Below are 56,742 nucleotides of genomic sequence, written 5' to 3' on the forward strand. Positions count from 1 at the left end.
ACGCCAAGAATTAGATCAGTGGGTGGCGGAAGGCAACATTGAGTACCTGGGCCGTTTGGAGGATGTTCGCCCCGCCATTGCGGGCTGCAGCGTGTACGTATTGCCCAGTTACCGTGAAGGCACGCCTCGTACCGTATTAGAAGCCATGGCCATGGGCCGTGCCATTATTACCACCGATGCCCCCGGCTGCCGTGAAACCGTGGTAGAAGGCGATAACGGCTTGCTTGTGCCCGTGAAGTCGGTAGAGGCGCTCGCCACAGCCATGCAGCGTTTTATTGAACACCCTGAACTAGCGATGAGTATGGGTAAACGCTCACGCGCTATTGCGGAAAAAAAGTACGATGTTCACAAAGTGAATGCCGTTATGTTAACCGCTATGGGTATAACGCCGATCAACTCTAAGGGCACCCAGTAAACCTTAAAGGGTTTGCTTGTTGCTCGTCATCTATCGCCTGTTACTGGACAACCCGGCCTCAGCTTTCTAACTCTATCAACGTGCTTTCCTATGCTAAAACGTTCTTTTGATCTATCAGCCGCTCTATGTGGCTTGGTGCTATTGGCGCCTGTTTTATTGGTGGTAGCGCTACTGGTGCGCGTTAACCTCGGTTCCCCTGTGTTGTTTAGCCAAGTACGCCCAGGGGCAGGGGGGCAGCCTTTTACCATGGTGAAGTTTCGCACTATGCGAGATGCCGTCGATAACCAGGGCAACCCACTGCCTGATGATCAGCGAATGACCCGGCTAGGCCATGTGCTGCGCGCCACCAGCCTAGATGAACTGCCAGAGCTATGGAACGTGCTAAAGGGCGATATGAGCTTAGTCGGCCCACGGCCACTGCTAATGGAATACTTGCCGCTCTACTCAAAAGAACAGTACCGCCGCCACGACGTACGCCCTGGCGTTACCGGCTGGGCGCAAGTGAATGGCCGCAATGCGCTGAGTTGGGATGAAAAGTTTAAGCTGGATGTGTGGTACGTGGAAAACCGTTCATTCTGGCTGGATATTAAAATCCTGTTGCTTACCGTTAAAAAGGTACTGGTGCGAGACGGCATTTCAGCAGAAGGGCAAGCCACTATGGAGCGCTTTCGGGGCAGTGGAAAATGAAGTTGGCCATTTTGGGGGCTAGCGGTCATGGCAAAGTGGTAGCTGACACGGCCCTGGCTGCCGGTTGGCAGCAGGTGGTTTTTTTTGATGATGCATGGCCGGGCGTCACCACTAATGGCCGCTGGCAGGTGATCGGCAACAGCCACGATTTACTGGAGCAGCACCTCTCCTTTGATGGTGTGGTAGTGGGCATCGGCAACAATCGTATCCGTTTAGCAAAGCAGCAAGCGCTGACGAAGGCCGGGGCGTATATGCCTGTGCTTGTCCATCCTAAAGCGACGGTAAGCAGTGGAACGGTACTCGGTGCTGGCACGGTGGTCTTTGCTGGTGCGGTCGTTCAAATAGATACCCATTGTGGCGAAGGCTGCATTATTAACACCAACGCCAGTGTCGACCACGATTGCCGCTTGGGCCCAGGGGTTCATGTTTGCCCCGGCAGTGCTGTCGCAGGGTTGGTGAGTATTGGTGAGTGCAGCTGGGTGGGCATTGGGGCCAGCATTAAGCAGTTAATGCAGGTGGGCCACGATGTCACTATCGGTGCGGGTGCGGTCGTCGTTGACCATATTGACGATCATCAGTGTGTTATCGGTGTGCCTGCCCGCCCTGTTGTTTCATAACGTTTCTTTTTTCTCTTTTAACACATGGTGGCGATTGAATGCTGAATGGCCCTTTCTCCCCTTGGCCCTCTTTCACTGAGGAAGAAGCCCAAGCCGTGCAGCGCGTGCTGCTCTCTAATCAAGTGAACTACTGGACAGGCCAAGAGGGCCGCCAGTTTGAACGTGAATTTGCCCAGTTTGCCGAGTGTGAATACGCCATTGCCGTTTCCAACGGCACCACGGCGTTAGACCTCGCGCTAAAAGGCTTAGGCATTGGGGAAGGCGAGGGCCGTGGCCGGGATGAAGTCATTGTCACCTCGCGTACGTTTTTGGCCTCGGTGTCTAGCATCGTCACCGCCGGTGCCGTGCCGGTGTTTGCTGATGTAGATGCGGAATCGCAAAACATTACTGCCAAGACGGTGGCGGAAAAAATTACCCCCTATACGCGGGCCATTATTGCCGTGCATTTGGCCGGGTGGCCGTGCGAGATGGAACCCTTAATGGCCCTGGCGCAACAGCATGGCCTAAACGTTATTGAAGATTGCGCCCAAGCCCATGGTGCCCGTTACCAAGGGCGTTCCGTTGGGGCCATTGGCCATGTGGGCTGCTGGTCGTTTTGCCAAGATAAAATCATGACCACCGGCGGTGAAGGCGGTATGGTCACCACCAACGATGAACACCTATGGCGCACCATGTGGGCCTATAAAGACCACGGCAAAAGCTGGGAAGCGGTGTACGAACGCCAGCACCCGCCGGGGTTTCGTTGGCTGCATGAAAGCTTTGGTACTAACTGGCGGTTACCGGAAATGCAGTCGGCCATTGGCCGCCTTCAGCTGGTCCGTATGCCGGAATGGAAAGCCGCCCGCCAAGCCAACGCCCAGCGTATTTGGCAGGCGGCCCACGCGTGTTCTGGGCTGCGTGTGCCTCAGCTACCGGCCCATATCGATCACGCCGCCTACAAATGCTACGTGTTTGTAGAGCCAGCGCAGCTAGCCGAAGGCTGGGACCGCGACCGCATTATGAATGAGATGGTCGCCCGCGGTGTGCCCTGTTTTTCAGGCTCTTGTTCAGAAGTGTATTTAGAAAAAGCGTTTGATGGCACCGGGTGGCGGCCAGAACAGCCCATGCCCGTGGCACGCACGCTGGGTGAAACCAGCTTGATGTTTTTGTGCCACCCAACCTTAACAGACGCTGAAATAGAGAAAACCTGCCAAACGTTAACGGATGTGCTGCGTTCAGCCACACAGTAACGCTTTAAGCTGGGTTGTTTTAAAAAAAGGGGAGCAAGCAATGGTCAGTATGGATAACGTACGGTTAGGCGTCATTGGGTTAGGCTACGTGGGCCTGCCGTTGGCCGTCGAGTTCGGTAAGGTGCTGCCTACCGTTGGTTTTGATATTAACACCCAGCGCATTGGTGAATTGCGCGATGGCATCGACCACACATTAGAAGTCGAGCCAGAACTTCTGGCCGAAGCCAAGCAGCTCAGTTTTGAAAGCCAGATCGAAGCGCTGCGCGGGTGCAATGTGTATATCGTAACGGTACCGACCCCTATTGATAGCACTCGCCGCCCAGATTTAACCCCGCTAATCAAAGCCAGTGAAACGCTTGGCCAAGTGGTGGGTAAAGGCGATGTGGTCATTTATGAAAGCACTGTTTACCCCGGTGCAACGGAAGAAGAGTGCTTGCCGATTATTGAGCGAGTGTCTGGTTTAGTGCTTAACCAGGATTTTTACGCGGGCTATAGCCCCGAGCGTATTAACCCAGGTGATAAAGAGCACCGTGTGACCACCATTCAGAAAGTGACGTCAGGCTCAACGCCGGAAGCCGGTGCTTTTGTTGATGCGCTTTATCGTAAAGTGATTGTGGCGGGCACCCACCTTGCCAGCAGTATTCGTGTGGCGGAAGCGGCAAAAGTGATCGAGAACACTCAGCGAGACATTAATATCGCGCTGATTAACGAGTTAGCCGTGATTTTTAACCGTTTGGGTATCGATACAGAAGAAGTACTGGAAGCCGCAGGTACCAAGTGGAACTTTTTACCCTTCCGCCCTGGTTTGGTGGGGGGCCACTGCATCGGCGTAGACCCTTACTACCTCACCCATAAAGCTGAACAGGTAGGCTACCACCCGGAAATGATTTTGGCCGGGCGGCGTTTGAACGATGGCATGGGCGCCTATGTGGCGGGCCAGCTTGTTAAGAAGATGATCAAGCAGCGGATTTTGGTAGAGGGTGCCCGCGTGCTGGTACTGGGGTTAACCTTTAAAGAGAACTGCCCAGACCTACGTAACACGCGTGTTGTAGATATTTTGGCAGAGCTTCGTGATTACGGTGTTACGGTGGATGTATACGACCCGCAGGTAAACCCAGAAGAAGCCGAAGCCGAATACGGTATTCGCCCGGTACCTACCCCACAGGCGGGCACCTACGATGCCATGGTGTTGGCTGTGGCGCATCGCGAGTTCCGTGAGTTAGGGGCGAACGGCATTCGTGAGTGGGGCAAACCACAGCATGTGCTTTACGACCTGAAATACGTGCTGCCCAAAGAGGCGGTCGATATTCGCCTGTAAAAGGGCCATAAGCCACCCAAGGTTATTTAACAGAAAAGGATTCTTATGAGCCGTTTTGCAACGCTTCAAACTGAACTCGCCGCAACACCACGCACGTGGTTAGTGACCGGCTGTGCAGGATTTATTGGCAGTAACTTGCTGGAAACCTTACTCAAGCTGAACCAGCGAGTAGTGGGGTTGGATAACTTTGCAACAGGGTTTCAAGCCAATTTAGAGGAAGTACAGTCGCTAGTCAGCCCAGAGCAGTGGGCGCGTTTCAATTTTGTGGAAGGCGATATACGCGATGCTGCCACCTGCCGTTCGGCCATGATGGTGGAAGGAAACCCCGTCGACCACGTGCTGCACCAAGCGGCCTTGGGTTCGGTGCCTCGCTCCATTGCCGACCCTATTGCCACGAACGCAGCCAATATTACGGGTCATCTCAATATGCTGGTGGCGGCGAAAGAAGCCGGGGTCAAAAGCTTTGTGTACGCGGCATCTAGCTCTACGTATGGCGACCATCCGGCGCTGCCCAAGATAGAAGATAGAATTGGCAAACCGCTTTCTCCTTATGCGGTCACGAAAGTGGTCAATGAGATGTATGCCGATGTGTTTGCCAGCACCTATGGTTTTAAAGCGACAGGCTTGCGGTACTTTAACGTATTCGGCAAACGCCAGAACCCCAATGGCGCCTATGCGGCGGTCATTCCTAAATGGGCGGGGGCGATGCTCACGAACGAGACTTTGTTCATTAATGGTGATGGCGAAACCAGCCGCGATTTCTGCTTCATCGAAAACGCGGTGCAAGCCAATTTATTGGCCGCTACGGCAGATGAACAGGCCCAGGGCGAAGTGTACAACGTCGCCGTTAGTGGCCGCACGACGCTCAACCAGCTATTTGAGTATTTGCGCAACGCACTCGCAGAGCAAGGGGTACGTTACGCTCAGCAACCTGAATACCGGGCCTTTCGCCCTGGTGATGTTCGCCACTCCCAGGCGGATATCAGCAAAGCGCAGCGGTTACTGGGCTACGCGCCCACCCACACCATTGTCGATGGCGTTAGTGAAGCGATGCCTTGGTATTTGAATCACTTCCGCGGCTAGGGTGCGGTTATGTCACAACAGGCTGCCCTGCACTATTCAGTAGGCGTTGGGTTGGCTGATGGATACCCTTGCTAGGTTATCTAGCCGCTAACATAAGAAAAAAGTCGCCGTTGAGCTCTTTTAAAGAGCGCTTTTAGGGAATGTTCAGGAAGACCGCATGGAGCATAGCATCACTGAGAACTCGATCATCGTCACCTTGCTGGCGGTGCTTTGGTTTTTTTTCGTCAAGCCTATCTATAAGCCTGCGAATGGGGAGCAGTGGCGGGCCATATGGGTGCGTACGTCGCTCGCTATTGCCGTAATGTATGGCTTGGCGTGGGTGATGGCACTGGCCACTCGTTCGCTTCTCCAGCAGGTCTCGTTAAGTACCGCCACATTGAGTACCGGCACGTTAGTGATGGTGGGCGTTATTTTATCGTCATTAGTGGCGTTTGCTTGGCTGTGGCAAACCGTGATTACGGAGGAGAAATCCGTTTTAAGCTCCGCGTTGGAGATCGTCGTTTCGGTGATGTTGGCGAATTTGGCAGTGATGAACGCCATGGGCGAGCTGGGCGGGGCCGCTTTTAAGTTCTTGGTATTTGTCGTTTCGCTGGTGTTGATCAGTAAGTTGATGGATGCGGCAAAATCAAAATGGGTGCATCACCTGCCTGAGCACACCAAGCGAACGTGGCGCTGGGTGGCGGCGGGCTTGGTTGTTTTACCGTTCGTTACTTCCATGCTGGCGCTGCTCTTATTAGGCAGCGCTATACCTGCGTTTTTATCATGGCCACTCACTCTGTTGAGCGATGCGCCTCAGCTCTTTGAGGAATACATTTAATATGACACGCGTAAGTGCCGTAGCGTGGCTGGGAGCCACTAAAACGCGGCTGATGGTAAGCGCGTTGGTGGTGGCTTTTTTGGTTGCGCCAGCGCTGCATGGGGCAGGGCTTGTTCGTGGGCTTCGCTTAGCCATTAAGGCGGTAGAGGAGACCTTCGTGACGGCGTTTCAGCAGGGCAACATTACCAGCATCGTACCTACTCGTTCTGTGGGGGATATTACCCGCCAAACGGCTCGTCAGGCATCGTCTGCTATTGCGGGGGTAGGGGCAGCAGGCAGCACGCGAGCTGCCGCCCGGCCAACGGCCGGTGAGCTGACCGTGGCAACCTCGCCTGAGGATGCGCAGGTGCGGGTGATGAACATTGAGCCGGTGTATCAAGAAGGGATGACGCTGGATTTCGGCCGTTACGATATCGAAGTCTCCGCCCCTGGCTACCGTACAAAGCGCTTCCCAATTGACCTGCAAGATACTGAGGTCATTGTGGATGTTGAGCTTACCCAGCGGGGTAGCTTTACCTGTGAGCCCGAGGTGGCCCGCATGGGCGGGATTGGATTGTCGGAGTTTGGGATGCAGTTGAGATCTGAGCAAGTGTTTGAAAATGTCAGTATTTACGAAGTTTTCTCAAGCTTAGCGAAGCATCTTGATAGCGAGCTTAACCATCTTCACGATGTTCAGGCCTTTATGGGCGATAACTACGCGTATTTGTCGGCATTGCAGAACAGCAACCTTTCCCTTGAGCAGCTCGAAAGCAATGAACACGTAGATATTAGTGACCGGGCTTTACAGCAGCGCTACGGGCTAGAGAAGCAGGGCAACAATATTCGAATGATTCACTATATGTCGTTAGATGGCGCTTACACGACTCCAGAACTGGCGAGAGACGGGTTTTGTCTGCTGGTGGAGGAAATATGAAGCGTTTAATGCCCCCTGTTTTGTTGATTCTGCTGCTGTTACTGAGTGGCTGCTCTTCTGTCGCTCAGCAATCTCAAGCCGTATGGGGAATGATGAGATTTAAAGAAGACCCGGTGCCTGCATATGTTTCCCCCATGCTATATGAGCAAGAAAGCTGTGAAACGTTGCAGGGATATCATCAGGTCATGGGACGGTTTACTCATACGTTGAACCAGCAGCTAGCCCGGCGGATGAAGGATATTGCCGTTCCTGAGAATAAGAAGGTCTCCCAGTGGCCTGATGGGTTGAGGTTTGTTAGGCAGCACAACTTACCTATTGAATTAGACAGTACTTGGTATGAAGCCTTCGTGACGGCATGGGGGCACTATGAAGCCATTGATAAAGCCCAACAAAGCAAACAGTGTGGGCTGCGAGACCCTTACCGGCTGCTTCCTTGGCAAACCGCTCGGTTCTCTTGGTAAACCCAACATTCCCGTGTTGGCGTTCTTAAGCAGCTGTGTAGTGTCGCTGCGCCCCTGGCCGCTCATGGCAGGGCCAATATCGTTTTTATTTCTATCCTTCATCACATCATACAGGGATGCATATGTGCGGCATTGTTGCGGCTATCGCGAATCATCACGTTCTTAACACCTTGGTGCAGGGGCTTCAGCGTTTGGAGTACCGCGGGTACGATTCCGCCGGGGTGGCGGTGTTGAATGACGACGGCCAGCTAACCCGCGTGCGGGAAGTGGGCAAAGTGGCGGCCTTAGAAGCAGCGTTGGCGCAACAGCCCGCTCCTGGCCACGTGGGCATTGCCCATACCCGTTGGGCCACCCATGGCAGCCCGAGCCAGCACAATGCGCACCCGCACCTATCGGGCGAACACTTGGCCGTGGTGCACAACGGCATTATTGAAAACCATGAAGCCTTGCGCCAACAGTTGTTCGAAAAGGGCTATACGTTCACATCGCAAACCGATACGGAAGTGGTGGCCCACTTGGTGGCGGAAGCGTTTGATCACCATCAAGACCTCACGATGGCCTTGCAGGCGGTACTGAGCCAGCTAGAGGGCGCGTATGCGCTGGCAGTGGTGCATGCACAGCAGCCAGAGACGTTAGTAGGCGCGCGTAAAGGTAGCCCGTTAGTGGTTGGCGTGGGCGAGCAAGGTGTTTACCTGGGGTCCGACCCGCTAGCGCTGTTGCCCGTGACCCGCCAATTCCACTATTTGGAAGAGGGGGATGTGGTCACTCTCACGCCGGCGGGCGTGGTGATTCACGATGCCCAAGGTAGCCCGGTAACGCGTGATCTTCACCACTTCGACCATGATGATGCGGCGACCGGCAAGGCGGGGTATCGCCACTATATGCTCAAGGAAATCTACGAGCAGCCCCAGGCCGTGGCCAATACGCTGCAAGGGCTGTTGGGCGGCGATGGGGTGAATGTGTCGGCGTTAGGGCAGGGTGCTGAAGCGTTGTTCGATGCCGTCAAGCAGGTGCACATTGTGGCGTGTGGCACCAGTTACCATGCGGGCCAGGTGGCGCGCTACTGGTTAGAGGAGTTGGCGGGCATTCCTTGCCAAGTGGAAGTGGCGTCGGAGTACCGTTACCGGCATGTGGTGGTGCCTAGCGGCACGCTGTTTTTGACGCTCTCGCAGTCGGGCGAAACCGCCGATACGTTAGCAGCGCTGCGGTTTGCCCAAGCCCGCCGTGATACGCGTGATAAGCCGGCCTACTTGGGCACGCTGGCCATTTGCAACGTGGCGGGCAGTTCGTTAGTGCGCGAATCGGACCTATGCCTGCTCACGCAAGCGGGCCCTGAAATTGGCGTGGCCTCTACCAAGGCGTTTACCACACAGCTGGCGGCGTTAATGGTGGTGGTGTTGGCGCTTCGCCAAGTGCAGCGCGGGCCTAGCGAAGAAGCCTCGGCATTGGTAGAACAGCTGGCTGCTTTGCCAGCGGTGCTTAGCCAGGCGCTCGATCACGATAGCGCCATTGCGGCACTGGCGAAACGGTTTGTAGAGCGTCATCACACGCTGTTTTTGGGTCGGGGTAAGCAGTTTCCGATTGCCATGGAAGGGGCTTTGAAACTGAAGGAGATCTCTTACATCCATGCTGAAGCTTACGCCGCGGGGGAACTGAAGCATGGCCCGCTGGCGTTGATTGATGATGATATGCCCATTGTGGCGGTCGCGCCCAACTGTGAACTCATCGAAAAGCTTAAGGCGAACCTGCAAGAGGTGCGTGCCAGGGGCGGCGAACTGTTTGTATTCGCCGACCAGCACGTGCGTTTTAGCCAGGATGAAGGCACGACCGTTATGCACATGCCTGCCTGCAGCCCGCAGTTGGCGCCGATTATGTTTACGCTGCCTTTGCAGCTGCTTTCTTATCACGTGGCGGTATTAAAAGGCACGGATGTGGACCAGCCACGTAACTTGGCGAAGAGCGTGACCGTTGAGTAAGGCGTTGACCGCTGCTGCCATCGCCTTGGGCATGGCACCGCTGCTGGTGCCTAACGGCGGCTGGTGGCTGGTTAGCGGCCTAGGAGCTGTATGGCTGGCCCGCCAGCTTTTACGCAGTAGGCGTGGTGTTTGGGCGTTGATGCCAGCGGTGGGGCTGTGTGCGTTGGCGCTGAGTGGTGGCGCGATGGGAGCCTGGGCCATAGCGCAAACCTTGCTAGGCGGTAGTGCCCGCGCGGCCGGCCATGCGCCGATGCACGCTATTTTGTTCGGCAATCTATCGTTGGTGTGCGGTTTAGTTAGCATGGCGGGGTTGGCGTGGGCGTGGCATCAGCCTAAGCCTAAGCGCTGGGTGTGGTGGCTGCTGTTTGGCTTTGGCGCTGTGGGCGGGGTAATGGCGTCGGTGCTTTCTGGCACGCGTGGGGGGTGGCTGGCGCTGCCGTTTGCCGGGCTGGTGTTTTACCGCGTGTATATTGGCCGCTGGGCGGGCTGGAAGCAGGGGGTGTTGGCGGCAGGCGTGTGCATACTGCTGGTCAGCGCCTATGCGCTGCCCCAAACCGGGGTGCAAACACGCGTGGCCAGTGCCGTCGAAGAAACCCGTGATTATTGGCAGGGCCACCCCCATGGCTCGATTGGCGTGCGTTTAGAGCTTTACCGGGTAACGCTGATGCTGATTGCTCAGCGCCCTTTAACGGGCTACCGCTTGGCAGAGTACCAAGATGCCCTGCAAACGCTGCAGCAAAAAGGCGATATTTCTCCACAAGTGGCACGCCATTGGCACGCCCATAACGACCTGTTAAACGCCTGGGTGCGCTATGGCGTGTTGGGGTTGCTGGGCGTCATATTGCTCTATGCCTGGCCGCTTTGGTGGTTCTCTCGTTCCTCGTTATGGCAGCAGCCTGCCCAACGCCCTTTGGTGTTGGCTGGGTTGCTGCTCCCCATTCTGTTTATAGATTTCGGTTTGAGCTATGCCTTTTTCGCTTATCCCGTGGTGTTAGCGACGTATGTGGGGTGGGTCGTACTTCTGCAGATAGGCGTTAAAGCAGCGCAGTTTAGTGCTCGGCGTCGTGCGCCTTTTTCATAATGTGAACTGCTTTACTCTCTCAGCTTGTCATGATGCCAACTTAGCGCTTTCGGCTTAGCCTAATTATTGTATAATCGTCGTCATCGTTTGTTGCAATGTGTCGTTGATTGACGGCAGTTTTTCACGCTAAGTTTTGTTTTTATTCGCATTTTTTAACGATTAATTTAACGTTGGGATATATGCCGAAACGCGCAAGCCCTGTGTCAAGGTTTTGGCGTTGCGTTAGCCTCTCTTCACTGCAGTGTGTAGATAACATCGTGTGGGTAAAAGCGTGTGGGTAAAAGCGTGTGGGTAAGAGTGGGTGGGTAAGGCGTAATGAATAATTATGCACTAGAAGTATGAAAATAAAAATAAAAAAAACAATAAGTTGGTGTGGAGGAGTGGAGGAGTGGTTGTGGGAATTTCAAGGGAGCGTTAACCGTATGCTATCGCGCACGTTACACTATTTGTTTCGCCTGCCTAGAGCGCAAAAGCGCGCTATTCAGCTGGTTGTGGACGCATCACTCATTACGCTGAGCTACGTGCTGGCCATGTTTTTACGGCTAGATAGCTGGGCTTTTGTAGGTAACGCTGCGGTTTGGTGGGTGCTGCCGGCTATTATTCCTATTAGTTTGCTTATTTTTATTAGGCTCGGTTTTTACCGGGCCATTATTCGTTATATGAGTATGCAGGCCACCATTACTATTTTGATGGGGGTGTTTGCTTCTATGGCCGCTTTGGTGGTTGTTAACTATATGTTATTGCTGCCAATTCCTCGCTCGGTGCCGTTTATTTACGCGATGTTGGCCATGCTGAGTATCGGTGGGGTGCGGTTGATACTGCGTGGCCTCTATCACCGTGGCCAGGTGCGTTATAAAACGCGAGTGCTGATTTATGGCGCCGGTAGCTCGGGCCGGCAGTTAGTCGTTTCACTCCGTAATGGCAAAGAGTATGAACCCGTTGGGTTTGTGGATGATAGTAAAGAACTGCATCGCCACTCGGTACAGGGGCTGAAGGTGTACCACCCCCGCAAGGTAGAAGAGTTGGTGGAGGTGTTAGGCGTTGAGAAGATCTTGTTAGCCCTACCAAGTGCTAGCCGCGCTAAGCGCCGTGAAATTCTAGAGACGTTAGAACCGCTCTCGGTGCCAGTGCAAACGGTGCCAGGGTTAGCGGATGTGGTGTCTGGGCGTGCTAAGACTACCGAAATTCGCGATGTCGCCGTTGAAGATTTGCTGGGGCGTGACCCAGTACCGCCCAACGAATCGCTGATGGCGGCGAATATCGCGGGCAAAGTGGTGTTGGTGACCGGTGCGGGTGGCTCGATCGGTAGCGAGCTGTGCCGGCAAATTTTGCGTCAGCGCCCGGCTACGCTGCTGTTGTTAGAAATTTCTGAATACAACCTGTATGCCATCGAGCAAAACCTCTGTGCCATCGCGCATGCTGAAGGGCTTGAAGAGGTGGCGATTCACGCGTTGCTAGGGTCTGTGCAACACGAGCAGCGCCTGCAAGCCGTGATGGCGTATTACCAAGTGCAAACGGTGTACCATGCGGCGGCGTATAAGCATGTGCCCATGGTAGAGCACAACGTTGAAGAAGGCCTCTTCAATAATGCGTTGGGTACGCTGAACTGTGCGAAGGCGGCCGTGGCCAGCGGTGTGACGGATTTTGTGCTGGTATCGACCGATAAAGCGGTGCGGCCTACCAACGTGATGGGTGCCAGCAAGCGGTTAGCGGAATTGGTGTGCCAGGCAATGGCCAATGCACAGCCGGATACGCGCTTCTGTATGGTGCGGTTTGGTAACGTACTGGGGTCAAGTGGCTCTGTGGTGCCGCTATTCCGCCGGCAAATTGCCGCTGGCGGCCCAGTCACCGTCACGCATCCTGAAATAACGCGTTATTTCATGACCATTCCTGAGGCGGCGCAGCTCGTCATACAGGCCGGTGCGATGGCCAAAGGTGGGGATGTGTTCGTGCTTGATATGGGTGAGCCGGTCAAAATTAAGGAATTGGCGGGTAAAATGGTGCGCTTGTCGGGTTTCGAGCCTTATTTTTCTTACACGCGAGACGCTAAGAAAACGCATGATGGGGATATCGAAATTCAGTTCACCGGCCTGCGACCCGGTGAAAAGCTTTACGAAGAGTTGCTCATCGGCGAGCAAGTGGTGGAAACAGCGCACCCGCGCATTATGTCGGCGAATGAAGTCGCTCTTTCCTTACCAGAAGTGCAGGCGCTATTGGGTAAGTTATTGAGTGCTAGTAAATTGGGCGATTCCGCTCACCTGCAGCAGTTACTCGTTGAAGCCCCCTTGGGGTACCGCCCGAGCGCTGGCTTGGTGGATCACCTATGGCAGTGCCCTGAACGCAAACAAGCGGTGAAGGCCTTACAGCAGCGTCCGCGTGATGAGAAACTCATACTGTCTCGTACGCCGCTTTAATTTTGTAAATTTCTAAAAACCTACAGCGCGATGGCGCTTTTGCCGGTGATACCGGTGAAAGTGCCATCGCGCTTTTTTTTGCTTAACGTTTGTACTGGGTAGGGCAGTAGCCTCGCATCACATCGGGCGAGCGAAGCGACTGATGTTTGGTAGTGCGGCCCGTGACCCGCTTGCGCCATAGGCGGAATGAGCCTGGGGTCATCTGGTAGCGCATGACCTCGATCACATCGGGTTCCCCTAAACCAAATAGCCGTTCGATCGCTTCAAAAGGCGTGCGATCTTCCCAGGCCATTTCGATGACGCGAGACTGTTCGTCCTCTGGCAGGCGACGAAAGCGCTTTACGGCGGCTTTGGGCATGGCGCGTCCTCATCATTGACGTTTTCGAATAGAGAGCAGGCAAACCCCAGTGCCCCACGGGTTGTGCAACGTAAGCTATACACATTAATTTTATTGTATAGGTTTTTGCAAGCGATGAGCAATTACACAGCGCTATTTGACGGCGAGCAGGGCACGAAACAGACCGTTCATGAGTACCGGCTCATCTCGCTGAATACGAAAGCCAGCATGTTGGATCATGGGGCTGGCTTGACGCGTGATATCGGTAGCAATGATCGAAGTGAATACGTTCAACGTGCGGCGCCCCCACCCGGCAGGTTGGGTGTCGGGTTGGAATTTATCCATGACGCACAGTTGTCCGCCGGGTTTCAGTACGCGATAGGCCTCTGCCAAACCCTGTTCCGGGCGAGGCATGACCGCCAAAATCAGGTGCATGATGACGACATCGAAGCGTTCATCAGGATAGACGAGTTGGGTGGCGTCCATGACATGACAAGCCACATCACGCTGATAGCGCTCGGCCCTGGCGCTGGCGCGCCGGACCATCGCAGGGGTGAGATCGGTCAGGTGTATTTCTAACTCGTGGGGCAAAAAGGGGAGGTCCAGCCCCGTCCCTGCTCCCACCAAGAGAACGCGCATACCAGGTTCCCAGTCCACATGGCTGAGCGCGACACGTCTTGGTCTGCGCAACGCGGGCGCTACGAGCGCATCGTAGAGAGGCGCGTAGGCGCTGTAGCGAAGACGATTCCAGGAAGTCGTGTTCAGCATAGGGCCTCGCAAGGTGGGAGTGAGCTGGGCACCAGGACGGCGTCGAGTGTTGGGGCTGCCATGCTGACTGCAGCGCTCACTACCTATAGCACGAACCGTAGAGAAGCACCAAAGGTGCTGGCAACCCCGCAAGTCGCGTTGGGGGGAGCGGATACGTTAGGCAGTGATAGCTCAAAAGAGTCGGGATAGTCGTGTTGGTTACTCTTCGGTGGAGGAATCTTGTCGAAAACGCGTGGCCAAGCTTTCTATGAGTTCTAGCATCAATTGTCGATCATGCGGCTTTAGGGGGGCTAATAACGTTTTAATGCGCTGTGTTTGATCATCGACATGAACACTTGCTTGACCTAAAAGCTCGGCGGCTTCGCAATTGAAAATCTCGGCTAATTCTAATAAGCGGACGATGTTGGGAATGACACGCCCCCGCTCGATTCGAGAAACGGCTTCATTGCCAACCCCAAGGCGTTCGGCCACCTCTTCCTGGGTCAACTGGCTGCGTATTCGCTGTTTGGCAATGGCTCTGCCGATGTTGCTAGCTAGCCGTTTCTGTTCGATTTTATTCACACGATCCTCCATATAGCCCTGAATGGTTGGGGAACGGCCTATTGACATGAAGGACTGTTTAGGTTGAATATCACCCTGATAGGTTGATAATGAGCGGCGTAAACTGTTTTTTTGGCCGCGCGCGGAAAAAGCATATAAATAGTGCAGTTAAATCTATTTAAATCGGTCATCTAAAATAAATTTATGGTTAAGTTCATTAAAATTTAAAGGCCGTGTGTTATTGGCCTTAAGCGTTATTGCTTAAAGCATTTGCTTGAAAGATAGAGAGCGTGAGCTGTGCATCATGCGTTAAGCAATAAAAAAGACATGCCTTTTAAGCGCCGCTGCTCAAATGGCATCAATGGGCATAGGTAGCAAGGACGGGCGATGCTTTTTAAGGTGGCTGCTCACATGCAGCAGAGACAATCACTGTATGACTCAGGGATGATCACACAGCGGTCAATTCGGCTTTGATCAAAGCATTTGGCTTGCCAACGTGGCTGACCTATCAAACCCGAAGGCGCTTAATATCATGTCTCCTACGACGGCACCAGAAATTTTCCAACAGCTCGCCGAAGGATTGTCCCGCGTCAATAAAGGCGGGTTCTTTCACCATTTAGCCCACACCTTGGCGCATTTGCTCAGTGCCGACCATGCATTGGTCGCCAGTATCGATCGTAGCGGTACTGCGACGCCGTTGGCCATGTGGTCGGAAGGTGAATTCGTCGACGCCGCGCCCTATACACTTTCTGGCACCCCGTGTGAGCGAGTTAAGGAGCGCACCTGCTTCCACATCACTTCTCAGGCACGTGCCTGCTTTCCTGACGATGCTCGTTTGGCCGCGCTGTCCGTGGAAAGCTATCTCGGGGTGCCCATGGCCGATGCCTCGGGACACTGTCACGGTATTCTCGTGCTCATGCATTCGCGTCCGCTGCAGCTGCCTAACTACGCCAATGAGGTCATGCGCATCATTGCCTCGCTGGCAGGCGTCGAGCTGTCCCGTCAGCTCGTCGGACAGCAGGCCGATCAGCAAATCGCCTGCAAACAGCGGGCGCTGCGGCTGTTGAGCAGAGGTAACGACGCGCGCTTTCATGCCAGTGATGAAACATCGCTGCTTCAATCCGCTTGTCGCGTGCTGGTGGACGTCGGAGGGTACACGGCCGCTTGGGTGCATCACATCGTGCCGGGGATGGAGAACCCTGAGGGGGTGTTACAAGCCTGTGCGGATAGAGAGGCCGACGTTCTCGGTTGGTTGAGCCCCAAGCAACTGCTCGTAGCGGGCTATAGCCGCGATATCATCCGCCAAGCAATATCGCGCCGTGCCCCTGTGGTGTATAGACCGCAATGCAATCCCAATGCCTCGGGCAGTGATACCACGCTAGTGGCCTTGGAGGTCGCCGTGTTGGTGGCGCTACCGCTGATTTACCGAGGGCAGTTACTCGGTGTCATCACCCTTTACCAGAGCGACGATGCGCCCATGACCGCTGCCGAGGTACGTTTATTGAGCGAGTTGGCCGATGACATTGCCTTTGGTATCGACAGTCTTCGTCATCGTAAGGCCGAACAGCGTATCCAGCATGCCGTCACGCAAGTAGCCACAGCCGTTTCCGCACAGCACGGCGAAGCGTTCTTGACGCAGCTGACCGACCATATGGCCAACGCGCTAGCCGCTGATGTTGGCTTTATCGCCACGCTAGACGAGCAAGATCCCAACATCGCCAATGTCTTGGCGCTTTATGTCAACGGCGTTCGCCAGTCCGCGTTTAGTTACCATCTAGCAGGAGTGCCTTGCCAGGACGTTTTGACCCAGCGTGAGTGTATCGTGCATGAAAACGCCGGCATTCGCCTTCCAGTAGAGTCCAACGGTGATCTGGCATGGGTGAATGCCTACGTTGGCCGACGGCTAGACGACGCCAAAGGTCGCCCCATCGGAATTATTGGGGTGATGTTCAAGGCACCGCTCTTCGAGACCCAAATCGTGAGCACGGTACTGCAAATATTTGCGGCAAGAGCGGCATCCGAGCTGGGCCGCCAACGGGATGAAGCGCGTATTCGTCAACTGGCCTTTTGTGATGCTGGGACGCAGTTACCCAACCGTACGGACTTCATGCAGTGTCTTGAAGAGTGCGTCAATGATCATCCGCCAACCCCCTTTGCATTGCTGCTACTGGATCTCAACCACTTCAAAGAGATCAACGACACCGCGGGCCACGATGTAGGCGACTTGGTGCTCAAAGAGGTCGCGCAGCGTTTTCGCAGCGTGCTGCCTGCTGACGACTATTTAGCCCGTCTGGGCGGTGACGAGTTCGTGGTGATCTGCCGGGGAGTTCACGACGATGTTAGCGCCATGCAAACGGCCGACATCCTCTGTGCCAGCCTGCATCAACCGATGGTGATAGAGCAGCACTCGTCCGAACTGTCCGTCAGCGTGGGGATCTCGCTATATCCCGGCCATGGCCAGTCGGCTCAGGCGCTACTGAAGCATGCTGATATTGCCATGTACCAAGCGAAGCGTCAGAAACTCACGATGCGCACCTTTGAACACTGGATGGGCCATGCCGTCGCTCAGCAGCTGCATATTGCCAAGCGCCTGGCGATGGCGATTGCTCATCAGTCGCTCTACCTCCATTTTCAGCCGCAAGTCGATATGCGCAGTGGCCAACTCATTGGGGCGGAGGCGTTGTGTCGTTGGTGGGATGAAGAGCTGGGAGAGGTCTCTCCTGTGCAGTTTATCGCCATTGCCGAAGAGCGAGGCATGATTGCGGCGTTAGGGAACTGTGTCATCGATCAAGCCTGCCGCCAGTTAGCCGATTGGCAGCGCCAGGGTGTCGAACTTCGAGGGCAGCTAGCCATTAACATCGCCGCCGATCAGTTCGAAGATAGCGATTTGGTGACGACGCTCCTCGCGAGTTGCCAAGCGCATGGCATCTCTCCTCAGGCGTTGAGTATCGAGATTACCGAAAGCGGCATCATGACGCATCCCGACGATGCCATTGCCATCACGGAAGTGCTCAAAAGCCATGGGATGGGGTTGTCGATTGACGATTTCGGTACCGGTTATTCCTCCTTGGCGTATTTGAAACGCTTTGCTGCGGACAAGATCAAGATCGACATTTCGTTCGTACGCGACATGCTCACCAGCGAGAATGATCGCGCTATCGTAAGAACGATCATTGCGATGGCCAACGCGCTAGGCTTACAGACGATCGCTGAAGGCATCGAGTCGAAGGAGCAGTGTGAGGCCCTCATCGCGATGGGCTGTACCCAAGCCCAGGGCTACTATTATGACCGACCTTTAACCGCTGACCATTTTGCGAATAAATGGCTCGTATAGAAGTTTGAAAATGTTTCTTTTTGTGATGTTTTCTTTGGCCAGTGATTAGCACTCGCCTGCCCCATTGTCGATCAATACGTTTAATATTTAACGTTTGTTCACATTCTTTTAAGTTTACAAAATAAAACATACACTTAGCCACCTAAGTATTAAAATGCAGTGGTAGGTTGCTACATTATAATTAAAAATACTTAAATGGTGGTTCTATGCCTGCTTCCGCTCCTGTACAAAACCCAACAGCTCATGTTGTACAATCGTTTCTTAAGCATCAGTATGAGATTTGTGTATATGCGAAAGACATGCCGTATGCTTTACAAGCGAATATCATCGATCTTAATGTCGAGACCGGCCTCTTAGTTATCGAGGTAGAGTGTCACGGAGAAAGTTTTAATAGTTATGTCCGAGATGGAAAAGTTAGTTTCGATATTGAAACGCTAAATCCACTAGATGGCTCAGTGAAAAACTCAGCGCTAACGCGTGATATTCATAGTGTTAGTAACATTCCTACAAAGGCCGTCAAAGTAGACAGCTCGACATATCGATTAGAGTGTCAGCTGCCTAGCTCAGTGTTTTTGCTAGAGCAACGAGGCGCCGTTCGTATTCCTTTCATACTGGGTATGCGGGCAAAAGTGAGCGTCGAGGTGTATCTGGATGGATTGATCGTGGCGGGAAGTCTACGCAATATATCCGTGGGGGGATGCTTGGTAGATGTCGCGATTGAAGATACCGTCCCCATTACCGTCGGTCAGCAGCTTCCTGGCGTCACCATTGAGTTTCCGAATGGTGCCAGTTTCTTTTCCGAAGGAGTCATCAGGCATATGCGTCCTTTTGGTAACCACGGATATGCAGCACTCGGAATCGAATATGTCAATTTAGAGCCTCATCAGACAGAAGAGCTTTTTTATATCGTGAACGAGGCAGAGCGAGAAGCCGCTTACCGCTCGGGTAGCAACGATCGCGTAGTTGGCCACTCTCCCTTATTTATACCTGGCGCAGTCGAAAAAGCGGCGATACAGCGTGAAGAAAAGGAACAAAAAAAGCGCCTGAGGCAGTCACCAATGCAGAGAGGCGTCTTGGAGCTGGCTCACCAGCTTCAATACTCTTTGATGTATATAAAAAGCCGCGATCACTTTCCTGAAAAGGTGATCTACGATTGCGCCGACGCCATCCTCTATTTGTTGAGACAAGATAGGAAAGCGCTTTTGTATGCGCTTGCGTTTTTACACAACGAGCCTGACTGGGTTCGGCAGGCTGTCCGAGTCGCGGTGCAAATGGCCGATATCCTGTTGATTAGGGACCCTCATTCCATACATGTCAGAGAGGCTGTGGTGGGCGCCCTGTTACATACCATGGGCAAACCGTTGCTGGTCAGTGAAGAGCTGCCCACGCTAAAAGCGAACATGTCGCCTCGACATAAAGAGATCCTAAAGCAGCATGTGGTGACTCTAAGGAGTAAGCTGCTGTCGCTCGGCTGGAAGCCAAGTGCCACCTGTGAAGATATTATGTTGCATGCCAACGAGTTATTGGATGGAACGGGGTATCCTTTCAATCTTAAAGGGTCACAGATATCTGATAATGTGCTTGTAGTGTCTATCATTAAAGCGGTGAGCAAGTTGATGTATGGAAGAAATGGCGTTAGGCCGCTGACACCGTTAAATGCGTATCGCTTAGTTAGTGAGGCACCACAATGTTATGATAAAGCGACCTTGGTCGAGTATATTCAGTGCTATGGGCTTTACCCTATTGGAAGCCTTGCGAAATTTTCCGGTGGTTTTTTGGCGTGGATCATTGATATCGACGGTAAAGGTATGCCGATCAAAGTCAATGTCGTTAAAAACTTGGCCTTTATGGATACCAATATCGATAGTGTTTTAGAGCAAGGCGACTTTTCGCAAATTGGGCGACTAGAGGGCGTCGTCGACCCGAATGACTATGGTGTTATATTTCACAAGGTATAACGGGCTTATGGGGCTGCTGTCTCAGCAGCCCTTTTTTAAGAAGGTAAACAGTGTCGTCAATGCATCCATTCTCATATATAAGATAAACGGCGATGCTAGGCTGGCCCCTGTAGTGTTTGCGAAGGGCACTCACCAAACTGCTGTTTATAGTCGTGGGCGAACTGCCCTAAATGCCAAAATCCCCAATACGTTGCAATCTCGGTCACTGTTTGTGGCGGTTCAGCTGCGCGCAGGGCGCGCCGCACTCGGTTAAGGCGCGTCAGCCTCAAAAACTGCAATGGGCTAATGCCTAAAATCGTCGTAAAGCTATATTGCAGCGTGCGTCGGCTCACATGGGTCAGTTCACACAGCGCATCCACGGTGATGGGGGCGTCTACATGCGCGTCGACGTACTGCTTGACCCGGTCGACCACGGCTTTGCGATGCGCGTAGCTGGGAGGCAGCTCGCCACTGGGCTGTTGGGCATCTAATAGCTCCAGCAGGCCGGTTAAAAGAATATCCTGATGCAGCTTTTCAGCAATGGCTCCCTGCTGTTGGCCTAACAGCCGCTCCAATAGAAACAGTAGGGCGCGTAGCGTGGCAGGGTTCACATGTCGGCGGGGCGCGGGCATCCACTGCTCATCCAGCGTGATGCCCTGGCGTTCGGCAGCGGCGTGTAGTGCTGGCAGACGTATCACTAGCCCGTAAATATCGAAGGCTTCCGGGGTCACCAATTCAAAATCGCGTCCGCCGGGGCGGCACATCACTTGCTGCGCGTCGAGCGGCTGCCCATTGATACGCGAGCCCGCTGGCCGGGTTGGAATGCCCAACCATAAAGAGTCCTCCCACACCCGGCAATCCTGACGCAGCGCTTGGCCGGTGTGCTCTTTGAACACCTGAATGGCAGGCAACGCAATTTCATCCAGCCGCCCATAAAACCGCCCAGGCGTGAGCTGATCGTATTGCTGCTGCCAGTGGGTGAGGTTTTGCGCATGCTCATCGGCATCAAACGCTTCTTGAATGCACTTTTTTGGTGCGCTTTGGGTAGGCGTCAAGGTCATCACCAGCTCCTGACAGCGTGAATCAACCGCGTCCACGCCTTGTTGTCGTTATTAACCCGCTGTTTCTTATTGGTTTTTATAGCCTTGGTGTGTTTTGCCAAAACTCGATACTCCCCGTTAAGTGATAGCGCTATTGTGAGAACAAGCAAGTTTTGTTCCTCAACGCGCATACCGCGCCTTGAGTATCGAACAGGTAAGAGAAGGGAAGGCCCATGGCGCAGACCTATCACACCACGGTGGGGAGCCGCCGCTATCGCTTTAGCGGGCTCGCCGAACTGATGGCCAAAGCCACGCCGCCGCGCTCGGGCGACCGCCTTGCCGGGGTGATGGCAGAATCGGCAGAAGAGCGGGTCGTCGCCCAAATGGTGCTGGCGGAGCTGCCGCTTACCACCTTTTTGAACGAGGCGCTGATCCCCTACGAGCAGGACGAAATCACCCGCCTGATTATCGATGACCACGATGCAGAGGCGTTTGCGCCGTTGAAGCACCTGACCGTAGGCGATTTTCGCAACTGGCTGCTTTCGGACCACGCCACCAGTGAAGCGCTGGCCGCTGCCCGGCCCGGCATTACGCCGGAAATGGCCGCGGCGGTGAGTAAGCTGATGCGCAACCAGGACCTCATGCTGGTGGCGAAGAAATGCCACGTGACCACGGCATTTCGCAATACCATTGGGCTGCCGGGGCGGCTTTCGACCCGCTTACAGCCCAATCACCCCACCGATGACGTCACCGGCATCGCGGCGAGTATTCTCGATGGTCTGCTGTATGGCAGCGGCGATGCGGTGATTGGTATCAACCCGGCTACCGATAACGTCGCCCAGAGCATCAAGCTGATGCGCCTGATGGACGACGTGATCCAGAAATACGAGATCCCTACGCAATCCTGCGTGCTGACCCACGTGACCAATACGCTAGAAGCCATTGAACAGGGCGCACCGGTGGATCTGGTGTTTCAGTCCATTGGCGGCACCGAAGCCACCAACCGCAGCTTTGGGTTCGATTTGAGCACCCTGGCGGAAGCCGAAGCCGCTGCACAAACGTTGAATCGAGGCACCGTGGGTCGCAACGTGATGTATTTCGAAACCGGCCAAGGCAGCTCGCTCTCCGCCGACGCCCACCACGGGCTGGATCAGCAAACCTGCGAAGCCCGGGCCTACGCCGTGGCGCGCAAGTTCAATCCGCTGCTGGTCAACACGGTAGTGGGGTTTATCGGCCCCGAGTACCTCTACGACGGTAAAGAGATCACTCGCGCTGGCCTTGAGGATCACTTCTGCGGCAAGCTCTTAGGTGTGCCGATGGGGTGCGACGTGTGTTACACCAACCACGCCAACGCCGATCAAAACGATATGGATAATCTGCTGACGCTGCTGGGCGTGGCGGGCTGCAACTTCGTGATGGGCATCCCCGGCTCTGACGACATCATGCTCAATTATCAAACCACGTCGTTTCACGATGCGCTCTATGCCCGTCGGGTGCTGGGGCTAAAAGCCGCGCCAGAGTTCGAGCAGTGGCTGGCCAAGATGCAGATCTTCCAAGATGTGAGCACCCATCGTCTTAACGACCAACTGCCCGCCGCCTTTGCTAACAGCCTGCGCCACTTGCCGAAGGGGAGCGACTAAGATGGCTAAGCAACCCACGCAGGAAACCACTGCGCCGATCATCATTGAAAACCCCTGGGAGCGCCTGCGCGCCTTTACCGACGCGCGCATTGGTTTGGGGCGCGCGGGGGTGAGCCTACCCACCAAACAGCTGCTCGCGTTTCAACTCGCCCATGCCCAGGCCCAAGATGCGGTTCACTGCCCGCTGGAGTGTGAGGTGCTGGCCGATGAGCTGACCCAGGCGCTTGGCTTGAGCACCGCACCGCTTGCGGTACACAGCCGTGCAGAGGACCGCGCGATGTACCTGCAGCGGCCCGACTACGGCAGACGCCTCAACGAGGCATCCCGGCAAACGCTGCAGCAGGCGGCAGAGAGCGGCCAACGGTTCGATCTGGCGGTAGTGATCGTCGATGGCCTCTCGGCGCTGGCGGTGCAGCAAAACAGCGTCCCGTTTCTTACCGCGCTGTATGACGCACTCAGGCGCGACAAGAACGAATGGCAGCTTGCACCGCTGACACTGGTGGAACAAGGGCGCGTGGCAATTGGCGACGAAGTAGGCGCGCTGCTCAACGCCGATGCGGTGCTCGTCATGGTTGGCGAGCGCCCTGGCCTTAGCTCCCCAGATAGTTTGGGGCTGTACATGACCTGGGGCCCCGAAGTGGGGTTAAAAGATGATCGGCGTAACTGTATCTCCAACGTGCGGCCAGCCGGGCTTGCGTATGAAGAGGCGGCCCGGCGCTTGTTGCTGCTGTTAACCGAGGCGCGGGAGCGCAAGCTCTCCGGCGTGAAGCTAAAAGACCGCAGCGAAGACAGCGTCTTGGAGGGCAGCAGCGGTTCAACTCGGAATTTTCTTGTGGCTGATTGACGAGCAACACCCGCAAAACGCGCACGACACTTTCAATAACAACGCTAACGATATTTTCAATAACACCGCTGACGACTCTCCCAATAACAAGACGGAACCAGGATCACAGCACGCCGCTGACACCCATTGCGTTCCACACTGAAAAGGGCAAAACGATGACACAACCAACGGTTGATCAGGCGTATCTGGCCAAGCGCCAGCTGCGTAAAGGTACGGCAGGCTGGATGCTGCTCGCGGGCCTTGGGGTCTCCTACGTTATTTCCGGTGACTTTGCGGGCTGGAACTTTGGCATTGCCGAAGCGGGCTGGGGCGGCTTTGCGATTGCCGCCTGTTTGATGGCGCTGATGTACCTAGCGCTAGTGCTGGCGCTGGCAGAAATGTCCGCCGCCATTCCCGCGGCAGGGGGCGGCTACAGCTTTGCCCGCCAAGCCATGGGGCCTGCAGGCGGCTATTTGACCGGGCTTGCGGTGTTGATCGAGTACGCGCTAGCCCCAGCGGCCATCGTGATTTTTATTGGCTCGGCGGTGGAAGCGTTATTAGGCGTTAACGGGCCGCTGGTGTATCTGCTGTTTTATGCGGTGTTTATCGGCATTCACCTGGCGGGTGTGGGGGAAGCGCTGAAAGTGATGATGGTGATTAGCGGTTTGGCGGTCTTTGCCATTTTGGCCACCGCCGTGGCGCTGATTGGCGATTTCGATTCGGCCAACCTGTTTGATATTGCACCCACCGATGCGGCGGGGGCGAGCACCTTCATGCCGTTCGGCTGGTACGGTATTTGGGCGGCGCTTCCTTTTGGTATGTGGCTGTTCCTGGCCGTTGAAGGTGTGCCGCTGGCGGCCGAGGAGGCGAAAGACCCCGCCCGGGATATGCCCAAAGGCATCATTGGTGCGATGCTGTTCTTGCTCTTCACCGCCCTGCTCGTAGTCGTGCTGCTGGCCGGTGCGGCGGGCGCTGAGATGATTGGCCAAAGCGGTGTGCCGCTGGTAGATGCGCTGAATGCGGCGGGTAATCCCACGCTGGCGACCCTGGTCAACGTGCTGGGCTTAGCGGGTTTGATCGCGTCGTTCTTCTCGATTATTTATGGCTATAGCCGCCTGGTATTCGCGCTCTCTCGGGCGGGCTATTTACCCAAACCGCTGTCGCTCACTAGCGAGCGTAAAGTGCCTTACTTAGCGCTGATTGTGCCCGGTATTTTGGGCTTTCTCGCATCGCTGAGCGGGGAAGGCGATCTGATGTTAGGCATGGCCGTTGTGGGGGCGACTATCTCTTATGCGCTGATGGCGCTTAGCCATATTATGCTGCGCGTGAAACAGCCCGACCTGCCGCGCCCCTATAAAACGCCGGGAGGCGTGGTGACCTCCGGCATCGCGTTGGTGCTCTCGCTCGTGGCGTTGACCGGTGTCTACGCGTTTGACCCTCGCGCGTTCAACTACACGATCGTGCTGTTTATTGCTGGAGCGGCTTACTACTTCCTCTACAGCAAAAATCATTTAGTCGCGAAAACCGCAGAAGAGGAGTTCGCGCTGGTCACCGCCGCGCCGGAGGATCTCGACCCTGTCGCATCGAAGGTCGCCTCCGCGAAATTGTAATCACCACGGCAGATCGCCTAGTCTGAACCACAGCAGTGCGCCTCTGGGCTTTCGCTCAGAGGCGTTGTTATGGGCAGGCAAGGAGGAGCTTGAAGGATGTTGAACTTTACCGAATCGAACATGGCCGAGTCAGAGCAGCGGCGCTGGTACGCCGTGGACGATGGTGTGATGGGCGGCGTGTCCCAAAGCGGCTTTTGCGTGGAAGCGGGCGCTGGCTGCTTTTGTGGCGAGGTATCGCTGGAAAACGGCGGTGGCTTTGCCTCGGTGCGCCGTGAACCCAACGGCTTTGAGCCGACCCTAGCACACAGCCAAGGAGTTACGCTTCGCGTGCGTGGGGATGGTCGCACCTATCAGCTACGGCTCAAAAGCAGCGCGCTGGACGAAGCAAGCGCCTACCGCGTCGCTTTCACGCCTACGGCTCACCAGTGGGAAACGCATCAATTCACCTGGGCACAGTTCGAGGCGGTGCGCCGGGGCACGCTGCTTTCCAGCGCGCCGCCTCTCGACCCGCACTCTATTCACCAGCTCGGTTTCTTGATTGCCGACCGCACCGCCGGGCCGTTTCGCCTGGAGGTCGCCTCTATTGCGCCGTACCCACAGGATTCACACTCACAGGGCTAACACTGACAGGGCTGACACTTACAGGACTAAGGTCGTCTCGTATGTAGTGTGCCGTTCACGGAATCTGAGAAGCTCTTTTTTCGACGTGAGCCAGCGTGATGAAACACTCTCCCGCGTATCGCCTAGCGGCCACTGTGCTGCACGGTTTCGATGAGTACCGTGCGCGCTTTAAGCAGATCACCTCAGATGCCAGCCGCCGTTTTCGCGATGCCGCCTGGCGTGAAGCGCAGCAAGCCTCCGCCGCGCGGATCAACCTGTACGGTGAAAAGGTCGAGGAGACGCTCGGCCGGTTGCAGCGCACCTTTGCCCAGGAGGTGCTGGCCCACTGTGAGACATGGAGGGAAGCACGAGTGCACTACGCTCAGTTAATCAGCCAGCGGCTGGATTACGAGCTGGCGGAAACCTTTTTCAACTCGCTGTTCTGCTCGGTGTTTCAGCATCGCCATATCCGCAACGACTGGATGTTTGTCTACAGCTCCCGGGAGGATGCCGCGCACCGTTCGGGCATTGAGCTGTGCCGCAGGCATTACGTCAACGGCGACTGGGCGGGGGCACTCGCTTGGGCGCTGAGTGAAGCCCCGTTTGAGTCCTCCTTTGCCAGTTTGGAACGCGATAGCCAGCTCGGCGCTAGCCTGCTGGAAGCCCAGCTCCCTGCCGCGATTTGGCAGGCGGAGGATGCCCAGGTGGAGCTACTCAACAGCGTGTTCTACCGCAATAAAGGGGCGTATCTGGTCGGGCGTATGTTAGGCGGCGGCGAGCAGGTGCCGCTGGTGCTGCCCGTTCTGCATGGCGAGGGGTATGGCGAGCAGCAGGGCGGCGACCCCTGCCTGCATTTGGATACGGTTCTCACCGAAACCGATGAAGTGTCGATCATCTTCTCGTTCACCCGCGCCTACTTTCAGGTAGAGGTGCCGGTGCCGGGGGAGTTCGTCGGTTACCTAAAACAGCTCATGCCCCACAAGCCCGAGGGCGAGCTGTACGCCGCCATTGGCTTTTTCAAACACGGCAAAACCGAATTTTTCCGCGCGCTGAACCAGCAGGTGGCTAAACGCGAAGAGCGGTTCATGATCGCGCCGGGGGTGCGGGGCATGGTGATGGCGGTATTCGTGCTGCCGAGCTTTCGAACCGTGTTCAAGATCATCAAGGATAAGTTCGACCCCGCCAAAGAGGTCACCCACGCCATCGTGCGAGAGAAGTACCGGCTGGTAAAACGCCACGACCGGGTGGGGCGGATGGCCGATACCCAGGAGTTCTCCAACTTTATCGTCCGCCAGGACCACTTCGAGCCGGAGTGTTTGGCCCACCTGTTAGAGGTCGCGCCCTCCACGGTGTCGCTGAAAGAGGATAAAGTGATCATCAAGCACTGCTACACCGAGCGAATGATGACGCCGCTGAATATTTACCTGGAGCAGTGCAGCGCCGATGAGCGGGTAATGGTGCTAAAAGATTACGGCAACGCCATCAAACAGATGGCGGCGGCGAATATTTTCCCTGGCGATATGCTGCTGAAGAATTTTGGCGTCACTCGCCACGGGCGGGTGATTTTCTACGACTACGACGAGGTGAGCTATCTCACCGAGTGTCGCTTTCGCCATATACCCAAGTCTCAAGGGTACGACAGTTACATGGATGGCGGGGCCAGCCTTTCCATTGGCCCCAACGATATCTTCCCCGAAGAGTTTGGCCCGTTTATGTTTGCCAACCCGGAACTACGCGCACTATTTATGGAGCAGCACCCGGAGCTGTTCGACCCGGACTACTGGCTGGCGCTACAGAGGGCGATTCTGGATGGGCGGGTGATTGACGTTTATCCGTATCGCAACAAGCAGCGGTTCGCGGGCACCGTGGGGCAACTGGTACATTAGGCGTTTACTGGACGACGTAAGCCGAGGACATCATGACTTCAGCCCCGCACTTGGTGGTATTTACCGGCTCGGGAATCAGCGCGGAGAGCGGTATCCAAACCTTCCGCGCCAGCGATGGCCTCTGGGAGGATCACCCGGTGGAAGAGGTCGCCACGCCGCAAGGGTGGCGGCAAGACCCGGAGCGGGTGCTGGCGTTCTATAACCAGCGCCGTGAGCAGATTCGTCGTGCAAAGCCCAATGCCGCCCATAAAGCGCTGGCGGCGCTGGAGCAGGATGGCTTTCAGGTCAGCGTGATCACCCAGAACATCGACGACCTGCACGAGCGGGCAGGCTCCCGCCACGTGCTGCACCTGCACGGTGAGATTTTGAAGGCGCGCTCATCAGTGGATGCACGGCTGCGCTACCCACTGTTAAAGGGGGGTATTGCCCTGGGCGATGTGTGCGATAAGGGCAGTCAGCTGCGCCCGGACGTGGTGTGGTTTGGTGAGGCGGTGCCGCTGTTCGAAGAGGCCTGCGAGCTGGTGAGCCAGGCGGATTTCCTGCTAGTGGTCGGCACCTCGCTGGCGGTGATGCCCGCCGCATCGCTGCTCACCTATATCGATGACGACACCCCCTGCGCGCTGGTAAACCCCGACGCCGATGAGCTCAGCCCCCCCGGCGTGCTGGCGATCAATACCACGGCCGGGGAAGGCGTGCCGGCGCTGGTTAACCAGTGGCGTAAGCAGGGGAATTTGATACTGCCTTAAGCGGCAGGATCACTCTCTACATCCTCAACTGACCTGTTCATAACGTTGGATGAAGCTGCTCTAAAAACCACGCTCTCATTACCCCGGTAATCTGGGTGAGCTCGGCGTCCGTCGCGATATAGGCGGGCATGGTGTAAAGCCAGCGGCCAATGGGGCGCAGCCACACGCCCCGCGCTCGGGCAAACGCGGCAACGCCTTTCAGTGCCTCGCTGCTGTGGGCTTCGATTACCGCCGTTGCGCCTAATACGCGCACGTCCGCTACGGCCGGATGTGCGCGCAGCGCTACGTCTTCTAATAGCTCGCGCTGTAACGTTTGGCTGAGCGCGGCAATTTTCTCCAGGTAGTGCTCCTCTTCGAACACCTTCAGGCTCTCCAGCGCCACGCGGCAGGCCAGGGGGTTGCCCATAAAGGTGGGGCCGTGCATGAAAGCGTGGTGCTCACTGTCGCCAATGAACGCCCCGTGAACCCTGTCGGTAGCCAGCGTGGCCGCATGGCCCAAGTAGCCGCCGGTCAGCCCTTTGGAGAGCACCATGATGTCTGGCGTGACGCCCGCGTGGTCGGCGGCAAACAGCTTGCCGGTGCGGCCAAAGCCGGTAGCGACTTCATCAAAAATCAGCAGCACGCCAAACTCATCGCACAGCGCTCGCGCGCCGCGCAGGTAGTGGGGTGAGGTCATGTTCAGCCCGCCCGCCGCTTGCAGCAGCGGCTCCATCAGGAGCGCAGCAATCTCATTGTGGTGGCGCGCTAGCACCTCCCTCAGCCCGGCGAGATCCCGCTCAACCTGCTCAGGCGTCGCGTCGAAAGAGGCCGTGGGGGCTGGGGCAAAGTGGTGCTGGGGCAGCAGGCTGGCGAACAGACTGTGCATGCCCTCTTCGGGGTCGCACACCGCCATGCAGCCGGTGGTATCGCCGTGGTACGCCTTCATGAGCGAGAGCATTTTGCGCTTGCCGGGGTGGCCGCTCAGCACCTGATACTGCAGCGCCATCTTCATGGCCACTTCCATACCCACCGAGCCGCTATCGGAGTAGAACACATGGTTCAGCCCCGGCGGGGTGATGCGCACCAGTGCCCTTGCCAGCTGGTCGGCGGGGTCATGGGTCAGGCCGCCCAGCATCACATGGCAAAGCTCCCCGGCCTGCTCGCGGATGGCGGCGACGAGGCGCGGATGGCCGTAGCCGTGAATCATGCACCACCAAGAGCAGGTGGCATCCAGCAGGCGCTCGCCGCTGTCTAGCGTAAAGTAGCTGCCGCTGCCGCCGACCACTTTGGGCGCAGGCGTTTGGGTTTTGAGATGGGTGTAGGGGTGCCAAACGGGAGAGTTCATGGCGTCGCCTCCTGGGTGGCGAGGGGGAGCAGCGCTTCAAGGGAGAGGTAGCACTGCGCGGTGGCCGCATCCGCCGTAGCCAAATGAGGAATGATGCCCAAGCAAGGGGCGGGCAGGTCGCGTTTTAGCAGCGCCACATTGGCCGCAAAGCGCGGGCTGTCGTCGGCAAAGGCTGAGTCCACCACGCTGCCTACCCAGCCCGCCAGCGTTAAGCCATCGGCGGCGATGGCCTCGGCGGTGAGCCGGGCATGGTTAAGGCAGCCCAGTTTCAGCCCAACCACTAGAATCACCGGCAGCCCGAGCGCGCGGGGCAGGTCGGAAAAGTCCTCCGCTTCGTTCAGCGGCACCCGCCAGCCGCCTGCGCCTTCGATCAGCGTCAGATCCCGTGGCGTGCTGGTTAACGTCTCGCTGAGCGCCTGAGTAACGCTGGCCACGTTAAGCACCGCACCTGCTTCCAGGGCGGCGAGATGCGGCGCAATGGCGGGAGCAAAGGCCCAGGGGTTGATCGTTGGGTACTCCACCGGCGGAAAGCTTTGCGCCTGTAGCGCCAGGGCGTCGTGGTTGCGCAGGCCGCTGGGCGTGGCTTCGCTGCCAGAGGCGATGGGCTTTAACCCTAGCGTGGTGAGCTGGCGCTGGCGGGCGGCGCAAAGCAGCGCGCTAGTGGCCAGGGTTTTGCCCGCGTCGGTGTCGGTACCGGTGACGAAATAGCTGTTATTCATATTGCGCTTTCCAGTTGTAGCGTCAGGCAGTGGTAGCTCACCGGCAGCCCCTGCGGCGTGCGTAGCGATTCATAGCGAACCTGTGCGGTGGCAAGCGCTTGGCGGGTCAGCCGAGCGTTGGGTCTGGCCACTTGGGCTCCCACGCCTTTGATGGAGGCCATGACGGCATTCAGGTCGGGGTAGAAAAAACGCCGCTGATCGCAGGCGTGCTGGATGAGACGCAGGCCGCTTTGCTGAATCGCCCGCTGTACGGCGCTTGCATCCGGCGTTTGCAGCAGTGCCTCGGGCCGCTGCCAGGCGGTGGCGACTTCGTTCAGCGTGCCGGGCAGCAGCGTGGTGATGCGCGCCTGCCCGCCAGGGGCGAGCACCCGCGCCAACTCCCGCATCACCGCGCCGATATCCGGGCACCACTGAATCGCTAGGTTAGAGAACACGAGATCCACGTTTGCGTCGTCCAGCGGCAGCGCGGCGGCATCTCCCTGTTGCCAGCGTATGGCATCGCCATACTGCGCCTGGGCGTGGGCGAGCATGCCCGGCGCCAGGTCTAGCCCAGTGATGGTGGCGTTTGGGTAGTGGCTCGCCAGCCGCTGGGTCCAGTAGCCGGTGCCGCAGCCAAGGTCGAGCACGTGCTGGGCGCTCTGCGGCAGCGTTTGCCAGAGCGTTTCGCCAATGTCGCGCTGGGCGCTGGCGAGAGCATCGTAGCGTGGTGCCGCTCGGGAAAAGGCCCGAGCAACACGCTCCTGCCAGTGGGGGAGTGGCAGCGAGGGGGCCGGTGTGTTCATCGCGACTCCTGGAGCGCGCGCGTGGCCTGCTCGGCCAGCCGTGCCGCCAGTGGGGCGGGCTGGGAGAGCATGGGGCAGTGCCCTGCGGCTTCCAGCCGAAGCGCTTGCTGGCGAGTGCTGTTTGGTAGCAGCGGGTCGTGAGCGCCTGCCAATCGGCGGATAGGGCAGGGAGGGCTGGCAAGCAGTGCCCGGTTATCCAGCGTTTCAAGCCACATGAGCCCTTGCGCGAGTGTGTCGGTATCGGCGTGGGGAGTCTCACCTAACTGTGCTCGTAGCTGTCTATGGGCCTCGCGGGCATTGGGTTCGCCCTGGGCCTGCCAGCGTAGAAAGTGCCGCCATGTGGCAACGGGGTCACGGCAGAAAGCGCGCTGAAAGCTGGCAAGCTCCTGGCTCGTCACACCGCCATCTTCCCCGTCACTGCAAAAACGGCTGCCTGCGCCCAGTAGCAACAGGGCCTTGGGCGGCGGCAGATGATTGAGCAGCGCCGTGGCCAGCAGCCCACCCAGCGACCAGCCTACCCAGACGGCATCGCTGGGTAGCTCGGGTGCCATACGCTCGGCGAGCGCTTCAATGTGTGTGGGGGTAGGTAGCGCCGGAGCATCGCCGTAACCGGGCCACTCCACTGCGCTGGGGACGACCGAATTGGGCCAGTACTCCGAAAGCGTCTGCCATATACGGCGGTCGACGCCCCAGCCCGAGAGTAGGATGAGCTTCATCGCTGCTCCTCGTTCAGGCAGGCGGCGGCGACCTCCAGTAGCCGATCGATATCCCGTTGAGTATGGCGGGCGCTTAACGTGATGCGCAGCCGCGACTCGCCGTTGGGCACCGTGGGTGGTCGAATCGCCCCTACCTGGATAGCGTGCTCATCGAACGTGGCCGCCCAGGCCAGGGTGCGCTGCTCGCTTCCCAGCAGCAGCGGTTGAATCGGCGTGTGGGAGTGCCCGAGGGGCAGCCCCAAGGCGATGGCTTGCTGGCGGAAGTAGTCAATGTGGCGAGCGAGCCGTTGGCGGTGCTCCGGCTCCCGCTGGACAATGGTGAGTGCTTCTAGCGTGGCGGCGGCAATCGCGGGCGGTTGGGCGGTGGTGTAGACATAGCTGCGGGAAAACTGAATCAGGTGCTCGATGAGCGCAGCGTCCCCCGCCACAAACGCGCCTGCGGTGCCCAGCGCTTTGCCCAAGGTGCCGACCAAGATCGGCACGTCCTGGCTATCAACGCCTTCCACGCAGCCCGCGCCGTTTTCTCCGAGCACGCCGAACCCGTGGGCATCGTCGATCATCAGCCAAGCGCCGTGCTGCTGGCTAATGTGGGCAAGTTCTCCGACGTCAGCAATATCACCATCCATGCTGAACACGCCGTCGCTCACTACCAGCTTATGGGTGGCCGTGCTGCGCGCAAGTAGGCGCTGTAAGTCGTGGCCATCGCGGTGGTGGTAGCGCCGCGAGCGGGCGCCGCTCAGCGCGCCACCGTCGAGTAGCGAGGCGTGATTAAGCCGGTCCTGAAATATCGCGGTGTGGGGATCCGCTAGCGCCTGCAGCACGCCTAGGTTCGCCATATAGCCCGTGGAAAATAGCAGCGCCCGCTCCCGTCCGGTCCACTCCGCCAACGCCTCTTCCAAGGCATCGTGAATGCCCAGATGCCCGCTGACCAAATGCGACGCGCCGGCCCCGGCGCCAAAGCGTTTCGCGCCTTCCGCCTGAGCCGCCTGTACGCGTGGGTCTTGGGCAAGGCCCAGATAGTCGTTGCCTGCAAAGTCGAGTGCCCCGTGGGCAGAGACGCGGCGGTTGCGCCAGCGCTGCTGGCGCTCGCGCTCATCGCGGGCTGCCGCTAGTCGCTGGTGCCACACCTCAGACACTGGCATCCACCGCCAGCGCCGCAGCGCGTTCGGCTTGGGCGTTACGCTGCGCCTGTTGGGCCAGCCGCTCGGCGCGCTGTGTATCGTCTTCGCAGGTGTCGCGGCGCTCGGGGTGCAGGCCCAGCTTGGCAAACAGCGCACGGTCGCGCTCTGCCTGGGGGTTGCTAGTGGTCAGCAGCTTGTCGCCGTAGAAGATGGAGTTGGCACCGGCCAGGAAGGCGAGCGCTTGGGTGGATTCGCTCATCTGCTCCCGGCCTGCGGAGAGGCGCACATGGCTTTGGGGCATCATGATGCGCGCCACGGCAATGGCACGGATGAATTCCAGCGGGTCTAAATCCTCGACGTTCTCAAGCGGCGTTCCCGGTACTTTAACCAGCATGTTGATAGGCACCGATTCAGGATGCGGAGAGAGCTTAGCCAGCTGCTGCAGCAGCGCGCTGCGATCCTGTGCGCCTTCACCCATGCCCAAAATACCGCCAGAGCACACTTTCATACCGGCGTCACGCACGGTGGCTAGGGTCTCTAAGCGGTCGCTGTAGGTGCGGGTGGTGATGATTTCGCCGTAGTAATCGGGGGAGGTGTCGAGGTTGTGGTTGTAGTAGTCCAGCCCGGCCGCCGCCAGCCGGGTGGCCTGCTCGCCGTCGACCATACCCAGCGTCATACAGGTCTCAAGCCCCAGCGCTTTCACCTGGCGCACCATCTCTTCCACCACCACTAAATCTTTATCCCGCGGGCTGCGCCACGCGGCCCCCATGCAGAAGCGGCTGGCACCGGCCTCTTTGGCCGCTTGGGCCTGGGCCACTACCTTCTCGATTTCTAGTAGCTTCTCTTTTTCCAACTGGGTGTTGTAATGGCCCGATTGCGGGCAGTACTTGCAGTCTTCCGGGCAGGCCCCGGTTTTAATCGACAGTAGAGTAGAGACCTGCACCGCGTTGGCATCGAAATGCGCCCGGTGCACCTGCTGGGCTTGAAACAGCAAGTCGTTAAAGGGCAGCGCAAACAGCGCGTTGATCTCGTCAAGCGTCCAGTCGTGGCGCGGCGCGGCATCCGCCGCGTAAGAAGCAGTCGAGGTAGCGGTCACGGGTAAACCTATATTCTTTTGAAAGTTGACAGGACTCTAGCGGGGCTGTGCTGAGGGTGTCAACTTTTTGAATAATGTTGGTTTACCATGGAGCTTGACTGTAGGGAGTATTCGTCAGGATGTATGGCCTGCTTTATACTCTGCGCCCTTTGACGACCCACTGGAGCGCAGATGTCTGACGCGACCTCGCTGCCCCCCGAGCACGATGCATTGACCGACCGCGACCCGGCCACCGGGCATCCGCGCCCGCCTCGGCGTGAATTCAAAGCGCGGGGCAGCTTCGTCAAACGCTGCGAAGGCTGCAACTTGCCCGAGCTGAACTGTCTCTGCCCGTATCAGGTCAAGGCGGAGAGCGACGCCCAGGTGTGGCTGCTGACCCACTCTATTGAACACTACAAACCGACCAACACCGGGCGCTTGATTGGCGACGTGCTGACTAACACCCGCGTGTTTACCTGGTATCGCACCGCGCCGGACGACACGCTGGCGGCGCTGCTGACAGACCCGCGCTACGCGCCGTTCGTGATTTTCCCGGACGACCAGCCGGATTACGCCGACCGCGTGGTGGATATCGGCGCGGTGCATGCCGCCAAGCAGCAGGCGCGCATTCCGGTGTTCATCATTTTGGATGGCACCTGGCGTCAGGCGCGGCGCATGTTCCGCAAAAGCCCTTACCTGGATGTACTGCCGGTACTGCCGCTGCGCACCGAGCGGGAGACCCGCTACCGGCTGCGCAAGCCCGCCTCGAAAGCGCATCTGTGCACCGCCGAGGTAGCGATTGAGCTGCTGCGCCAGAGCGGTGATGAAACAGCGGCGAGCGTGTTGGATGACTACTTTGACGTGTTCAACGATAGCTATGCGGAAAGCCGCTACTATCGCAAGATCGAAGAGCCCACCGCTGCGATGCAGCGGCTGCTAGACAGACAACAGTAGGAGCGTTAAGGAGTTTGGCCCGGCAACCAGCGTAACAGGACTTTGCGCACCCAATACCAGCGGTTGATCAGCAGCGCGGCGAAAATCAGGCTGCAGCCCAGCAGCTGCAGCGAGGTCATGGTTTCGCCAAACCACCAGGCGGCAAACAGCGCGGTCCAAACGGCTTCCAGCATGAGAATCACCGCCGCATGGCTGGGGGTCGTCATGCCCTGCGCCTTGATCTGCAGAAAGAAGCGCAGCGAGCTGGCCAGCAGCACGCTGGCCATGAACCAGCCGAGAATCGACGGACTCAGTGCCAGCGGCTGGTGTTCCACTACCAGTGATAGGCTGGTCAGCACCACGCCCACTGAGATGAGTTGTAGCGTGGTGAGAGGTAGTGCGGGAACGTTACGCACCACCCGGGTATTGACGTTGATCAGCAGTGCAAAACAGAGCGCGGCGCACACCATGAGTAGCTGGCTGGCTTCCACTCGAAACCCCGCATTGAGCGAGAGCAGGGCAAAGCCGAGCAATGCGATGGGCAGCGCGATCCAGGTGCTGCGCGGTGGGCGGTCGCCAAACAGTAGCCGGGCTACCACGGGCACCAGCAGAATGCCCAAGCTGTTGATGAAGGCGCTTTCCCCCAGGTGGTCGGAGTAGTGGAGCCCGAGCACCCAAAACGCGATGGCGGCGCTGAACAAAACGCCGACCAGCAGGCCGCGGCGTATTCGGCGTATCGGCATACGTCGCAGAGCAGGCCAAGAGAATCCCAGCAATATCAGCCCGGCGAGTAAGAAGCGCGTGCCGATAAATAGCAGCGGCGGCATGCCCGCAAGCGCCTCCTTGGAAAATATCCAGCCGCCAGCGGCCACAACCGTGACCAGCAGGAGCAGTGCATCGGCCTGCCAGGGGGCTTGTTTGATCGTACTCACGCAGCACCGCTGCCGAACAAGGCGCCGGCGATTCTAAAGCCCGCGACCCAGGTGCCCACCGCCGAGCCGAGCGTGGCGAGAATGAACACCAGCAGGGTGCGAGAGACGCGGTTTTTCCACCAGCCCTTGAGCTGCGTCACATCGTGGCGCAGGGTCGAAAAGTCGCGCACTTTGGGCTTGCGCATGTAGAGCTCGACTCCCGCTGCCACAAAGCCTGCGCCAATCGTCGGGTTGAGGGAAGTGAGCGGCGCGGCAAAGAAGGTCGCGATGACCGTCACCGGGTGGGCGAGAGCGGCAATGGTAGCCCCGCCGGATAGAATCCCGTTGATCAAAAACCACTCGATGACCAGCTGCCAGCCCAGATCGGTATTGCGTGAAAAGCCCACCACGAAACCGGTAATGACGAGCGCCGTAATCAGCCAGGGGGCGGCTTTCCACAGTTTGGAAGGCGGCGGTGTGGCTTCGAGAGACTCCCGCTCCACCGTGGGGTTGTCCGGCAGCGGTGTTTCCAAGTGCTCACCTGTGCCTTTCAAGTGTCCGGCGCCCAATACCACCAGTACGTTCTGGTAGCGCCCAGGCGGCGCTTCCTCCGCCAAACGCAGCGCCATGTAGCGATCACGCTCACGGATCAGCGGAGAGTAGAGCGCTTCGGACTCGGCAGCAAACTCGCTGAAGGTGGCCTCTAGCATGTCACCCTCTTTGAGCTTTTCGATGTCCTCTTTGGAGACATCCTGACGTGAGAGCACGCTGCCAATCAGCCCTGAAAACAGCGAGAAGCGCTGCCACCAGGGCACGTTGCGATAAATCCGTTTCAGGGTAATGCCCACATCCCTATCGACCAGCAGCAGCGGCAGGTTGCGGGTACGGCACTCTTCCACCGCCGCACGCATTTCGGCTCCCGGCTGAATGCCGGACTGCTCGGCAATTCGCTGCTGAAACGCGCCCAGCGCGAGGCTTGCCGCGACCATCCCCGCTTTGCCCTGCTTGAACACCTGAAACAGGTCCTGCTCACCCATGGCGTCGGGGTTGTCCATGCTGTGGTGGCGGGCATCGCAGAGTTCGATGGCCACCGCATCGAAGTGGCCGCTGTCGATCAGCCGACGAACGTCGTCTGCGCTCTCGGCAGAAACGTGGGCAGTGCCCAGGAGCGTGTAGCGGGTCGCGCCCACCTGAATGGTTCTCAGCGGGCCGCTGGTCGTCGGAAGCGTGCTGTTCTCTTGCGCCAGCGGTGTTGCGTCATCGTGAGTCATTAAAAAATCTCAAAAAAAGTCACCAGCAGTGCGTTTAACGCCGCCAAAAAGCCGGGGTAAACAGCACCAGTACCGTAAAAATTTCCAAGCGGCCCAGCAGCATGGCCAGCACTAGGATCCATTTGGCGAGGCTTGGTAAATCGCCATAGTGGCTGCTGGCCTCACCGAGTGCCGGGCCCAGGTTGTTCAGCGCAGAGCCCACGGTAGACCACGCCGTTACCTGATCGACGCCCGTTGCCATCACGCCCACCAGCATTAAAAAGAACAGCATCACATAGGCGGAGAAAAATCCCCACACGGCCTGGGCGATGCTATCGGGCACGCTCACTTTGCCGACCTTGACGGCGATGACCGCGTTGGGGTGAATCAGACGCATGACCTCACGCATCCCCTGCTTCAGGATCAGGATGATTCGGATGACCTTCATCCCCCCGGCGGTAGAGCCCGAACAGCCGCCCACGAACGCGGCTACGAACAGCAGGAACGGCAGTGCCCCTGGCCAGCCGGAAAAGTCTGCTACGGCAAAGCCGGCGGTCGTGGCCACCGAGACCACCTCGAAGAGCGCATGACGTAGCCCCACGATGTCGTCGTAGGTGTCGGTGAGCCATAGGGTGATCACGGTAATGGTGGTGAGCCCGGCTAAAAACAGCATCAGAAAGCGGGCTTCCGGGTCTTGGAAGTAGTGCAGCAGACGCTTTTCCCGCCAGGCAATGAAGTGCAGGCTAAAGCTGAAGGCCGAAATCAGCATGAAGCCGATGCAGATCAACTCGATGGCGGCGCTATTGAAGTAGCCGATACTGGCATCGTAGGTGGAGAACCCGCCGATGGCGACGGTGGAGAAACTGTGGCCTAGGGCATCGAACCAGTTCATCCCCGCCAGCATGTAGGCGACCATGCAGGCAAACGTGAGCGTCGCGTAAATGTACCAGAGCGCTTTGGCGGTTTCGGTAATCCGCGGCGTGAGCTTGGAGTCCTTGAGCGGCCCCGGAATTTCGGTGCGATACAGGGCCATACCCCCGACGCCGAGAGTGGGCAGTATGGCCACGGCCAGTACGACGATCCCCATGCCGCCTAGCCACTGGAGCTGCTGACGATAGTAGAGGATCGATTCGGGCAAAAAGTCGATGCCGGTAATCACCGTGGCCCCGGTGGTCGTCAGGCCAGAAAACGACTCGAATACCGCATCGGTCATGCTCAGCGAGCCTTCGCCAAACAGCATCAACGGCAGCGAGCCGAACAGCGCGAGTACGGTCCAGAACATGGCCGCGATGATGAACCCGTCGCGGATGCGTAGCTCTTTGTGAGCACGGCGGTTGGGCAGGTAGAGAAACAGCCCCGTCATAACGGTAATCCCAATGCCGCTCATGAACGCGTGCCAGACGCCGTCTCGAAACCAGAGCGACATGAGCATGGGGGGCAGCATCGTCAGGCTGAAAAGCATCAGCAGCAGGCCCAAAATACGTAGAATGACCCGCAAACTCATAGCGCTGTTGATCTCGGTGGTGGCTGTGTCATCACGCTGGCGCGCTCCTTAGAAAAACGTTAGCCCGACCTGGAACAGGCGCTCCACATCACGAATGCGCCGTTTGTCGATCACGAACAGAATCACGTGGTCGCCGCTCTCCACCCGCACGTCGCCGTGGGCAATCAGCACCTCTTTACCGCGTACGATGGCACCAATGGTGGTGCCATCGGGTAGGTCGATCTCGCGGATCGTGCGGCCCACCACTTTCGATGACTGCTTATCGCCGTGGGCGATGGCCTCAATGGCCTCCGCCGCGCCCCGGCGCAGCGAGTGCACGTTGACGATATCGCCCCGGCGCACGTGGGTCAGCAGGCTGCCAATGGTGGCCTGCTGAGGGGAAATAGCGATGTCGATATCGCCGCCCTGGACTAAATCGACGTAGGCCGCGTTGTTGATCAGCGTGAGGACCTTCTTAGCCCCCAGCCGCTTGGCCAGCAGTGACGACATGATGTTCACTTCGTCGTCGTTGGTCAGCGCGCAGAAGATATCGCAGTCTTCGATGTTCTCCTCTTCCAGCAGCCGCTTGCTGGTGGCGCTGCCGTGGAGCACCACGGTGCGATCCAGCCGCTCGGAAAGCGCGGTGCAGCGCTCCAGGCTGTGCTCGATGATCTTGACCTGATGGCTGTGCTCTAAGTGCTCCGCCAGCCGCTCGCCGATATTGCCGCCCCCGGCAATCACCACGCGGCGGAAGTCCCGCTCCACCTTACGCAGCTCGCTCATCACCGCGCGAATATCCCGGCGGGCCGCCAGGAAGAACACCTCGTCGTCGGCTTCGATGACGGTATCGCCCCGGGGAATGATCGGCCGGTTGCGGCGATAAATGGCCGCCACGCGGGTTTCCACGTTGGGCATATGCTTGCCCAAAAACGCCAGATCCTGGCCCACCAGCGGGCCGCCGTAGAAGGCCTTCACCGCCACCAGCTGCACTAAGCCACCGGCAAACTCCAGCACCTGCAGCGCGCCGGGGTGTTCGATCAAGCGGCGCACGTGGTCGGTGACCACCTGCTCGGGGCTGATCAGCACGTCGATGGGAATCGCTTCATGGGCGAATAGCCCTTTACGAGTGAGGTAGGCGGTGGAGCGCACTCGGGCAATTTTGGTGGGCGTGCGAAACAGCGTGTGGGCCACCTGACAGGCGATCATGTTGATTTCGTCGGTGTTGGTCACCGCAATCAGCATGTCGGCGTCTTCGCAGCCCGCTTGGCGCAGCACGATGGGGTAGGAGCCCGCGCCGGTCACCGTGCGGATATCCAGCTTGGTGTGCAGTTCGCGCAGTTTTGCGCCGTCGGTATCGACGACGGTGATGTCGTTCTCCTCGCGGGCGAGGTGCTCCGCAAGGGTGCCGCCGACCTGGCCGGCGCCAAGAATGATGATTTTCATCGCTGAGCATCGGTTCCGTTATAAGCGCCAGCGCATGGCCGCTTGGCGGTGTGCGCTGCAATAAAGACGGCGGCCAGTGTAAACCAGCCGCCGTCGAAAAGCAGGTAGGGATTATTCCAGCGTGAAGCCCACCTTCACGGTGACCTGCCAGTGGGCCACGCGGCCATCTTCGATGTGGCCGCGGGTGTCGGTGACTTCGAGCCAGCGCATGTTGTGAACGCTCTCGGAGGCTTTCGCCAGAGCGTTCTGCACGGCGTCCTCGATCCCTTTTTCGGATGAACCGGTGAGCTCGATATGCTTATAAGTGTGATGACTCATGCTATCTCCTTGCGTGTCATGAACAGGTGGCACAGGGCGAAACGCCTAGGCCGGTCGCTTCTCTAGTCTGGCATAAAAAAAGCCATCGTGACTGTTCTGAGCGGGAAACAGCTGGCGCCCCTGGCCACTCTGTTCGCCCCAGGCCACGTCATGGGGTGTGGTGGCGTGGGCATCCGGGGTGCGGGCCAAAAACGCATCGATTTGTGCCGCGTTCTCTTCGGGCAGCACCGAGCACGTGGCGTAGAGCAGCGTACCGCCGGGCCGTAGCAGCGGCCAGAGATTATCCAACAGCTGTTGCTGCAGCTTGGCGAGCTGGCGGATGTCCTCTTTGCGGCGTAGCGCTTTGATGTCCGGGTGGCGACGAATCACGCCGGTGCCGGAGCAGGGGGCATCCAGCAAGATGGCGTCAAACGGCGTGCCGCTCCACCAGTCGCGGGTGGTGGCATCGGCATGTTTCAGCTCGGCACTGAGCCCTAAGCGACTGAGCGTGTCGTCGACGCGGGCCAGCCGCTGGTTATCGCTATCCAGCGCGGTCAGCGCAATATCGAACTGCTCCAATAAGTGGGCGGTTTTGCCGCCGGGCGCGCAGCAGGCATCCAAGACGTGGGCACCCGGCCGTGGGGCGAGCGCTGGGCCAAGCAGCGCGGCGCAGAGCTGTGCGGCTTCGTCCTGCACGCTGACATGGCCCTGGTCGAAGCCAGGCAGCACCGAGACATCGCAGGGATGAGTCAGCGTAATGCCATCGGGGGCGTGCAAGCAGAGCTGGCCGTTCAAGCCCTGTTCAGTGAGCTGCTGCAGGTACGCTTCACGATCATTGTGACGCTGGTTGACACGCAGCGTCATCGGTCCCGGCTCATTGTTGGCCCGGGCAATGGCGCGCCACTGATCTGGCCAAGCGTTACGCAGCTTGCCTAGCAGCCACTGTGGGTGCTCCAGGGCTACGCTTTCATCTCGGTCGACTTCGGCCTGCAGAGCGTCGGCTTCGCGCTGTAGGCGGCGCAGGCAGCCGTTGAGCACGCGGGTGGCCCACTCTTTCTCCAGCAGACGCGCAGCGCCAGCGGTTTCCCCCACGGCGGCGTGGGCAGGCGTACGCATGTAGAGCAGCTGATAGATACCGATCAGCAGCAGCGCCTGGACATCTGCATCGCGCTTTTTGAAGGGTTGCTTCAACAGACGGCTGGCCAGCGCTTGAAGACGCGGCAAGCGTCGGCAGGTGCCGTAGCAAAGCTCTTTGAGCAGTGCGCGGTCTCTAGCGATGACGCTGTGCTCATCGAGCCCGGCCAGGGAGCCTTTATCGGTGAGAACCGGCACCAGACTTCTGGCCGCCGCCGCGCGGACGTCCAAGCCGCTGCCGCTTTTGGCGGGTCGCTCGCTCATGGGCGCGCTCCTTGCGAGGATGGCTGTGAGGGCTGTCCAAGACGAACACCTTCGCTCAAGGGCGTTTGGCGGGCATTCAAAAGATCACGCACTGCCATGGCTTTGCCGCCGGGTAGCTGGGCACGGCTGACGCACAGCACTTCCTGGCCCTGGGCACCGCAGGCAATGCGCAGGTGTTCGTCGCCATGTGCCAACAGCGTGCCAGGCGCGGCTGGCGGCTGCTCGCCAGGTTCGACGCTGGCCATCAACAGCCGCAGACGATCGTTCCCCAGGGGGCACCAAGCCACCGGCCACGGGTTGAAGGCACGAATTTTACGTGCCAGCTGCTCGGCGGGCTGGCTAAAGTCGAGCTCGGCCTCGGCTTTGCTGAGCTTGGCGGCGTAGGTCACGCCCTCATCAGGCTGCGGCGTGGCGTCGAGGCTTCCGCTGTCCAGTTGGTCGAGCACGGTCACCAGCGCATTAGCGCCTTGAATGGCTAGCCGGTCGTGGAGGTCGCCGCCCGTGGTGCGGGAGGTGATCGGGGTGCGTACTTCGTACAGCATGGCGCCGGTATCCAGCCCCGCATCCATTTGCATGATGGTGACGCCGGAGGCGCTATCACCGGCTTCGATGGCGCGCTGAATCGGCGCCGCGCCGCGCCAGCGGGGCAGCAGCGAGGCGTGCACGTTAATGCAGCCTAGGCGGGGCGTATCCAGCACCGCTTGGGGCAGCAGCAGCCCATAGGCGACCACCACCATCACATCGGCATTCAGCGCCGCCAGTTCGGCTTGCGCATCGGCGTCTTTCAAGCTGACGGGTTGATACACCGGCAGACCGTGCGCTTGTGCCAGCTGTTTGACCGGGCTGGGCGTGAGCTTGCGGCCTCGACCAGCAGGGCGGTCGGGCTGGGTGTAAACCGCCACCACTTCGTGTTCGCTGTCGATAACGGCGGCAAGGCTGGAGGCGGCGAAGTCTGGCGTGCCAGCAAAAACAACGCGTAACGGTGACATGGTGGAGAACCCCTAAGAGAAGAGAGAAAGTGCCATCTATGAAACGCACAAAGGCCGAGAGGCAGCGCTATCGTGCAGGCAGAAGCCTGCGGGGCAGCGTGTCAGCTCGGCCAGTGGCCAGGTGATGAGGTGCCGGTTAGGCGTCGTTCATCAGCTTGTGGCGCTTCTGCATTTTTTTCATCACCCGATCGCGCTTGAGCGGCGAGAGGTAATCCACAAACAGCACACCTTCCAGATGGTCGTACTCATGTTGAATGCAGTGGGCCAGTAGGCCATCTGCTTCCAGCTCGTAGGGCTCCCCGTGACGGTCCAGCGCATTGAGCTTCACTTTCAGGTAGCGCGGCACTTCGGCGTAGTACTCAGGGATCGACAAACAGCCCTCAGAGAGCGGCTCTTTGGCATCGCCAATGGGCTCGTAGCGCGGGTTGATCAGCACCAGCGGTTGGGAGTTATCGTCGCTGACATCCATCACCACCACGCGGCGATGGACATCGATTTGCGTGGCGGCAAGGCCGATGCCGCGCGCGTCGTACATGGTCTCCAACATATCGTCGACGAGCTGGCGGACCTCGTCGTCAACGGTTTCCACCGGTACCGCCTTGGTGCGCAGGCGCTCGTCGGGGAATTCGAGAATAGGAAGTTTGGCCATGGCGTTACAATCACCGTTATGCTGAGTCTTTAAGATGAGTTAGCGGCGAACCTGTGTCAGCGCGCCTAACTGCTTTACTATGGGCCACTATAACATGCTGATAGCGTGACAGGGCACGCGCGACACCGTGTGGCCCTCTTCCACTGCTTCACCAACGACTGCCTGGAGAGAACCGGATGGTGGCCCGAAAGCCTCTTTATTATAGCGTCTTTGGCGTGCTCTTAACGTGGGGGCTGCTGACCAGCCAACTTGTCTGGGCCCTGGAAGGCTTACGCCGCGATGCTCCGCAGCGCTACGAAGTGGTTCCTGGCGACACCCTATGGGACATCTCGGCCCGCTACCTTCACTCTCCTTGGCAGTGGCCGTCGCTGTGGCGGGCAAACCCTCAGGTGCGCAATCCTCACCTCATTTATCCTGGGGACGTGCTGCTACTGGGCACCTGCGAAGGCCAGCCCTGCGTCACGTTGGAGCGTGGCCAGGGCGTCGTCAAACTCTCGCCGCAAATGCGCACCGTGCCGGAGCGCGAAGCCATTACGCCGATTCCGATGGACCTAGTGCGCGCCTTTTTGCGTGAGCATCGCGTGGTCGAGCCAGATGAGAACCTACAGGCGCTGGCCTACGTGGTGGGCGGCGACAACCAGCGCCTGATTAGCGGGGCAGGCGATACGCTGTACGTGCGTGGAGAGCTGCCGGAGCGCACGCGCTTGGGGATCTATCGTCCGGGCGAGCCCTATGTCGCGGCCGATGGCACGCGATTGGGCGATGAGTTGATCAATATTGGCGAAGCGCGCTACGTCAGCAGCGAGGGCGATATCGCCCGGGTCGAGGTGCTCAGCGCCTATCAGGAAGTGCGTAACGACGACATTCTGCTGCCGCTTGAGGATCGTGAGCTGAGCGACGCGTTCGTTCCCCGCGCACCGTTGAATGACGTATCGGGCCAGATCGTTGCGGTACCGGGTGGGGTACGTTTTATTGGACGCCTACAGATCGTTGCGCTGGACTTAGGCACCCAGGATGGCTTGCAGCCTGGGCACGTACTGCGTGTCGATCAGCAGGGCGAGCTCGTCACCGATCCTCGCACCCAAGAGCTGCTGCGCCTACCCGATACCGAAGCGGGGCTGGTGATGGTTTTCCGGCCTTACAATCAGATGAGTTATGCCCTCGTCATGCAGGCGTCACGGGTATTGGCCATCGGGGACAGCGTGCGCTCGCCCGCGCGCTAACGAACGAATCATCCGTTACAAGAGGGAACAGCGATGGATGCCAAGGAGTGGCTGGCAGTGCATGCACTGCCTGGAATGGGGGCAACGCGCATTGCACAACTGGTGGCGCGTCAGCCGTCGTGGCCGCAAGGCTGGTTAGCGGCATTGCCCAGCAGTGCCGCCAATGCGTTACGCCTGTGGCTCGCTCACCCAACGCGCAGCCCTCTGCAACACGCGGTGGACGACACCTTGACCTGGCTGCAAGGCGCGCCCGATCGTCATCTGCTGCACCGCGATCACCCCGATTGGCCTGAGTTACTCAATCAGCTTCCTGACCCACCGGTGGTGCTGTGGGCGCAGGGGGATTTACGCGCCCTGAGCGCTCCGGGCATCGCTATGGTCGGTACGCGGCGGCCCACGTCGGAGGGTAGCCGTAACGCTCAAGCGTTTGCCCGTGAATTGGCTGGGCGTGGCTGGTGTGTGGTGAGCGGTATGGCCTTGGGTGTCGACGGGGTTGCCCAGCGTGCAGCGCTGGAGGCGGGTGGAACCTCCATTGCCGTGCTGGGAAGCGGCATCGATGTCATTTATCCCGCGCGCCATCGCGATCTCTACGAACAGCTCAGTACCCAGCCCGGCGGTTTGGTGCTGTCCGAGCACCCGCCGGGCACGGCTGCCCGTCCCGCCTTTTTTCCTCGCCGTAACCGTATCGTCACCGGGCTATCACTCGGCACGCTGGTGGTCGAAGCCACCGAGAAAAGCGGCTCACTGGTGAGCGCTCGCCTAGCGGTAGAGCAAGGGCGTGAGCTATTCGCGCTGCCAGGCTCGCTGCACAATGTACAAGCCCGTGGCTGCCTACAGCTCCTGCGTAGCGGGGCCACGCTGGTGCGCCATGTGGACGATATGCTCGAAGAGTTGCAGCAATGGGCGCCCCACTACCTGCCCGTAGAGACGACGACGCACGGTGAGACGACGTCTCACGGACCCGACAGCCCTTCGACGGCCAGCGGTGATCCGTTGCTCGATGCGCTGGGAGCCTCGCCAACGCCGATCGATCTGCTGGTGCAGACCACCGGTCTCTCGGTGAGCGCCTGCCAACAGCGGCTGTTAATGCTGGAGCTGGAAGGGCAGGCGACGCAGCAGGCGGGCGGCTGGGTGAGAATGACGGCCCCGTGGTAAGATGCAGCCTCCTTTGTTGGATTGGCTGAGAGCTTATCAGGAGCGTCTATGAAACCGGCGGTTGACGTGAAAGCGGCGGTAGATGCGCTGCGCGCAGGTGGTGTGATCGCATGCCCTACCGAGGCGGTATGGGGGCTGAGCTGTGATCCCGATAACGACGAAGCGCTGGCGCATTTGATGCGCATGAAAGAGCGCGACCCGGCCAAGGGCGTGATCTTGGTGGCGGCGAGCATTCAGCAATTTCAGCCTTGGCTGACCCAGCTACCCCTTGCGCTGCATGCCCCGCTGGCCGCCAGTTGGCCTGGCCCTAACACTTGGCTAGTGCCCGATAACGGCAGAAGCCACGGCTTAGTGCGTGGTGCTCACCAAAGTGTCGCGTTACGCGTGACCGACCACCCGCTGATGAAAGCGCTGTGCGAAGCGTTTGGTGGCCCACTCGTCTCTACCTCCGCCAACCGAGCCGGCGACCCTCCTGCCATGAGCGCAGGCGAGGTCGCTACCATTTTTGGGGAGGAGGTCGCCGCCATCGTGGCTGGCGAACTGGGCGGCAATGCCAAACCCAGCACCATCCGCGATTTGGTGACCGGCAAAGTGATGCGTGACTAGCCGTCCGACTTCGTCACACTGCCATCGATTCACGATTCACGATTCACGATTCACGATTCACGATTCACGATTCACGATTCACGATTCACGATTCACGATTCACGATTCACCTCACCAGGAGTTACCGTGGCCCACGAGCACCTAGACGACGTTAAAGCGTACCTTCTCGATCTTCAGGAGCGCCTCTGTGAAGGGCTTGCCGCCGCCGATGGGCGGGCCGCGTTCAAAGAGGATAGCTGGCAGCGCGAAGAGGGCGGCGGAGGCCGCTCGCGGGTGATGGAGTCAGGCGCTATTTTTGAAAAAGGCGGCGTCAATTTTTCCCATGTCCACGGTGCGCAGCTGCCGCCGTCTGCGACCGCAGCCCGTCCCGAGCTGGCCGGGCGCAGCTTTCATGCGGTGGGCGTCTCTTGGGTCATGCACCCAGAAAATCCCAACGTACCCACCAGCCACGGCAACGTGCGCTTTTTCATTGCCGAAAAAGAGGGCGAGCCGCCGGTGTGGTGGTTTGGCGGCGGCTTCGACCTAACCCCTTACTATCCGGTGTTCGAGGACGTGGTGCACTGGCATCGGGTCGCGCGTGACGCCTGCGCGCCCTTTGGTGAGGGCGTTTACGAGCGCTACAAAGCGTGGTGCGACGACTACTTCTATCTGAAGCACCGCGAGGAGACCCGCGGCGTCGGCGGACTCTTTTTTGATGACTTGAACGAAGGCAGCTTTGAAGAGTGTTTTGCGTTTCAGCGCGCGGTAGGCGATAGCTTTCTGGACGCTTACCTGCCCATCGTCGAGCGCCGTAAGCAGGACGCCTGGGGCGAGCGCGAGCGCGACTTCCAGCTCTACCGCCGCGGTCGCTATGTCGAGTTCAATCTGGTGTGGGACCGTGGCACGCTGTTTGGCCTGCAGAGCGGCGGGCGTACGGAGTCCATTCTGATGTCCATGCCGCCGCTGGCCCGCTGGGAGTACGCCTTTACCCCTGACGCGGGCAGTCGTGAGGCCGCGCTGCACGACTACTTGGTGCCCCGCGATTGGCTGGCCGAAGCCGCCCAGCAGAGCAACGCCTAAGGAGCGTCGATGACTGATCGTTACTGCGTGTTTGGCAACCCTATTAAGCACTCGAAATCCCCGCTGATCCATGGGGAATTTGCCAGTCAAACCCAGCAAGCCATGCGTTATACCGCTGAGCTCGCCCCTGTGGAGGGGTTTGCTGATGCTTGGCGAGCATTCGTCGCCGACGGCGGCCGTGGTGCGAACGTCACCGTGCCCTTCAAAGGCGATGCCTTTGCACTCTGCGATACGCTGAGTCACCGCGCCAAGCGCGCCCAGGCGGTGAATACGCTGATTGTGGGCGGTAATGGGCGTACCTATGGCGATACCACCGACGGTATTGGGTTAGTGCGGGATTTGGCCTATCACCGCGTCCCTCTGGCGGGTAAGCGTGTGCTGGTCATCGGCGCAGGCGGCGCGGTGCGCGGCGTATTGGAACCGCTGCTGGCGGAGAAGCCCAGTGAGGTCGTCATCGTCAACCGCACGGCGGAGAAAGCCGAGCAGCTGGCCCACGCGTTTGCCGACCTGGGCACTCTCCAGGGCGGCGGTTTTGCATCCATCGACGGGCAATTCGACTTGGTGATCAACGGCACCAGTGCCAGCCTTTCAGGCGAGCTGCCGCCGCTGCCGGAGACGCTGTTTGCCGAAGGCGCCTGGGCCTATGACATGATGTACGGCGCTGAGCCGACGGTGTTTCTTCAGTGGGCGGAACCGCGCGGGGCGAAACGGCTGGATGGCTTGGGCATGCTGGTCGAGCAGGCGGCCGAATCGTTCTTTCTATGGCGCAACGTTCGACCGGAAACGGCCAGCGTGCGCTCGCTGCTCCGCCAGTCTCTCAATGAGTGAGCAGGACGATGGGGGCGAGTGCCCCCATCCTGTCGTCGTGAGCTCACGAGAGCGAGAGAAAAAGTCGGTCTAACGCGGTTTGGTATAAAAGCCCACCATGCACATCACCAACCCCACCACGGATAGCAGCATGCCGCCGTTCACCAGCAGCGGTGAACGCTCGAGCCACGACACGAAGGGCTGTGGCGTGTCGTAGCAAGCCCCCTCCAGGTAGTTCCAGTAGCCGCCGTTGAGCTGGCAGGCGCGAACGTCCCCCAACTCCCAAAAGTAAACGCCTAGCAGCACCAGAATCGGCAGCACTAACAGCAGTAAACCCAATCGGATCATGAAAGCCTCGAATGGCCGCTACGGTCGCGGACAGTTAGGAGTACGGCCGCTGTTGCGAGCCTGCTCGTAGGTGGCCAGCGCTTGCTCCATATTGGCTTGCAGGCCTTGAATCCGCTGGCCTTGGCTGGGGTGCGTCGACATCCAGGCAGGAGGCGCACCGCCGCCCGACGCGGCCTGCATGTTTTCCCATAGCGTGACGCTTTCACGCGGGTCGAAGCCCGCTTGCGCCATGAGCTGTAGGCCTATCACATCGGCCTCGCTTTCATGACGGCGGGAGAAAGGTAGCGCAATGCCGTATTCGGCCCCCAAGCCGAGCACACCCATCAACTGCTGGCCTGCCGGTGTCTGCATGCCCGACGTGCTGGAGATGACCGAAAGGCCCAGCGACGTGGCGCTTTGTGTCGAAGCACGCTCGTTGGCGTGGCGCGCCAGCACGTGGCCGATTTCATGGCCGACCACCGAGGCGAGCTGGTCCTGACTGGTGGCGATGTCCAGCATGCCGGTGTTTACACCCATGTAGCCGCCAGGCAGGGCAAAAGCGTTCGGCTGTTCGGACTCAAACACACGAATTTGCCAATCCAGGTCGCGCTGCTCGTTGGGAAGCACGTCGACAATGGCATTGGTGATGCACTGCACGTAACGGTGGCTCGCCTGACCCGCAGTCGGAATGTTTTGCTGATATTCGGCGAAGGCCTGTTGGCCCATCTGATTGAGCTGATCATCGGAGAGCAGCAGCAGCTGTGAACGACCGGTGGGTGACGTCGAGCAAGCGGCGATCGAGGCGCAGAGCGCCGTAACCGCTAATGGGCGAAGCCAACGCATAGACAGTTTCCTTATAGACGAGTGGGGATCCTTGCACACAAGATAACCACTGGCAGTGGTAAATCAACCCTATCATAACGCACTCTGAGGATGACGATGGATGCCGAATTAAGCCAGCGCCTAGCGCGGTTACTCGATCATGTCGACCACTGGCTGCCGCCAGCGCCCACGCCGGTTGCGTGGGAGCAACACGTGGCCGCCATCTGGCAACGCCACCCACTGGGCGGGCGGCTAGTGCCGGTACCCCCAAGAGACACCATGACGCTGGATGATCTGCTGGGCATCGAGCGTCAGAAGCAGGCACTGGTCGATAACACCCGCGCCTTTTTGCAAGGCCTGCCCGCCAACCACGCGCTGCTATGGGGCTCCCGGGGGAGCGGTAAGTCGTCGGTGATACGGGCGTTGCTCAATTCACTCGCCAATGAAGGCTTGAGACTGATCCAGGTCGACCGTCACGACCTGGCAAGCCTGCCGCTGTTGGTAGAACAGTTGCGTCATCAGCCGCACCGCTTCGTGGTGTATTGCGATGACCTGTCGTTCGAAGGCAACGACGATGCCTACAAAGCGCTCAAGAGCGTGCTGGATGGTGCGCTGACCGGGCCGCCGGATAACGTGTTGCTCTATGCCACTTCGAACCGTCGCCATCTGCTGCCGGAGTCGATGGAGGACAACAGCGGCTCACGGCTGGTGGGTGACGAATTACATCACGGCGATGCGGTGGAAGAGAAAATCTCCCTCTCGGATCGTTTCGGCCTGTGGTTAGGCTTTCATCCGTTTAGCCAAGCGGCGTACCTGGAAGTATGTGAACACTGGGTAGGGCGTATCGGCGGAAAACAGGACTGGAATGAGGCTGCGCGGGCGGAAGCGATTCGCTTTGCCACACTGCGCGGCGGGCGAAGCGGCCGGACGGCGTGGCAGTTTGCGGCCCAGTACGTGGGCCGCAAACGGCTGCATGAGCGGGGTGAGTGACGCGCTGGGCAAGCTTTAGCGTTGGGGGATGAGCTGCCCGTCGTCGCCCACGTTCAAGCGAATGGTTGGGGTGAGCAAACCAGCGGGTAGCGTCATGCCCAGGCCGCGCAAATCCCCTGGGGTGATGGCCAGCTCACTGCCCGCAGGCAGTTCCCCTTGGCTGGCGAGTTGGCTCGCCAGCTCCACCATCGGCGTCATGTGCTGCTGGTCGGCAGCCAGCACATCGAAAGCCACCGGCAGACGGAGATTGGCATCTTCCCCTGAGGTGAGCGTCACGTTCTGGGCATAGTTGCCCTGTACGGGGTCGACGCCGGGCATGTCCAGCGTCCAGCGAAAGCCCGACATCTCCACCGGAGGCATGCCAGCGGGCAGGCCAAGCCCCATCGCCAGGGTCGCTTGCACCGGCAAGCTTCCAGCACCCAGGCTAGAGGCCAGCAAACTCGATAGATCGCTGGTGTCCAATCCAGCATTGACGCTATAAGGGCCAATGCGTACGTCCTCGATGCCGAGTGAGGTGACAGCTAAGCGAAAAGCAAACAGTCCCGTTTGGGGCAGTGCCAAGCAGCCGGTCAAGAGAGTCGCCAGCAGCAGTAAAACCAAGCCGCGTCCGCGACGAACAGCGTCGTGCATGTCAGTCCCTCCTAAGAAGGGCAAGAGTGATAGAGCAAGTATCTACAGGGCAGGTGCCGAAAAGCGCCGCTATTTGAGAGCGGGCAGTGGTGTCTGTCAAGCAGATTTGCGGGAGGAAGAGCATTAAAAACGCCCACTGAATCGTCAGTGGGCGTTGAGGTGAGAGATAACGCTTAACGGCGGCTCTTGCGCGCCTCTTTGGTGCGGTTGAGCTCGCGTTTTTTGGCTTTCTCTTTATCGCTGGCGCCCGCCATGTGATCGAACGGGTTATCGCCCGAGCGGAACTCGAAGCGCATCGGCGTGCCGCGCACCTTCAACACTTTGCGGAACGTGTTGGTCAGGTAGCGGCGGTATGCCTCGGGCAGCGAGGCCGTCTGGTTGCCGTGTACCACGATAATCGGCGGATTGCTGCCACCCTGGTGAGCCATACGCAGCTTGATGCGGCGTCCATTCACCATGGGAGGTGGATGCTGGCTGACCGCATCCTGCAGCAGCGTGGTGAGACGGTTGGTCGACCAGTGCGCGTTGGCGGCGTTGAACGCCCGCTCGATGGAGGGGTAAAGATCGCCCACCGCCGTACCGTGCAGGGCGGAAATGAAGTGCAGCTCGGCGTAGTCGGCAAAGCCCAGACGGCGCTTGATATCGGCGCGCATCTTCTCTTTGGCTTCGCTCTCCAGCCCGTCCCACTTGTTCACGGCCAGCACCAGCGCACGGCCGGTGGTGAGCACATAATCCAGCAGGTGCAGATCCTGCTCGACCAAGCCGCTGCGGGCATCCAGTACCATGACCGCCACGTGGCTCTCTTTGATCGCATCCAGCGTCTTGATGATCGAGAACTTTTCGGCGATTTCGCGCACGTTCTTGCGCCGCCGAATGCCGGCGGTGTCGATCAGCACGTACGGCTTGCCGTTGCGCTCGAAGGGAATTTCGATGGCATCACGGGTAGTGCCCGCTTCATCGAACACGACCACGCGCTCTTCACCGAGCAGGCGGTTGACCAGCGTGGACTTACCTACGTTGGGGCGGCCGATGACGCCAATGCGAATGCCTTTGGTGCCCGTGTCGGCGGGGATGCTGGCATCCCGCTCAGGGAAAGGTTCGAGGACCGTATCGATCAACAGCGATACGTTGCGGCCATGAGCGGCCGCAATCGGCCAGGGGTCGCCCAAGCCTAGCTTCCAGAAGTCGGCCATGGCCGAGTGCTCTTCCAAGCCGTCGGTCTTGTTGACCACCAGCCAGGTTTTCTTCTGATTGACGCGCAGGTGGTTGGCAATCGCTTCATCGGCAACGTTCAGCCCGGCGCGGGCATCGACCAAGAACAGCACGATATCGGCTTCGTCGATGGCCGCGAGGGACTGTTCGGCCATCGCGGCATCGATGCCTTCTTCGTCACCGCTGATACCGCCGGTATCGATGACGGTGTACGCCTTTCCACCCAGCATGCCGTTACCGTATTTACGGTCACGGGTCAGGCCAGGAAAGTCTGCCACCAGCGCATCGCGCGAGCGGGTCAGACGGTTAAACAGCGTCGATTTGCCCACATTGGGGCGACCGACTAATGCAATGACGGGTGTCATGGAGTGACTTCCAGGGTTTCCAGGCGACCATTGTTGGCCTGGACATGAATGGTGCTGCCTTCCGTGACCGGGCGCACGCTAATACCTGAATCATCGATTCGGGTGCGGCCGACCAGGTTGCCATCGCGGGCGTCGATCAGATGGACATAGCCTTCGAAATCGCCCACGACGATACGGCCATCGGCAAAGGCGGGAGCGGTGAGCCAGCGATCTTCGAGATCGTCGTTACGCCAAACTTCCTGACCGCTGTTGGCATCGAGGGCCACGACGTGGCTGTCGTCGCTGACCACGAACAAGAAGTTGCCCACCAGAATTGGCGTGTGGCGGCTAGAAAGGTTGGTTTCCCACAAGACACCGCCACGGGTGGCTTCCAGGGCGACCACACGGCCATTGTAGCTAGTCACGAACAGGCGTCCATCGGGGCTGAGAACCGGCTGACCGGACAGGTCCACCAGCCGCTCGACGTCGCTGCGTCCGCGTGGGGTAGCAATCTGCATATCCCACAGAGCTTGGCCGCTGCGGTTATCCAGCGTGGCCAAGCGTCCGTTAGCCAAGCCCACGAAGGTGACCGGATCGATGACCATCGGCGTTCCGGTGCCGCGTAGCGTCAAGGCAGGCTGCGAGCTGGTGTAGACCCAGCGCTCTTCACCGCTGGCGCGATCCAGGGCCGTGATTTGGCCGTCCACGCTCTGAACCAGCAACAATTGCTGGTTGGCCTGCGGGGCCGCCAACACTTCGCTGGAGACCCGCGAGCGCCAAGCAACGCTACCGTCTCGCTGGTCGAGGGCAATCACTTCACCGTTGCGGGTGCCGAGATACACTTGACCGGCAATGGCATTCAGCGCGCTGGAAACCGGGCTATCCAGCTCGATTTCCCACTCACGCTCGCCGCTATTGGCATCGAACGCGGCGACCAGGCCGTTGGCGTCGGCGGCGAAGACCGTATCGCCCTCACGCGATGGGGCGATGGGGTAGCGGGCGCGGCCAAAGCCATCGCCAACGTGACGATCCCAAACGCTGTCCAGCGATGACGTTGCATCGAAGTTGCGCAGCTCTTTGGGCGTGAAGGCAGGCTCACCTTTGCTGGCACAGCCAGCCAACAGTGCCAACGCCACGGCACCCAGGGTGGTGCGCATTAGATGTTTGGAAAAGAGCGGTTTTGACAGGCTAATCGTCATCACTGTGTCGCCTCCTCGGCGCCGAGATCGTCAAGCTTGAACTGCACGCCGTACAGCGGCTGGTTCTTCGTTTGGGCGAGTGACTGGGCGGTTTGCCATGCCTCGCGCGCCTGCTCGGGCTGATTTTGCGCGAGGAAGGCATCGCCGCGTACGTTGGCTTGTTGGGCCGCCAGCGCGTCAGAGATGGGCTGATCGAGCAGCGCCAGCGCAGCATCGGGGTTGCCCTGTGCCACTTCGATGCGTGCCAAACGCAGCCAAGCTACGCTTTGTACATAGCGGCGCGAGGAGTTGCTGGCGACGTCCTGCAGCGCCTGCTTGGCGGTGGACAGGTCGTCTTGCTCAACGGCAAGACGAGCCTCCAAGAGCTGTGCCAGTTCGGCATACAGCGTGTTGCCGTAGTCGTCGGTGAGCTCATCGATCAGCGTCTGTGCTGCGCTTAGCTGATCGCCTTCCAAGGTCGTGCCAGCCGTCATATTGATGAGCTGTTGGTAACGGGCAGAGGCGGCTTCCGCCTTGCCTTCTTGATAGTTCTGCCACGCATTCCAACCAAAGACGCCCGCCGCAGCGAGAACGGCACCGGCAATCAGCGAGGTTCCGTTCTCTTTCCACCAGCGTTTGACGACTTCTAGCTGCTCTTCTTCGCTTCTCAGCTCCGCCACGGGCGGCCTCCTGTTCCATAGGTCAGCCGCCAATGCGGCTAACGAGTGTTCATCTGCCCAGTCGGTGCTGGGCAGCGATGTTAGTGAGACGGTACGTTCGACAGTAACTCGCGAAGCGCGTCGGCCAGCTCGGTCTGGGACACTTGCTGCTGCTCGCGATCATCACGCAAAAACTTCAACGTGGCGGTTTGGTGGGCTAGCTCGTCCTCGCCTAGCAAAATCGCCACCGGCGCGGCGCTTTTATCGGCTTTCTTCATCCGGCTTTTGAAGCTGCCGCCGCCGCAGTGCAGCTGCAGGCGTAACGAAGGCAGCGCACTGCGCAGCTGTTCGGCGAGCGTCAGCGCGGCCACGGTGGCGCTGTCATCCATCGGCATCAAGTAAACGTCGCAGCCGCCCAGCGCTTCGTTGGGCACTAGGTCGAGGGTGTCCAGCAGCAGGATCAGGCGTTCGATGCCCATGGCAAAACCCACTGCAGGCGTGGGTTTGCCGCCCAGCTGCTCGACCAGACCGTCGTAGCGGCCGCCAGCGCACACGGTGCCTTGGCTGCCCAGTGCAGTGGTGGTCCACTCGAACACCGTGCGGCAGTAGTAGTCCAGGCCGCGCACCAAACGTGGGTTGACCACGTACGGAATCCCGGCGGCATCCAGCATCGCTTTGAGCTGCTCGAAATGCGCGCGGGACTCGTCGTCCAGGTGGTCCATCAGCTGCGGAGCCGCGTCGAGCATCTCGGCCATCTCTGGGTTTTTCGAGTCCAGAATGCGCAGCGGGTTGCTGGTCAGGCGCCGCTTGGAATCGTCATCGAGAATATCGTGGTGCTGCTCGAAGTAAGCCACTAGCTTATCGCGGTAGGCCGCACGGGCGTCAGCCGAGCCTAGCGAGTTCAACTCCAGGGTGACGTGCTCCATCAAGCCCAGCTCTTGCCACAGACGTGCCGAAAGCAAAATGACTTCGGCGTCGATATCCGGGCCTTCGAAGCCGTACGTCTCGACACCCACTTGGTGGAACTGGCGATAGCGTCCTTTCTGGGGGCGCTCGTGACGGAACATCGGCCCCTGGTACCAAAGCCGCTGGGTTTGGTTATGCAGCAAACCGTGTTCCATGGCCGCCCGCACGCAGCTGGCGGTGCCTTCGGGGCGCAGCGTCAGGCTGTCACCGTTGCGGTCGTCGAAGGTGTACATCTCTTTTTCGACGATGTCGGTGACTTCACCAATCGAACGGGCAAACAGCGCCGTCTGCTCCACAATCGGCGTACGAATTTCATCGAAGCCGTAACGGTGCATGAGTTGGCGTACTTTGCCCTCAAAAAATTGCCAGCGAGGGCTGTCGCTGGGCAATAGGTCGTTCATACCACGGATGGCTTGAATCTTTTTAGCGGCGGACTTGCTCAATGAAAACTCCTTATGGGGCGGCAGCACACGAGGCGGGACGCTCACACCGCCTCTTTCAGCCACTGGGACGTTAAACGCTGCGCGCAATCATGTTCTCTTGCTGCTGCTCTTTTTGACGCACTTTGTCGCGAATCAGCTTTTCCAGATCGTCGACGAGGTGGTCATTGCGCAGCTTGCTCGCCGGTTTGCCATCGATATAGACCAGGTTGGCAGGCGAGCCGCCGGTGAGGCCGATATCGGTCTCTTTGGCTTCGCCGGGGCCGTTGACCACACAGCCAATCACCGAAACGTCCAGCGGTGTCATCACGTCTTCCAGGCGCTCTTCGAGCTGGTTCATGGTGCTGATGACGTCAAAGTTCTGCCGCGAGCAGCTGGGGCAGGCGATAAAGTTAATGCCCTTGGCGCGCAGCTTCAGGCTCTTGAGCATATCGAACCCGACCTTGATCTCTTCCACCGGGTCGGCAGCCAGCGAGACGCGGATGGTGTCGCCGATACCGTCCATCAACAGCATGCCTAGGCCAATGGAGGACTTCACTGTGCCCGAACGCAGGCCGCCTGCTTCGGTGATACCCAGGTGCAGCGGCTGCTCGATGCGGGTGGCAAGGTCGCGATAAGCGGCCACCGCCATAAACACATCAGACGCTTTCACGCTGACTTTAAACTCCTGGAAATCGAGGCGGTCCAGGTGGTCAATATGGCGCATGGCGGACTCGACCAGTGCCGCAGGCGTGGGCTCGCCGTACTTCTTCTGCAGATCTTTTTCCAGCGATCCGGCGTTCACCCCGATACGGATTGGAATGCCGTGGTCGCGGGCGGCGCTTACCACAGCGCGTACGCGATCTTCCCGGCCAATATTGCCGGGATTGATGCGCAGACAGTCAACGCCTAGCTCAGCGACGCGCAGGGCGATTTTGTAATCGAAGTGGATATCGGCAACGAGGGGCACCGCTACGCGCTGT

At 58.9% G+C, this 56,742-nt stretch carries 53 protein-coding genes (2 of these 53 cut by a window edge); 27 read left to right on the forward strand and 26 right to left on the reverse strand.

The genetic code is table 11. The features are described 5' to 3' along the window. The 12 genes from QIT27_RS11345 to QIT27_RS11400 form a co-directional block, all read left to right on the forward strand. Positions 1 to 415, forward strand: the 3' end of a protein-coding gene (locus QIT27_RS11345; RefSeq protein WP_285263864.1) for a glycosyltransferase family 4 protein. It extends 758 nt beyond the left edge of the window; only the last 415 of its 1,173 coding nucleotides appear in the window; its start codon lies beyond the left edge, outside the window; it ends in the stop codon at positions 413 to 415. Between the two features lie 90 nt (positions 416 to 505). Further along, positions 506 to 1,102, forward strand: a complete 597-nt coding sequence (locus QIT27_RS11350; RefSeq protein ID WP_285263865.1) for a sugar transferase — start codon at positions 506 to 508, stop codon at positions 1,100 to 1,102. Further along, the gene (locus QIT27_RS11355) at positions 1,099 to 1,719 is read left to right on the forward strand and encodes an acetyltransferase (RefSeq protein ID WP_285263866.1); all 621 of its coding nucleotides are present in this window, start codon (positions 1,099 to 1,101) and stop codon (positions 1,717 to 1,719) included. The genes QIT27_RS11350 and QIT27_RS11355 overlap by 4 nt, the downstream gene beginning before the upstream one ends. 38 nt (positions 1,720 to 1,757) lie before the next feature. After that, positions 1,758 to 2,948: a DegT/DnrJ/EryC1/StrS family aminotransferase gene (locus QIT27_RS11360; RefSeq protein ID WP_285263867.1), complete on the forward strand. Its 1,191-nt coding sequence runs from the start codon at positions 1,758 to 1,760 to the stop codon at positions 2,946 to 2,948. A gap of 40 nt (positions 2,949 to 2,988) precedes the next feature. Further along, on the forward strand, positions 2,989 to 4,266 hold the full coding sequence (gene tviB, locus QIT27_RS11365) for a Vi polysaccharide biosynthesis UDP-N-acetylglucosamine C-6 dehydrogenase TviB (protein ID WP_285263868.1): 1,278 nt from the start codon (positions 2,989 to 2,991) through the stop codon (positions 4,264 to 4,266). A 45-nt stretch (positions 4,267 to 4,311) separates the two neighbouring features. After that, positions 4,312 to 5,349 (forward strand): SDR family oxidoreductase, encoded by a 1,038-nt coding sequence (locus QIT27_RS11370; RefSeq protein WP_285263869.1) that lies wholly within the window; start codon positions 4,312 to 4,314, stop codon positions 5,347 to 5,349. A gap of 157 nt (positions 5,350 to 5,506) precedes the next feature. Continuing rightward, a complete protein-coding gene (locus tag QIT27_RS11375; protein WP_285263870.1) occupies positions 5,507 to 6,166 on the forward strand; it encodes a hypothetical protein in 660 nt (219 codons plus the stop codon). Position 6,167: 1 nt separating this feature from the next. Then, on the forward strand, positions 6,168 to 7,079 hold the full coding sequence (locus tag QIT27_RS11380; RefSeq protein ID WP_285263871.1) for a hypothetical protein: 912 nt from the start codon (positions 6,168 to 6,170) through the stop codon (positions 7,077 to 7,079). Further along, the gene (locus QIT27_RS11385) at positions 7,076 to 7,540 is read left to right on the forward strand and encodes a hypothetical protein (RefSeq protein WP_285263872.1); all 465 of its coding nucleotides are present in this window, start codon (positions 7,076 to 7,078) and stop codon (positions 7,538 to 7,540) included. Before QIT27_RS11380 ends, QIT27_RS11385 begins: the two co-directional genes overlap by 4 nt. A 122-nt stretch (positions 7,541 to 7,662) precedes the next feature. Continuing rightward, positions 7,663 to 9,516, forward strand: a complete 1,854-nt coding sequence (gene glmS, locus QIT27_RS11390; protein ID WP_285263873.1) for a glutamine--fructose-6-phosphate transaminase (isomerizing) — start codon at positions 7,663 to 7,665, stop codon at positions 9,514 to 9,516. Further along, positions 9,509 to 10,597: an O-antigen ligase family protein gene (locus QIT27_RS11395; protein ID WP_285263874.1), complete on the forward strand. Its 1,089-nt coding sequence runs from the start codon at positions 9,509 to 9,511 to the stop codon at positions 10,595 to 10,597. The genes glmS and QIT27_RS11395 overlap by 8 nt, the downstream gene beginning before the upstream one ends. A 422-nt stretch (positions 10,598 to 11,019) precedes the next feature. Next, positions 11,020 to 13,011: a polysaccharide biosynthesis protein gene (locus QIT27_RS11400; protein WP_285263875.1), complete on the forward strand. Its 1,992-nt coding sequence runs from the start codon at positions 11,020 to 11,022 to the stop codon at positions 13,009 to 13,011. 82 nt (positions 13,012 to 13,093) lie between these two features. On the opposite strand, the gene QIT27_RS11405 is transcribed toward QIT27_RS11400, so the two are convergent. The 3 genes from QIT27_RS11405 to QIT27_RS11415 all read right to left on the reverse strand — a co-directional run bounded on the left by QIT27_RS11405 (position 13,094) and on the right by QIT27_RS11415 (position 14,677). Further along, positions 13,094 to 13,369, reverse strand: coding sequence for a TIGR03643 family protein (locus tag QIT27_RS11405; protein ID WP_044630516.1), 276 nt, complete (start codon positions 13,367 to 13,369; stop codon positions 13,094 to 13,096). Between the two features lie 132 nt (positions 13,370 to 13,501). Beyond that, positions 13,502 to 14,116 (reverse strand): class I SAM-dependent methyltransferase, encoded by a 615-nt coding sequence (locus tag QIT27_RS11410; protein WP_285263876.1) that lies wholly within the window; start codon positions 14,114 to 14,116, stop codon positions 13,502 to 13,504. A gap of 198 nt (positions 14,117 to 14,314) precedes the next feature. Then, positions 14,315 to 14,677, reverse strand: coding sequence for a helix-turn-helix domain-containing protein (locus QIT27_RS11415; protein ID WP_167520870.1), 363 nt, complete (start codon positions 14,675 to 14,677; stop codon positions 14,315 to 14,317). 511 nt (positions 14,678 to 15,188) lie between these two features. Between QIT27_RS11415 and QIT27_RS11420 the strand changes: the two genes are divergently transcribed. Both QIT27_RS11420 and QIT27_RS11425 read left to right on the forward strand, forming a co-directional pair. Then, the gene (locus QIT27_RS11420) at positions 15,189 to 17,990 is read left to right on the forward strand and encodes a bifunctional diguanylate cyclase/phosphodiesterase (protein WP_285263877.1); all 2,802 of its coding nucleotides are present in this window, start codon (positions 15,189 to 15,191) and stop codon (positions 17,988 to 17,990) included. 206 nt (positions 17,991 to 18,196) lie between these two features. Further along, positions 18,197 to 19,948, forward strand: a complete 1,752-nt coding sequence (locus tag QIT27_RS11425; protein WP_285263878.1) for a PilZ domain-containing protein — start codon at positions 18,197 to 18,199, stop codon at positions 19,946 to 19,948. A 95-nt stretch (positions 19,949 to 20,043) separates the two neighbouring features. On the opposite strand, the gene QIT27_RS11430 is transcribed toward QIT27_RS11425, so the two are convergent. Then, entirely contained in the window at positions 20,044 to 20,988 is a 945-nt protein-coding gene (locus tag QIT27_RS11430; RefSeq protein ID WP_285263879.1) for a helix-turn-helix domain-containing protein, read from the reverse strand. A 212-nt stretch (positions 20,989 to 21,200) separates the two neighbouring features. Between QIT27_RS11430 and QIT27_RS11435 the strand changes: the two genes are divergently transcribed. From QIT27_RS11435 to QIT27_RS11460, 6 genes are all read left to right on the forward strand, one after another. Next, positions 21,201 to 22,607 carry an ethanolamine ammonia-lyase subunit EutB gene (locus QIT27_RS11435; RefSeq protein ID WP_285263880.1) on the forward strand — a complete coding sequence of 469 codons (1,407 nt, stop codon included), beginning with the start codon at positions 21,201 to 21,203 and terminating at the stop codon, positions 22,605 to 22,607. A gap of 1 nt (position 22,608) precedes the next feature. Next, a complete protein-coding gene (eutC, locus tag QIT27_RS11440; RefSeq protein WP_285263881.1) occupies positions 22,609 to 23,451 on the forward strand; it encodes an ethanolamine ammonia-lyase subunit EutC in 843 nt (280 codons plus the stop codon). Positions 23,452 to 23,606: 155 nt separating this feature from the next. Further along, positions 23,607 to 25,040 (forward strand): ethanolamine permease, encoded by a 1,434-nt coding sequence (gene eat, locus QIT27_RS11445; protein ID WP_285263882.1) that lies wholly within the window; start codon positions 23,607 to 23,609, stop codon positions 25,038 to 25,040. 96 nt (positions 25,041 to 25,136) lie between these two features. After that, positions 25,137 to 25,661 (forward strand): CIA30 family protein, encoded by a 525-nt coding sequence (locus QIT27_RS11450; protein ID WP_285263883.1) that lies wholly within the window; start codon positions 25,137 to 25,139, stop codon positions 25,659 to 25,661. A gap of 98 nt (positions 25,662 to 25,759) precedes the next feature. After that, positions 25,760 to 27,526: a bifunctional isocitrate dehydrogenase kinase/phosphatase gene (gene aceK / locus QIT27_RS11455; RefSeq protein ID WP_285263884.1), complete on the forward strand. Its 1,767-nt coding sequence runs from the start codon at positions 25,760 to 25,762 to the stop codon at positions 27,524 to 27,526. A 32-nt stretch (positions 27,527 to 27,558) separates the two neighbouring features. Further along, positions 27,559 to 28,272: an SIR2 family NAD-dependent protein deacylase gene (locus QIT27_RS11460; RefSeq protein ID WP_285263885.1), complete on the forward strand. Its 714-nt coding sequence runs from the start codon at positions 27,559 to 27,561 to the stop codon at positions 28,270 to 28,272. 37 nt (positions 28,273 to 28,309) lie between these two features. Here the strand turns inward: QIT27_RS11460 and bioA are convergent, their stop codons facing one another. From bioA to bioB, 6 genes are read right to left on the reverse strand one after another with little or no spacing between them, the layout of a single operon-like run. Beyond that, the gene (gene bioA, locus QIT27_RS11465; RefSeq protein WP_285263886.1) at positions 28,310 to 29,596 is read right to left on the reverse strand and encodes an adenosylmethionine--8-amino-7-oxononanoate transaminase; all 1,287 of its coding nucleotides are present in this window, start codon (positions 29,594 to 29,596) and stop codon (positions 28,310 to 28,312) included. Beyond that, the gene (gene bioD, locus QIT27_RS11470; protein WP_285263887.1) at positions 29,593 to 30,315 is read right to left on the reverse strand and encodes a dethiobiotin synthase; all 723 of its coding nucleotides are present in this window, start codon (positions 30,313 to 30,315) and stop codon (positions 29,593 to 29,595) included. Before bioD ends, bioA begins: the two co-directional genes overlap by 4 nt. Next, on the reverse strand, positions 30,312 to 31,097 hold the full coding sequence (locus QIT27_RS11475; RefSeq protein ID WP_285263888.1) for a methyltransferase domain-containing protein: 786 nt from the start codon (positions 31,095 to 31,097) through the stop codon (positions 30,312 to 30,314). The genes bioD and QIT27_RS11475 overlap by 4 nt, the downstream gene beginning before the upstream one ends. Continuing rightward, entirely contained in the window at positions 31,094 to 31,813 is a 720-nt protein-coding gene (locus QIT27_RS11480; RefSeq protein WP_285263889.1) for an alpha/beta fold hydrolase, read from the reverse strand. The genes QIT27_RS11475 and QIT27_RS11480 overlap by 4 nt, the downstream gene beginning before the upstream one ends. Continuing rightward, positions 31,810 to 32,955: an 8-amino-7-oxononanoate synthase gene (bioF, locus tag QIT27_RS11485; RefSeq protein ID WP_285263890.1), complete on the reverse strand. Its 1,146-nt coding sequence runs from the start codon at positions 32,953 to 32,955 to the stop codon at positions 31,810 to 31,812. Before bioF ends, QIT27_RS11480 begins: the two co-directional genes overlap by 4 nt. Beyond that, the gene (bioB, locus tag QIT27_RS11490) at positions 32,942 to 34,030 is read right to left on the reverse strand and encodes a biotin synthase BioB (RefSeq protein ID WP_285263891.1); all 1,089 of its coding nucleotides are present in this window, start codon (positions 34,028 to 34,030) and stop codon (positions 32,942 to 32,944) included. The genes bioF and bioB overlap by 14 nt, the downstream gene beginning before the upstream one ends. A 171-nt stretch (positions 34,031 to 34,201) precedes the next feature. Here bioB and QIT27_RS11495 point away from each other — a divergent pair, with 171 nt between their 5' ends. Continuing rightward, positions 34,202 to 34,963: a tRNA-uridine aminocarboxypropyltransferase gene (locus tag QIT27_RS11495; protein WP_285263892.1), complete on the forward strand. Its 762-nt coding sequence runs from the start codon at positions 34,202 to 34,204 to the stop codon at positions 34,961 to 34,963. Positions 34,964 to 34,968: 5 nt separating this feature from the next. Here the strand turns inward: QIT27_RS11495 and QIT27_RS11500 are convergent, their stop codons facing one another. The 8 genes from QIT27_RS11500 to def form a co-directional block, all read right to left on the reverse strand. Next, the gene (locus tag QIT27_RS11500; protein WP_159341165.1) at positions 34,969 to 35,874 is read right to left on the reverse strand and encodes a DMT family transporter; all 906 of its coding nucleotides are present in this window, start codon (positions 35,872 to 35,874) and stop codon (positions 34,969 to 34,971) included. Beyond that, positions 35,871 to 37,124 (reverse strand): TraB/GumN family protein, encoded by a 1,254-nt coding sequence (locus tag QIT27_RS11505; RefSeq protein WP_159341166.1) that lies wholly within the window; start codon positions 37,122 to 37,124, stop codon positions 35,871 to 35,873. The genes QIT27_RS11500 and QIT27_RS11505 overlap by 4 nt, the downstream gene beginning before the upstream one ends. A 34-nt stretch (positions 37,125 to 37,158) precedes the next feature. After that, positions 37,159 to 38,607, reverse strand: coding sequence for a TrkH family potassium uptake protein (locus tag QIT27_RS11510; RefSeq protein ID WP_159341167.1), 1,449 nt, complete (start codon positions 38,605 to 38,607; stop codon positions 37,159 to 37,161). Between the two features lie 48 nt (positions 38,608 to 38,655). Next, positions 38,656 to 40,029 carry a Trk system potassium transporter TrkA gene (gene trkA, locus QIT27_RS11515; RefSeq protein ID WP_285263893.1) on the reverse strand — a complete coding sequence of 458 codons (1,374 nt, stop codon included), beginning with the start codon at positions 40,027 to 40,029 and terminating at the stop codon, positions 38,656 to 38,658. Between the two features lie 111 nt (positions 40,030 to 40,140). Then, complete coding sequence (locus QIT27_RS11520) at positions 40,141 to 40,347, reverse strand: dodecin (protein ID WP_159341169.1); 207 nt, start codon at positions 40,345 to 40,347, stop codon at positions 40,141 to 40,143. 45 nt (positions 40,348 to 40,392) lie between these two features. After that, positions 40,393 to 41,724, reverse strand: coding sequence for a 16S rRNA (cytosine(967)-C(5))-methyltransferase RsmB (rsmB, locus tag QIT27_RS11525; RefSeq protein WP_285263894.1), 1,332 nt, complete (start codon positions 41,722 to 41,724; stop codon positions 40,393 to 40,395). Further along, positions 41,721 to 42,713, reverse strand: coding sequence for a methionyl-tRNA formyltransferase (fmt, locus tag QIT27_RS11530; protein ID WP_285263895.1), 993 nt, complete (start codon positions 42,711 to 42,713; stop codon positions 41,721 to 41,723). The genes rsmB and fmt overlap by 4 nt, the downstream gene beginning before the upstream one ends. Positions 42,714 to 42,849: 136 nt before the next feature. Further along, positions 42,850 to 43,362: a peptide deformylase gene (def, locus tag QIT27_RS11535; RefSeq protein WP_159341172.1), complete on the reverse strand. Its 513-nt coding sequence runs from the start codon at positions 43,360 to 43,362 to the stop codon at positions 42,850 to 42,852. Positions 43,363 to 43,538: 176 nt separating this feature from the next. Between def and QIT27_RS11540 the strand changes: the two genes are divergently transcribed. From QIT27_RS11540 to aroE, 5 genes are all read left to right on the forward strand, one after another. Further along, positions 43,539 to 44,585, forward strand: a complete 1,047-nt coding sequence (locus QIT27_RS11540; protein ID WP_285263896.1) for a LysM peptidoglycan-binding domain-containing protein — start codon at positions 43,539 to 43,541, stop codon at positions 44,583 to 44,585. Positions 44,586 to 44,618: 33 nt separating this feature from the next. Beyond that, complete coding sequence (gene dprA, locus QIT27_RS11545; protein WP_159341174.1) at positions 44,619 to 45,740, forward strand: DNA-processing protein DprA; 1,122 nt, start codon at positions 44,619 to 44,621, stop codon at positions 45,738 to 45,740. 48 nt (positions 45,741 to 45,788) lie between these two features. Beyond that, complete coding sequence (gene tsaC, locus QIT27_RS11550) at positions 45,789 to 46,346, forward strand: L-threonylcarbamoyladenylate synthase type 1 TsaC (protein ID WP_159341175.1); 558 nt, start codon at positions 45,789 to 45,791, stop codon at positions 46,344 to 46,346. A 126-nt stretch (positions 46,347 to 46,472) separates the two neighbouring features. Next, complete coding sequence (hemF, locus tag QIT27_RS11555) at positions 46,473 to 47,405, forward strand: oxygen-dependent coproporphyrinogen oxidase (RefSeq protein WP_285263897.1); 933 nt, start codon at positions 46,473 to 46,475, stop codon at positions 47,403 to 47,405. Between the two features lie 9 nt (positions 47,406 to 47,414). Beyond that, positions 47,415 to 48,233 carry a shikimate dehydrogenase gene (gene aroE, locus QIT27_RS11560; RefSeq protein WP_253019032.1) on the forward strand — a complete coding sequence of 273 codons (819 nt, stop codon included), beginning with the start codon at positions 47,415 to 47,417 and terminating at the stop codon, positions 48,231 to 48,233. A gap of 69 nt (positions 48,234 to 48,302) precedes the next feature. Here aroE and QIT27_RS11565 read toward each other — a convergent pair whose 3' ends face one another. Together QIT27_RS11565 and QIT27_RS11570 are read right to left on the reverse strand one after the other, a co-directional pair. After that, positions 48,303 to 48,560 carry a hypothetical protein gene (locus tag QIT27_RS11565; RefSeq protein WP_285263898.1) on the reverse strand — a complete coding sequence of 86 codons (258 nt, stop codon included), beginning with the start codon at positions 48,558 to 48,560 and terminating at the stop codon, positions 48,303 to 48,305. Between the two features lie 18 nt (positions 48,561 to 48,578). After that, positions 48,579 to 49,382 (reverse strand): M48 family metallopeptidase, encoded by an 804-nt coding sequence (locus QIT27_RS11570; RefSeq protein WP_159341179.1) that lies wholly within the window; start codon positions 49,380 to 49,382, stop codon positions 48,579 to 48,581. A 96-nt stretch (positions 49,383 to 49,478) separates the two neighbouring features. On the opposite strand from QIT27_RS11570, the gene QIT27_RS11575 reads away from it, so the two are divergent. Continuing rightward, positions 49,479 to 50,351, forward strand: a complete 873-nt coding sequence (locus QIT27_RS11575) for an ATP-binding protein (RefSeq protein WP_285263899.1) — start codon at positions 49,479 to 49,481, stop codon at positions 50,349 to 50,351. Between the two features lie 15 nt (positions 50,352 to 50,366). Here the strand turns inward: QIT27_RS11575 and QIT27_RS11580 are convergent, their stop codons facing one another. From QIT27_RS11580 to ispG, 6 genes are all read right to left on the reverse strand, one after another. After that, on the reverse strand, positions 50,367 to 50,981 hold the full coding sequence (locus tag QIT27_RS11580; RefSeq protein ID WP_285263900.1) for a hypothetical protein: 615 nt from the start codon (positions 50,979 to 50,981) through the stop codon (positions 50,367 to 50,369). A 173-nt stretch (positions 50,982 to 51,154) separates the two neighbouring features. Beyond that, positions 51,155 to 52,558, reverse strand: coding sequence for a ribosome biogenesis GTPase Der (gene der, locus QIT27_RS11585; protein ID WP_159341182.1), 1,404 nt, complete (start codon positions 52,556 to 52,558; stop codon positions 51,155 to 51,157). Further along, positions 52,555 to 53,736 (reverse strand): outer membrane protein assembly factor BamB, encoded by a 1,182-nt coding sequence (bamB, locus tag QIT27_RS11590; RefSeq protein ID WP_285263901.1) that lies wholly within the window; start codon positions 53,734 to 53,736, stop codon positions 52,555 to 52,557. The genes der and bamB overlap by 4 nt, the downstream gene beginning before the upstream one ends. Then, positions 53,736 to 54,395: a YfgM family protein gene (locus tag QIT27_RS11595; protein ID WP_159341184.1), complete on the reverse strand. Its 660-nt coding sequence runs from the start codon at positions 54,393 to 54,395 to the stop codon at positions 53,736 to 53,738. The genes bamB and QIT27_RS11595 overlap by 1 nt, the downstream gene beginning before the upstream one ends. An 80-nt stretch (positions 54,396 to 54,475) precedes the next feature. Next, positions 54,476 to 55,783 (reverse strand): histidine--tRNA ligase, encoded by a 1,308-nt coding sequence (gene hisS / locus QIT27_RS11600; protein ID WP_253019029.1) that lies wholly within the window; start codon positions 55,781 to 55,783, stop codon positions 54,476 to 54,478. 70 nt (positions 55,784 to 55,853) lie between these two features. Next, on the reverse strand, positions 55,854 to 56,742 hold the 3' portion of the coding sequence (ispG, locus tag QIT27_RS11605) for a flavodoxin-dependent (E)-4-hydroxy-3-methylbut-2-enyl-diphosphate synthase (RefSeq protein ID WP_285263902.1). Its footprint extends 227 nt past the window's final position; the window shows 889 of its 1,116 coding nt (coding positions 228-1,116); the start codon falls outside the window, past its right edge — the gene reads right to left on this strand; it ends in the stop codon at positions 55,854 to 55,856.

The organism is Halomonas sp. LC1 (assembly GCF_030247125.1).
Taxonomy (GTDB): Bacteria; Pseudomonadota; Gammaproteobacteria; order Pseudomonadales; family Halomonadaceae; genus Vreelandella.

Coding starts and splice junctions, on each gene's coding strand:
- QIT27_RS11350 (WP_285263865.1), top strand. CDS start 506: ATGCTAAAACGTTCTTTTGATCTATCAGCCGCTCTATGTGGCTTGGTG.
- QIT27_RS11355 (WP_285263866.1), top strand. CDS start 1,099: ATGAAGTTGGCCATTTTGGGGGCTAGCGGTCATGGCAAAGTGGTAGCT.
- QIT27_RS11360 (WP_285263867.1), top strand. CDS start 1,758: ATGCTGAATGGCCCTTTCTCCCCTTGGCCCTCTTTCACTGAGGAAGAA.
- tviB (WP_285263868.1), top strand. CDS start 2,989: ATGGTCAGTATGGATAACGTACGGTTAGGCGTCATTGGGTTAGGCTAC.
- QIT27_RS11370 (WP_285263869.1), top strand. CDS start 4,312: ATGAGCCGTTTTGCAACGCTTCAAACTGAACTCGCCGCAACACCACGC.
- QIT27_RS11375 (WP_285263870.1), top strand. CDS start 5,507: ATGGAGCATAGCATCACTGAGAACTCGATCATCGTCACCTTGCTGGCG.
- QIT27_RS11380 (WP_285263871.1), top strand. CDS start 6,168: ATGACACGCGTAAGTGCCGTAGCGTGGCTGGGAGCCACTAAAACGCGG.
- QIT27_RS11385 (WP_285263872.1), top strand. CDS start 7,076: ATGAAGCGTTTAATGCCCCCTGTTTTGTTGATTCTGCTGCTGTTACTG.
- glmS (WP_285263873.1), top strand. CDS start 7,663: ATGTGCGGCATTGTTGCGGCTATCGCGAATCATCACGTTCTTAACACC.
- QIT27_RS11400 (WP_285263875.1), top strand. CDS start 11,020: ATGCTATCGCGCACGTTACACTATTTGTTTCGCCTGCCTAGAGCGCAA.
- QIT27_RS11405 (WP_044630516.1), bottom strand. CDS start 13,369: ATGCCCAAAGCCGCCGTAAAGCGCTTTCGTCGCCTGCCAGAGGACGAA.
- QIT27_RS11410 (WP_285263876.1), bottom strand. CDS start 14,116: ATGCTGAACACGACTTCCTGGAATCGTCTTCGCTACAGCGCCTACGCG.
- QIT27_RS11420 (WP_285263877.1), top strand. CDS start 15,189: ATGTCTCCTACGACGGCACCAGAAATTTTCCAACAGCTCGCCGAAGGA.
- QIT27_RS11425 (WP_285263878.1), top strand. CDS start 18,197: ATGCCTGCTTCCGCTCCTGTACAAAACCCAACAGCTCATGTTGTACAA.
- QIT27_RS11430 (WP_285263879.1), bottom strand. CDS start 20,988: ATGACCTTGACGCCTACCCAAAGCGCACCAAAAAAGTGCATTCAAGAA.
- QIT27_RS11435 (WP_285263880.1), top strand. CDS start 21,201: ATGGCGCAGACCTATCACACCACGGTGGGGAGCCGCCGCTATCGCTTT.
- eutC (WP_285263881.1), top strand. CDS start 22,609: ATGGCTAAGCAACCCACGCAGGAAACCACTGCGCCGATCATCATTGAA.
- eat (WP_285263882.1), top strand. CDS start 23,607: ATGACACAACCAACGGTTGATCAGGCGTATCTGGCCAAGCGCCAGCTG.
- QIT27_RS11450 (WP_285263883.1), top strand. CDS start 25,137: ATGTTGAACTTTACCGAATCGAACATGGCCGAGTCAGAGCAGCGGCGC.
- aceK (WP_285263884.1), top strand. CDS start 25,760: ATGAAACACTCTCCCGCGTATCGCCTAGCGGCCACTGTGCTGCACGGT.
- QIT27_RS11460 (WP_285263885.1), top strand. CDS start 27,559: ATGACTTCAGCCCCGCACTTGGTGGTATTTACCGGCTCGGGAATCAGC.
- bioA (WP_285263886.1), bottom strand. CDS start 29,596: ATGAACTCTCCCGTTTGGCACCCCTACACCCATCTCAAAACCCAAACG.
- bioD (WP_285263887.1), bottom strand. CDS start 30,315: ATGAATAACAGCTATTTCGTCACCGGTACCGACACCGACGCGGGCAAA.
- QIT27_RS11475 (WP_285263888.1), bottom strand. CDS start 31,097: ATGAACACACCGGCCCCCTCGCTGCCACTCCCCCACTGGCAGGAGCGT.
- QIT27_RS11480 (WP_285263889.1), bottom strand. CDS start 31,813: ATGAAGCTCATCCTACTCTCGGGCTGGGGCGTCGACCGCCGTATATGG.
- bioF (WP_285263890.1), bottom strand. CDS start 32,955: ATGCCAGTGTCTGAGGTGTGGCACCAGCGACTAGCGGCAGCCCGCGAT.
- QIT27_RS11495 (WP_285263892.1), top strand. CDS start 34,202: ATGTCTGACGCGACCTCGCTGCCCCCCGAGCACGATGCATTGACCGAC.
- QIT27_RS11505 (WP_159341166.1), bottom strand. CDS start 37,124: ATGACTCACGATGACGCAACACCGCTGGCGCAAGAGAACAGCACGCTT.
- QIT27_RS11510 (WP_159341167.1), bottom strand. CDS start 38,607: ATGAGTTTGCGGGTCATTCTACGTATTTTGGGCCTGCTGCTGATGCTT.
- trkA (WP_285263893.1), bottom strand. CDS start 40,029: ATGAAAATCATCATTCTTGGCGCCGGCCAGGTCGGCGGCACCCTTGCG.
- QIT27_RS11520 (WP_159341169.1), bottom strand. CDS start 40,347: ATGAGTCATCACACTTATAAGCATATCGAGCTCACCGGTTCATCCGAA.
- rsmB (WP_285263894.1), bottom strand. CDS start 41,724: ATGAGCGAGCGACCCGCCAAAAGCGGCAGCGGCTTGGACGTCCGCGCG.
- fmt (WP_285263895.1), bottom strand. CDS start 42,713: ATGTCACCGTTACGCGTTGTTTTTGCTGGCACGCCAGACTTCGCCGCC.
- def (WP_159341172.1), bottom strand. CDS start 43,362: ATGGCCAAACTTCCTATTCTCGAATTCCCCGACGAGCGCCTGCGCACC.
- QIT27_RS11540 (WP_285263896.1), top strand. CDS start 43,539: ATGGTGGCCCGAAAGCCTCTTTATTATAGCGTCTTTGGCGTGCTCTTA.
- dprA (WP_159341174.1), top strand. CDS start 44,619: ATGGATGCCAAGGAGTGGCTGGCAGTGCATGCACTGCCTGGAATGGGG.
- tsaC (WP_159341175.1), top strand. CDS start 45,789: ATGAAACCGGCGGTTGACGTGAAAGCGGCGGTAGATGCGCTGCGCGCA.
- aroE (WP_253019032.1), top strand. CDS start 47,415: ATGACTGATCGTTACTGCGTGTTTGGCAACCCTATTAAGCACTCGAAA.
- QIT27_RS11565 (WP_285263898.1), bottom strand. CDS start 48,560: ATGATCCGATTGGGTTTACTGCTGTTAGTGCTGCCGATTCTGGTGCTG.
- QIT27_RS11570 (WP_159341179.1), bottom strand. CDS start 49,382: ATGCGTTGGCTTCGCCCATTAGCGGTTACGGCGCTCTGCGCCTCGATC.
- QIT27_RS11575 (WP_285263899.1), top strand. CDS start 49,479: ATGGATGCCGAATTAAGCCAGCGCCTAGCGCGGTTACTCGATCATGTC.
- QIT27_RS11580 (WP_285263900.1), bottom strand. CDS start 50,981: ATGCACGACGCTGTTCGTCGCGGACGCGGCTTGGTTTTACTGCTGCTG.
- der (WP_159341182.1), bottom strand. CDS start 52,558: ATGACACCCGTCATTGCATTAGTCGGTCGCCCCAATGTGGGCAAATCG.
- bamB (WP_285263901.1), bottom strand. CDS start 53,736: ATGACGATTAGCCTGTCAAAACCGCTCTTTTCCAAACATCTAATGCGC.